This is a genomic window from Pseudoalteromonas sp. SG43-5, from assembly GCF_014164345.1.
Taxonomy (GTDB): Bacteria; Pseudomonadota; Gammaproteobacteria; order Enterobacterales; family Alteromonadaceae; genus Pseudoalteromonas; species Pseudoalteromonas distincta.
The window spans coordinates 1-57671 of the sequence record NZ_JACJFA010000002.1 but is presented as its reverse complement, the minus strand read 5'-3'; the positions used below and the strand labels follow the sequence as shown (position 1 = coordinate 57671).

Here is a 57671-nt window from a genome sequence, read left to right as displayed (position 1 = left end):
AATACTTAAACAATAGCAGCATTATGCCTTATTAATTAAAGTTTTATTAGCAATAAGGTAGGTGATTGTTAATTTAGTTTACAAGCGTAACTTTGGCGGGGCATATTTTACAGGTATTAAAAAAGGAGCAAAATGCTCCTTAGTGTTATATAAAAATATTATATAAAGGTTTAGTCGTACTTTGCTTCTAGCTCATTAGCTGTATGAAACTTCTCATGGCTTTGTAATTGCTCGTCGTATTTAACGAGGTTTTTAAAGTGCGCTATTTGACCTGAGTTTTTAACTATTTCAACAATAAACGACATCATAAAGTCAGCGCCCGTTAGGGTATCGCCCACTAAATAACGTTTACCTTCTAGGCGGTCGTTAAAGTAGCTAATTACTTTAGCTGTTTCAGCGTCGGCATAGCCTTCTAAAAACTGTGTTTTAGCGCCGTCTTTTAGTACAAACATTTTAAGCAAAAGCGGTAAAATTGCTGAGCTTTCTGCAAAGTGCAGCCACTGTTGGTAGTCAACATATTCAGCGGTATCTACTTTTGGAGCAAATTTACCATTGCCGTATTTAGTAATAAGGTAGTCTGTAATAGCGCCTGATTCAGCAATAATTAAACCGCCGTCTTCAATTACCGGTGACTTACCAAGTTGATGAATATGCTTTAGTTCGTCAGGTGCTAGAAATGTGTCTTTATTACGCTGATAAGCCACAATTTCGTAGTCAACATCTAGTTCTTCTAAAAGCCAAATTATACGTTTAGAACGGGATTTATTTAAATGGTGTAGTTTAATCATGTCAGTCCTTTTTTGGCTTGTAAGGGCTTTGCCTTACAAGCCGTATAAAATTAAAGTGGGTTATTAATTTTAACCACAGTTTTACCAAAGTTTTTACCGCATATCATATCGTTGAACGCGTCTACTGTATTTTCGATGCCTTCTACCATGTGCTCACGGTATTGAATTTTTCCGTCTTGTAGCCATTTTTGCATGTCTTGTGCAAACTCGTCGTAACGGTCGCCGTAATCATCAAAAATGATAAAGCCTTGCATTTTAATACGCTTAGTAAGCAATTGACCCATTAGCATACCTAAACGGTCTGGGCCTTCTGGCAAGCTAGTAGCGTTATATTGCGATACTAAACCACACAATGGTACGCGTGCTGCGGTATTTAGTAATGGTAGTACGGCGTCGAATACTTTACCGCCCACATTTTCGTAGTAAACATCAATGCCTTTATCACAGGCTTTTTCTAACTGCTCTGCAAAGTCATCAGCTTTGTGATCAATACAGGCATCAAACCCTAGTTTTTCAACGGCGTGTGCACATTTTTCGCTACCACCAGCAACACCCACTACTTTACAGCCTTTAATTTTAGCTATTTGACCAACCGTTGCGCCTACAGGGCCTGTTGCTGCTGCAACAACTACGGTTTCGCCTTCTTTAGGCTGGCCAATATCAAGTAAACCCATGTAAGCAGTAAAGCCAGGCATACCCATAATACCTAATGCGTATGAAGGGTTTGCAGGCTCTTTACCTAACTGCATTAAGCCTTCGCCGTCGGTAATGGCGTAGTCTTGCCAACCTGTGTAGGCAAGTACCCATTCGCCTTCGTTAAACTTATCGTTTTTAGACTCTTCTACTTGGCACACTGTTGCGCCAACCATTACATCGCCAATATTAACAGGGTCAGCATACGACTTAGCATCGCTCATACGACCACGCATGTACGGGTCTAGCGATAGGTAAATAGTACGTAGTAAAACTTCACCGTCTTTTAAAGCCGGAAGCTCTACCGTTTTTAATTTAAAGTTTTCATCTTTTGGAGCGCCATTAGGGCGTGATTCAAGAGTAAGTTGGCGACTAGTCGTAGACATATAAGATCTCCTATTAATATAAATAAACTACTTACCGAATGTTTACGCTTTAAAAATCGTGTTCAGCTAAACAATAATGCGCGGCTAAGCAGTATGAATATGTACAATGCGTACCTTAATAAAGGAGTTTTGGGCGGGTGGTTGATAATTCAACCTTTGCGCAAATTTAATTAGAGTAATTAGTCTGCTTTGAGCTTACTAAATATATGATTGTTGTAAAGTACCCCGTTTTTATAAATGGCCTGTTTAAGCACAGCCTCTTGCTCAAAGCCGCTCTTAGTAAGTGCTTTCATAGAGCCGGTATTACCAGCAAACACGGCACCAAAAATTCTGTTTAAGTGTGAGCTTGCAAACGCTTCATTGCATATAAGTTCAATAGCGCGAGTAATAATACCTTGCCCCCAATAGACTTTATTAAGCCAATAACCAATTTCGCCACTGCGTTTGTATTCAAATTCGCCGGGAGTTATACCAATACAGCCCGCAAATTGCCCATTTACAACAATGGCCTTAATAATGCCGTTTTTTGAGCCTTGGCTTATCCACCAGTTTGCATCGGCTTGCGTATACGGAAACGGAATTTTTGACGATAAATAACGCGTTACCTGTTCATCATTTAAGGTGTTAATAATAAAAGGCGCGTCTTGGGCTTTAAACTCTCTGAGGGTGATCATATTTTTTCATAAATTTTTAGTATGCACACTAACTTAACAATCATTTAAGAGTTAAACAATCAGAACCTAAATTAAACGCTTTACGGCTATTACTTTGTTTTAAAGTCCTCTAATATAAGCAAAATATTACACCTATTTTAGATGCCATTATGCACCCTCACATTAAAGCGCTTTATAACAGCGCCCTAAAACCAAGCCGTTTAATTATTGGTTTAATGAGCGGCACCTCGTTGGATGGGCTTGATGTTGCACTGTGTAAAATAACGGGCGCGGGCTTAAATACTCACATTGAGGTTTTAAATTTTACCACCGTTGACTACAACGACGATTATAAAACTAAAATAAAGCAGGTATTTGCCAAACGAGAGTGCGATTTAGAGCTTGTAACTTTACTGCACCCGTGGGTAGGTAAACTCCATGGCGATATGGTTAACCAGTGCTTACATACTTGGCAAATAGACCCGGCAAGTATTGATGTAATAGCAAGTCACGGGCAAACCATTTACCACTGCCCGCAGTCGCAGCATAATCACAAAAGCTTTACTAATGGCACCTTACAAATTGGCGATAGCGACCAAATAGCCGTTACTACGGGTATTACTACCATTGGTGATTTTAGGCAAAAACACATAGCCGCAGGAGGCGAGGGCGCACCGCTTGCTGTGTATGGCGATTATTTGTATTTTTCGAGCGCTGTGGAGAGTCGGATTTTGCTAAATATGGGCGGCATAGCTAACTTAACGTTTTTACCCAAAAATGGTGATGCAAACCGTGTGTTTAGCTCCGACATTGGCCCCAGTAATACCATTATGGATGCCTACGTACAGCAACATTTTAAAGATATGCATTATGACGATGGCGCAAAAATAGCTAAAGCAGGCAAGGTAAATACACCATTATTAAATGCATTGTGTAATAACGCATTTTTTAAACTCCCAATGCCTAAAACCACAGGGCCTGAGGTATTTAACTTAGCGTATTTAAACACCGCACAGCAGCTTACAAATACACAGCACTTAAGCCATGAAGATGTAATGGCCACCTTAAATACCTTTACAGCAACCGCTATAGCAAATGCATTAAACGAGTGTGCAGAGCGCGCACAAAATTGTGTGGTGTATGCAAGTGGTGGGGGTATTCATAACCCATTACTAATGGCGCAACTTACAACGCTTTGCCCACGTATTAAGGCTTTTAAAAATACCGACGATTTAGGTATTAACCCTGATGCAAAAGAGGCTGTGTTATTTGCTATTTTAGCAAACGAATGCCTAGCCGGAGAGCAGCAACACCTAAGTAACACCGCACAAGGTATTGCGGGAGTTACTATGGGTAAAGTAAGTTTTGCAGACTAGGGCGTGTTGGTCTTTGTGGATTGAAATTTGTTCAATCTAGAGGCGATTAAATCGCGGCGCGAGGTTTGTAACCTAGTGGGCTAAGTAAAAACCGAGCAAAGCTTCCGCGTCCTGCTCACGCCCCTTACCTACATCCATGTAGGCAACAAAGAGTTAATCGTCCCTAGAAAGAACCCAAAGGGCAGTGCATGTTTGGTATTTATGCTGCGTTATCGCCTATTTATGGGGAGTAACCACACTACATAGGCTCTGCCTTGCCTAAAAACCAAACATACTGCTGTAAATTCACCCACCAAAGTTCAACACGCCCTAACAACTTATAAGTAGTGTCGCGTAATTTAAGTGCAGTTTGCATTAAAACAGCGATAAAAACGTAGAGCCCATACTTGCAAAGTAGCTACGAACGCCCTGTGACTTGGTATGTTCAGTTTTTATTTGCTCAGGAATATAGCCTTGCTCAAATGCTTTAATGTACACATCGAGTTGCTGGCTTTCTTTTAAGGTCGTGTTTTTTCCGTGCAGCATCATTTGCACTACAAAACACTGGCTTTGTGTAATGTTACTTAAAGTAAGATTTACAGTACCAGATTCAAGGTCTGCATTGCTCAGCGTTTTTTCAGTAAAATACTGCGCCCCACGCGCACTGGGCTGCGTTGCACTTAGTGAAATAACATCGCTCTCATTTGCGCCATCAGGCAACACACACTGCAGCGTAATGTTATGCGCAGCATTGGCTTTTAGCGATAGCTTTTCATATTCCATAGCGTGGCTCATCGCCGCAGACATAGAATCATCAAATGATTGCAGTGCAAATGTTAGTTGCACTAAGGGTGTACTCATCTTACTTAATCTTCTTGAGTCTATTCATTTATCGGATAGAGATTATCGCGGATCAAAGTTACAGATTTATGACTAATTGCATTATTTAGTACAATTATTGAGTAGTTTGATCAAAGAGGATCTTTTTGTTCTTTCTCATCCAACTTTGGAATGTTTTATCACACATCTGGAATGAAGAGCCATATGTGGCAGTGCTTGTAGCGATGGTGCTTCCGTTCCTTATTTGGGTTCTTTTCATAGGGGACAGAATTTTGTTTTTAGGCTTAAACTAATTAAACAGAGATTCCCAACTAAAATTCTATACTTTATCTTTTTTGGTTTATTACTGTATGGATAGCGGTTTATTGTTGTACCTCATATTAATTGAGCGGTGTTAGCGGCCAAGATAAATGTCGCAATGCAAATGTTCTAAGGCGGTTATGAGCGAAAACCAGTTATTGAGATTGGCTAAATATAGTAGTTAATTGATTGGTCAAACTGCTTTTTGCGCATATATTCATGAAAATGCGCGCTGCGCGCAAATTGGATTATTAACTTCACCTAAAAACTTTAGAAAACTTAGTTATAGTAATACCTTAGGTAATTTGCTAAAACTATATAAAGTAGATAGATGAGCGTTATGTCGGCAGAAATATGCTTGATGAGCGTACTATTAAATTGCTAGGTGTTCGGCAGATCTTACAGTAGGGATATAACTTGAAAATTAGACACTTAGAAGAATTTGATCATAAAGATCTTCATAATATTTATAGCTTTACGGAAGTAATGGCAAATACATCACAACTTCCTTTTTTGAGCTCTTCGCAAGTTTCAAATCTCTTTTCAGCATCAAATCAATACACGTTAGTCGCAGAAGTTGATGGTAAGGTGGTTGGACACGTGACGCTATTCCTAACGGATAAAGTTCGGGATAAGCATACTGCTTCTATTGCCATCGCTGTTCACCCTGAAAGTCACGGACAAGGTGTCGGAAAAGCCTTGATGCATGAAGCAATCAATCAAGCTGATAATTGGCTTAATTTAGTTCGTGTTGAATTAGAGGTTCATGCTGATAATCTTTCAGCCAAAGCTCTGTATGAAAAGGTAGGCTTTGAAACTGAGGGCATTAAGCGTTTGAGTACATTCAAAAGTGGACGGTATATAGATATGGTTATCATGTCCAGAATCAGCCCTGCACATGGAATGAACGCATAACAAAGCGTTTAAGGCAGATTCGCAACGCATGGCATTCTTGGTTCAAATGAGTTTTGTGTTTACGGTGTAATGGTTTAGGTTAGACGTAGGCGTCACTCACTACTTAACGCGGCGTTATGTTGTTTTGCAAGTTAGTAGGAATTTTTAAAGGGATTTGAATTGAATGAAATTTTTCAAACTTACAGTGATAATATTATTTGCTTTAATTATTGGTGCAGCACTGTCATACCAGAAAATCATCTCAGACATATTGATACCACAGTATGTTGACTGGGCTTATGAAACTGAAAGAAAAGGCTCGGAGTCAGGAATTCCGCTAAATTCACGAGAATTAGCTTTGGCAGCTGATATAGGAATTCAAAAACCAGAGAAAGTCAGGATTGTACATGTTGAAGAAGTACCCTTTCCATTCGAAAACTTCGCTCTAAAAACACTAGGTGAAGCACTAGGTTTTATTGGTGAAGGTATTACCAATAACGCTCAGGCTTTCGGGTATTCTATTTATGTTCGTAATGGATATGAGCTCAATAGGCCAAAATTGGCTCATGAATTGGTTCATGTGCTACAAATCGAAAGATCTAGTCTTGACCAAGTGATAACTCAGCACTTCTCTGACATAGCTGAATTTGGTTATGACAAAGCACCTTTAGAAGTCGAGGCTTTTAAAGCAAATAAACAGTATGCAGCTGATTGGTAATTAAACGTTGAAAAATCACATTAAGTCGGTCGCAAGCTCCCTGGGACAGTAATACGTGGACTCAGTCGCTTCGCTCCAAATTTTAGCCCACGTGTTATTGCCCCTAAGCGGGGTGTTAGTGTTCAAGGAGGTTTCAGCTGAGAGTCAAGGCTAGCAAAAAGTTAAAAGCTGAAATGTTCAAAAGAGTTTTGATCGCTTTAGTACTTTTTGGAATCGGAGTTTATATTCTAGGTTCACCTGATGGAGTTTGCTTTGAGATATTATCTCGCGATCTCTGTAACTCCGAAGATAAAGCTGTAATTTTTCATTGGATACTGTTTTTTGATTCTCTTTTACTCGCATATGTTATGTTGCCCTTTTTTCACTTAGGCGCTATGAAATTCATTATTAAAGCAAAGAACACTAACAAGAAAATGAACAAGGACTAAAAACAGTGGGCTTTTGCTCCTGCGTCGCCTATTTTAGCCAACAATTTTTGGGTCAAAAGAGTCAAATTTTGACTTCATACATCAAGGTTTGCCAGTGCCTGCTGATGTCGCACTAGCGAAGTTTGCCAGAGTACGCCTATCAAATTAACTATATCCTTAAACCTTTAATGTACTTGAGTGGCTAGCAACGTACGGGTGATCCCTTCCAGCGTTAATTGAGAAATAAGCTCAATTCCAGCATTGAATGGGAAATATTCCAACTTCCTATTGGAAATTCACTTATCAAAGCCTCGCCTTATATAAAGCCCTGTTCCAAGCTTGAATGAGAAAAAATATAAGTGAGGTTGTTTTAGCTGTTTAGAGGTTATATTTAGAACCTCTCTTAGTGTTATGGTAATACTAAGCAAATAAATTTTAGAAATAAGGTATTTATAGGTGTTTTTTAATAGGGCAGTGTTTTTAGTTTTTACTTTATTATCGGGCTGTTCTATAGCTAAAAGCGTTGATTCGTTTTCTTTAAGCGAAATGAGTGAAACACAATACTTACTTGAAACAGCAGCGCAGCCCAATATTAAAGTTATTGCTGATGTGCAAGGAGCTGACGAGCTAGAATTAGTAAAAGTTTATGATTTAACGTGTAATGGTGTTAACTACCAAGTGCCTGCCGTTAAGGGAGATATCGAAAACGCGGTGTCTATTACTGAACACATAGAGTATTTTATATTTAAAAACGTAGGCGATAATTTATCAGCGATTAAAACAATCGGATCTATTGAGGTTAAAAGGCGATGTGACGGTATTGTAGTGAATGAGCACACCATCGACCCATCACTGACCAGTTTTAATAAAAACCTGTGTAACAGTATTAACCGCAGCGGCGATATGGATTACCCAATACAATTTGCAGGCGCTGGTAATTAGTATTTAAAAACTAACTTAAATATTATTTACTAAGTAAGTATAAAGCCCCTGTGTTAAACGTAACGTTTAACACAGGGGCTTTATAGTTTTAGGCTAAACGACTAAACACCAAGCGCATTAAAACGAATATTGCAGCCTTAATGAGATTGCATTGCCCGATGTGATAGTACCGCCTGCCTCAAAGTAGTCGGCTTTAATGTAGTCGGCCATAAACTTTATGTTTTTGTTTACGGTGTAGTTAACACCAAGGGAGTAGGTTTTTGCGTCTTGGTTTTCTTGCTTGAGCTTAAGTAAGCTATAGCGGCCAGTGAGCTCCCAGCCTGGCTCTGAGCTTGCGCCTAGTTTTGCGTTTTTATACTTGCGGTATCCGCCCGTTAGTTGATAACCAAAATGCAAATAGCCGCCTTCGTAATCATTGGTTGACTCTTCAATACTGGTTACTTGTGCTTGTTGCCACTCGGCCATGATGGTCAATCTGTCTTTAATCCATAACAGCTCTATACCTTGCTGCGAGAGGTTATCGGCATTAATTTTATCGCCTTCTATTAATGAGTCGGCGGTATAAACTTCAAGTGGCTCATTTACTCTAAATTCGTTACCGTCGTACTGCCTCTCACTAAATGCGACGCCTAAGTGTAATAGGTTGGTATCTTGCTGCCATGGCACCCAGGCTACCCGCCCTGTAATAGCTGATGTTGCTTCGTCTTCGTCGGGCTGATAATAACCAAGTTGCCAATTTACTGAGGCTATCTCTCCTGAAAGGCTAATACCTAAACTTCGCCCTGGCGAAAACGCTTCGCTTATCATGCTGCGTTCAAGCATTAATAAATTACGAGAGCTGGTTAGTTTTTCTAGGCCAAAACCTTCTTTTTGCTGGCCTATGGTTAAATCAGCATATTTCCAGCCTGAGTATTCTAGGTAGGCGTCTTTTATTTCGGTTTCGCCATCGGCAAAGCCAAGCTGAAATTTACTTTTCCAGTCTTTGCTTATGTCTGATTTAAAACTTAGGCGAGCGCGGCGTATTTCTGAGGTACTTTCTGAGCTGCTGCTGTCGTATTGCTCCTCTAATAATGAGGTATCAAACTTGTAGTAGTCGAGCATGATATAGCCGCTTAAATCTATATCGTCGTTAATTTTGGCAAAGCTTGCGTTACTAACAAAACAACAAAGTGTTGAAAGCGCCACGGTAGAAATAGTTAGTTTAGAGGTCATGTTAGGCTACCTTTGTTTGTTTTTCGGCTAAGTAGCTCACTTTTAGTTGGGCTACATCTTTTAAAAAGTCGATGTGCTCTATGTCTACAGCAACTACGTTTAGGCCTGTGCGCAGTTTTAAATCGTTGATGAGTGTGGCTTGGTTTTGCGGGGTTATGTTTTCTATGCGCTCGTAGCAAACGCTTTGTACTTCGTAGCGTTTTACAAATATGCTTGAGTCAATTACAAAGGCAATTAAGCAAATTATGCCGTTAAGAATACTTAGCTCAATTAAGCTCATTTGCCCTACAGAGGTAAGTAAAGCAATAGCAGTAACAAGGAATAAGTAAGTCATTTCTTTAATCGAAATAGACTCAGTGCGGTACCTTAGCATGGTAAATACGGCAAATAGACCAAATGCAAATTCCATTGACATATCAACGCCATGCAGCAAAAAGGTAATAATAAAAACGCCTACGCCAAATAAAATAAACGAGCCTGCCACCACTGCATTTTTACTTATGCGAAAGTAACAGCCATAGCAAAGTACAGCCAGCGATAGGATGTTTACTAAAAAACGGGAAAGAAAAATAAGATCTAATTTTGTCATTTTAATTATTCTCTAAAGGTAAAAGCGGGTTAGTGCGGTTAAGGTGTTTTAAACGGGCTAAAACGGGTTTAAAGCGGTTTACTTTTAAGCGATCGGGGTAGAGCAAAGCACAGCCAATGCAGTATTTACTAAACGAGGCAGGGAATATGTGGTGTTTGCTCATCAGCTTATAAAATGGCGAGTGTTTTGTTTTTTTGCGCTGCTTAAGTTCGGCAATAAAAAAGCCCGGTAGGGTTATTTTGTTATCGCCTTTTGGGGTGTTGTACCACAGGTTAAAATCAAGCGTTAAGCGTTCGGCTTTTTCTTCGTTTGCTAAGGCTATTCGGTTATAGCCGCTTTGTTGGGTTACGTTTAAATGTGCAAAGCTGTTTTTCATTTGTTCTTTCATAAACGCAGTACAATGAGCTTGCTCGTTGTTTTTTTCGAGCTTGATACGTGTTTTAACCGTACGGCTTTGATTGTTTTTTAGTTTTACTTCTAGGTATTCGGTGGCGGTATCAACGTAGCGTCTTTGGCGCACTTTGTATCGATTAAGCTTACCGTTATGGTGGGCTTTGTATAAATCAAGCTCGGGCGTATCAAAGTACTGATTATAGTAAGAAAATAAACGCTTACCTTGTATATCAAGCACACGGTATTGGCCATGTAAGTGAGTTAGTAGCTCAGGTAAAAAAGACAGTGGCAGCATAAACTTGCTGTCTACACGGTTCATTAAGTTGGCGTTATTAAGATCTCTTAATCCGTAGCCTTCAAACGGGGTGAGTAACTCGTTAATTAATGTTGATAATGAGCCATCAGCGGTTGGCTTTTCAGGTTGGGCCTGCTTATTTTTAGTGTTTATTGCAGTAATTGCTACAGGTGCAATTGAAGCGTCCTTTTCAAAAAATTCATCCTTTAAACGTGCTTGAATTGTCATAATTTTCTCAGATTATTAAATTGCAAAGTTACAGAGTGCAGTGCCAGCGTGCTGGCACTGCATGAAGGATGGGTTGTTTATCTAGAGCAAAAGCCGCTGCCGTCGCCGGCTGAGGGCAATGTGCCATCAAGCTGCGCGGCCATATTTGCTACGCGGTACTGCATAAACGACGTTAAACCGTAAAACTGCCCCGTAGTAGAGGTTAGGTTTTGCTCAAAATAATCTGAGCCGTAAAAACTAGTGGGGTCGTTTTGTACGTGCTCACGGATTAAGTCGGCTATTTCATTTACGCGGGCACTAAATGTGTCGCTTGAAAGTGAACCATTAATAAGTTGCGTTAAGTAACTGTGGTACACATCAAGGTTGCTTTGCTCGGCAAATACATTAGCAATTAACGGGCGCTCATTTAATGCGCCGCTTACTGGCTCATCAATGTAGAGCTCTCTTACATCTACGCCATTACAATTCATGTTAAAGGTGCCAAATGACTCGTTAAAATCCCATGGCAAAATGCTAAATACGCCATCGTCATCGTAAATATAATAGTTATGAGCAAGCGTACCGTGGTAGCTATCTAAATTAGAAAGCGAAGTGCTAACCGACATATATCGTAAAAGTGTATCTACCTCTATGGCGCTGGTTTCGCCGTCATCGAGCGATTCTACAAAGTTAATAAATGCGCCGTTATCGGTGGTGTCTTCGTTGGTTTGTAAGTTTATGTCGGTGTAGCTTTGTATGTCGTCACCTAGCCATAATAAATCGCTGCCTGTGCCATCAGGCTTGTATAAATCGCCGTTACTGTTGGCAAAGTGTTTTTCTACAAATTCTCCATCTATGGCTTCTACCATTAAGTACAAACCAAATAGTTCGCCGTTTACATAAAAGTTAACGTAAGCATGCTCAGGCGTTGGTACGCCCATTTCGTCCATTAGGTCGTAGGCAATTACTTCACGCATGTACGACGGGTCGTTAAACGAGTTTTGCAGTGTGAATTTTTTTAGCCCAAAAAACTTTTGGCCCGACACGTATTCGTTAATGTCGACCTTAAAGCTGTATCGGTCACTGCTAGAGTTGGCAACACTGCTTAAGCTTGAGCCGCCTTTAGTGCGAATAGCCACGCTATCGAGTGTTACACCGTTAAAAGTAATAGCAGTTTCGTGATATTCCTCATCAAGTGGGTTATCTAGAATGTCTTGCCAGTTTTCGTCGGTAATTGTAATAGAAAGCGTATTAACAGCTGTGGGTGTAAATGCGGTTGCAACGGTATTCTCGCTACCTGGAGTAGGGGTTAAAAACGCATGAGTAAAGTCGGTGCTGTTACTTAGGCCGTAACTAAAGCCTGTGGCTACATCGCTTTCGTCCCAATCAATGTAGTCAATTACTTCATCGTTGAGTATTAAGCTTAACTCGTCTTCTTTACCTAGTTTAAAGGGTACGTAGTAAGTACCTGGATCTTCATCGGTGGCATAAATAGTAATGTATTGGCCTGCGTATAAATCTATGTCGGGCAGGGTTACTGGGTCTATGTCGTCGCTTTCATCAATAACTTGGTAGTTGGCTAAGTTAATAGTATTTTCGCTGTTATTGTATAGCTCAAACCAGTCGTTGCCATCGTCTGCAGCGCTTGCCACCACTTCGTTAATAACGAGTGGTCCGTGAGTTGCTTTGCTGTTTTGGCTAAGCTCTGTTGGAGTTAATACCGCTGTTGTATCGCTGCCATCTGGGTAGCGGCCATAGCTGTAACCACTCAAGGCTTGGCCTTTTTTCCACGATAACTGCTCTATAATTACATTGTTACTGTAAAGGCTTACGGTATCGCTTGAGCCTAATTTAAACGCTACGCTTGGGAGGTCGCCTAAATCATCGGTGCTGGCGTAAATACGATAAAACTCACCGGGCGCTAAAGTAATGTCGGGTAGGGAAAATTGCTCGTTATTGTCATCACTTAGTGTGTAGTCAGCTAAATAAACATCGCTACTGCTTGTTACATAAAGCTCTATCCAGTCCTCGGAGCCGCTGCTGTCTTTTGCTACTACTTCGTTTATACGCAGTGGGGCATCTTCAGCAATTAGCGTGGTAACAAGTGTTGAGGTGTCGGCTGTTTGGTTAGCTGCGCCCTGTGTTGGTGTTAATGTTTGCGCGGTGCCGTCGGTGTATAAGCCGTAGCTAAAACCTTCAGCGGCTTCGCCTTCTTCCCAATCAAGTACAGACACCGCAGTGCTATTTTCATAAAGCGTAACAGCGTCGTCGCTACCTAGTTTAAAGGTAACGTAATAACCATTATCGGGCGGTGTGTCGGTTTCATCTATGGCTTGAATAACAATAAACTCTCCTTGCGAAAGCGCTACTGCGGGTAATGCTTGAGGCTCTCTGTCGGCGTTATCATCAACAAGTGAAAATACCGACAAATCGGCTATATCCTCAGTGGCATATAGCTCAATCCAATCGTAGGAGGTATCACTTGGGCTTGCGACAATTTCATTTATAACTAAGCCAGTTGACGTGATTGTTGATGATGAATCAGTACTTTGCTCTGTGCTAGTGTCGGTAGTTTGCTCAGCACCGCCGCAGCCATACAATAATGTAGTAGAGGCAATAACTGAATAAAATATAAAAGGTTTTATATTCATGTAGGCACGCTTATTATTTTATTAAAGTGGATAAACTATAAGAATAAAAGGTGCAAACAATGTGTAAACATTCAGTAAATTACGTTTTTGTGATGGTTTTATGACAGGCTTTTAAGGACGCGTTAACTGCAAACCTAGCAATAGTAGAGTGCGTATATTTAAACGTAAAAAAGCAGATACCTAATTAGCATCTGCTTTTTAATTTTTAACGAAGAATATTTAATTAAGCTTGAGGTTTAATTAAGTACTTTTCGCCGGTAGCTTGTTTAGAATAAGCCGCGATTGACTGTAAATGTAATACCTCAGCTAATGACACTTCGTGCGTGTAATTGCTCGCAAATGTAGTGGTGATTTCATCAGCAACGCGTTTGCGCATTTTCATTACTGTATCTGTGCCTAATTTACCTAAGGCATTAAATAACAAGAACCCGTTTACAGCCCATGCAAAACCAAAGTTACGGTTTAGTGTAATAGGGCCGCGGTCTAGTGCGCCATAAATGTACACTTGTTTAAATGTATCAGAGCCATAAATTGTGTGCTCTTTCATATCGCGCGCAGCTGCAACTTCCATACAGTTAAGAATGTCACTTGTTAGTTGGCCGCCACCAATAGGGTCAAACGCTATAGTTGCACCGGTTTCGATTATTGCAGCTGTTAGGTCAGCAAGAAAAGTGTCGCTGCTTGAGTTAACAATATATTTTGCACCCATATCGCGCAGTAATTTTTCTTGTTCTGGTTTGCGAACAATATTAATTAAATCAACGCCATCGGCAATGCAAATACGGTTTAGCATTTGGCCAAGGTTAGAGGCCGCTGCGGCGTGAATAATGGCTTTATGGCCTTCGGCGCGCATGGTTTCTACCATTGCTAGTGCGGTAAGTGGGTTAACAAAAGATGATGCACCTTCTTTAGCAGTAGTCCCTTCTTTTAGCTCTAGGCAACTTTGTACATTGGCACATATAAATTGACGATACGTACCGCCGCCAATTACTGCAACGGTTTTACCCATTAATGCTTGTGCAGCAGGTGATGACCCCGCAGCTACTACGGTGCCTGCGCCTTCATTACCTACAGGGGTTGCTTTTCCAACACGAGTTTTAAGTGATGGCATAAATTGAGCTGGAACATCGGCAGTAATTACTGGATTTTCATCAGTACCCGATTGCTTTGCAGTAGACATATCAGCTGCGCTGAATAAAACGCCTAAGTCTGATGGGTTTAATGGTGCAGCTTCAATACGAATAACCACTTCATCGGCATTTGGCTTTGGCATCTCGATGTTTTTTAAGGCAAGTGTAAGTTTATTGTCTTCGCTGATAGTTGAAGTAAGTTGGATATTTTTATCTGTCATAGGTGTCTCCTGCAAAGAATTAAATTTGTTAAGCCAATAGCATTATTGTATTGGCGATCTGTCTTAGTAATTAAAAATTAGAATAGATACTTTTGTAGCTACGCGTTATTTAGCGTTGGCTGCTTGAATTTGCGCTTTCACTTTTTGCATAAATTCAGCCATATTTGATTGCCGATCGGCCTCTATGCTTTGGGTAATGGCTAATTGGCTCATTGATTCGTTCCACTCTTTCATGCCGGGTACTTGTGCAAGTACATCCCAATCAAGCTGGCTTGAGCCAAAGGCGCTAACAATGGTGTTTACGTAATAAACGTAAATGTCTGCCATTGTAAATTGCTCGCCTGCAATCCACGGTAAAAACTTACACACGCTACTCAAAGCGGTTACGCCACGCGTTAATACTTGGCGTACTTCGCCTTTAGTTGTGTCGGTTACTTCAGCGCCTGAAAATACATAAGGGATGAACCGTCTGCTTGGCAGTTCAAAATAAAGCTCTGCCATTTTCATAATTTGACGTACAACTGCGCGCTCACCTGCATCTTCAGGGTATAGCGGGGTTTGTGGGTACGACTCTTCTATAAAGTCGCAAATAACACTCGACTCAGAAATATTAAGGCCGTTAGCTGTTGTGATTGCAGGCACTTTGCCTGCAGGGCTGATTGCTAATAACTCTTCGCTACCGCCGTAAACAAGGTGTTCTTTAAATGGCAGTTGTTTGTGTAAAAGTACATGTTTAACTAGGTTGTAATAGTTGCTAGCAGCAAAACCGTGCAAAGTAATCATAAGTCAGCTTTCCATTATTAACGTGAAGATACTCATTGCCAAAAAATGCAATTTAAGTCCCTGTCTTTAGGTTGAGTACATTATTACTTGTTTTAATTTGCTTATATATAGGGGAAAATGCGAATCACTTTTGTCTTTAAGACAATAAAGCATTTTATTTAATGGAGAGGCAACTTGGATCAACTAAAAGCCATACGGTATTTTATCAAAGTGGTTGAAACGGGCAGTTTTACTAAAGCCGCAAAAGCTTTTGATGTGCCGCCTTCGTCGTTGTCGAGGCGAGTTGCTGATTTAGAAAAAAGCCTGGGGGCTACGCTTTTAAAGCGTTCGACCCGCATAGTTAAATTGACCGAAGTTGGGCAAATTTACTATAACGATGTTCAGCAAATATTAAATCAGCTAGAGCAAAGCCATGAAACTGTGCGCAGTTATCAAACAACACCAATGGGGCGATTATGTATAAGCTCAATGGTGAGTTTTGGTGACAAAATACTACTGCCTCTGCTTGATGAATTTAGCGCGCTATACCCCGAAATTATATTAGATGTTAGCTTAAGTGATGAGCTGTCGACACTTGGGCGTGACGATGTTGATATTGCTATTCGCGGTGGCTATGCGCCAAATGAACGCGTGCTAGCAATAAAGCTAATGGATAACGGCTTTATTCCTGTTGCGTCACCCTGCTATTTACAAAAATACGGTGTACCTACTAATGTTATGGAATTAAAGGGCCACAGTGGTCTTTATTTTAAAACGCCAGCGGGGCCAACGCCTTGGTTATGTAAAGTGGATGAGCAATGGCACGACGTTTCTGGGCCTGCGGTCGCTATTTCAAATAACGGATCGTGGCTGGCTAAAAAAGCGTGTAATGGCGAGGGCATTTTAATGTCAACTCGGTGGGCGCTCGACTCATACCTTGAGTCTGGCCAGTTGCAAGAGCTCAAGTTTGAGCATGAATTAGCGATAAGCCAAAATGCGACTATGGCGGTTTATTTGTTGTATCAAAAGCAGCGCTATTTAGTACCAAAGGTAAAAGCGGCGGTCGACTTTTTAGTACAAAGAATAAAAGAAACAAATGAAGAGTAATGAGCGAACAGAATAGCGCTTAAGAGTCAGGTGGGTAGTAGATAAATAAAGTGGTGAATTGTCGGATGGCGCTGCGCTTATCCGACCTACGCTTATTCGATTTAGATTTATGCTTATTTAATTTATTAATGGGTTGTTAGTATAAATAATAGGTAAAAAACGTCTCCTTAAGCTAAAGCTTTTAATGGTGTGTTCGATAAATTACTTAATAGGGCTTAGCGATTAAGGATAATCATGGTTAATAATGTATTTGGCAGCCAGGCTAATTTAAGCACTTTACTTGCCCAATCAGTTAATAACGCTAACCAAAGCTCTGTGAGTCCTTCGCTACACACCAGCAGCGACCTTCAAGCTATTAATGATTTACAAACTAACGAGTCAAAAATAACCGATGGGTTATTAAGCCAGTTAAATAATGAAACTCTTGATGAAGCACTAGCCAGTAATCAAAAGGTAGAGGACGTGTTAAAGCAGCAACTTACCTCGTTATTTACTATTTCAAGCACGCCGAGCACGCTTAACTATAAACTCTCCGATGAAGAACTCGCCCTGCGCACCGTAATAAGCTCTCAGCATGAGGGGTTATTAAAAAACGAAAACAGCACCCAATTAATTGAGCGATTAAATACGTCGGTTAAAAATATTCAGGGTGCTTATGCTAATACCAGCGATATTTTATCGAGTTTAGGTCAGCTTGGGCATGAGCAAAAAACGTTTTTAGCCTCAAGCCAGCAACGTGTTGAGCGCTCACTTAATCCATACATGGAAAGCCTTAATCGCGCAAAATACGAGGATGACGATAACTACCTGTTTGAGCTCTCGGTAAAAACTAAAGAGGGTGATGTTATAAACATTACCTTTAACTCATCGCAAGGTTATGACGAAGAAACCGGTGAAGCGATAGATGGCTTTGGCATAAGTTACGAAGTTAATGGTAATTTATCTGAGGCTGAACATGGCGCTTTAACGCAGGTTATGGCGGGTGTTGGCGAAATGGCCGATGAGTTTTTTAAAGTGAGTGAAAATTCATTCAACCCTCTTATAGTGCCAAATCAAACAGACATGAGCTTAGATTTTTTAGCGGACTTTAATAGTGAACAGTTAGCCGGTTTTAATGTGTCGTTTTCAACAACTCAAAATGATGTGCTTGATACAGGAGAAAACACGCTTGATTTAAGTTACTCCATTGATGAAGCATCAAACCAGCAAGCACTTGTGTTTAAAGCCGCAGGTGGGCAAAACGACATTGATTTTGCACTCGGTATGTCAACCATTGGCGCTAAAGACACGCAGCAAATGCAGCAGTATTTAGCGTCGCTCGATCAAAGCTTAGAAGATAGCCGAGTAAACAGTACCAAAGACGATAAAGAGTCGGCATTTGGGCGAAAAGGCGAGGAAGCAATGCTGCAGGGCTTTGCATTATTTAAAGGCGCTTTTGCGAGTATGTCGTCGGCGGCTGAGCGTTATAGCAATTTGGAGTCGCTTGCAGATCAGCAATTTAATGACGGGCGCGCTATGGTAGCCGATTTAGTTGATAACATGGTCGCAAACGATAGCCGTTACCAAGGGCTAGGTAATAAAGCGCCGAATACATTAGGAGCGGGGATTTCTAAGCTCGCTGATTTTGATGCTACATTTTCTTATGCGCTGGATAACGGCGACTATCAGCCTAAAAGTACCATTGAGCTAAGCCAAGCGACTGAACAAATCCAATTAGGGGATCTTAGCGGTGTAACGCAAAGTAAAAATGTAAGTAGCCATTTTGATTATCAATACAGTCGCCCTGATTACTACAACAAAGAAGAGAGTTATAACGTAGGTACTGCGGTTAAAAATAAAGAACTTGTGGGGCTCGATCAGTCTCACGAGGTTGATGTTGATACAAAAATGTATGCGTTTAACCCGCAAACCAATCAATACGAGCTGCAAATGGCGATGCAAGAGCAAACAGTTAGTAAAAGCGACATTCGCTTAATTGACGATATTTGGCTTGAAGAAAACGAAAACAGCTACAACATGAATAAAAAAGAGCGTGTTGAGAGTGACGAAAAGCAAGACGAGTTTAAAAAAACAAGCAGCCATTCTCATAATAAGTTAGTTACCCTAATTGGTGATTTAGACAAGCTAGCTGAGAATAAAGACGTAAGGCGAGAATATTTAACTAACTTATCGCAAGTTAACTTTTTTATGGATAAAAAGTAACGGTTTTGAGTTGTTCACTCCACACTCAATATTGGGTATAGTCGTTTAATACCTAAATTAATACCTAAATTAAGAGCAACCTTATGTTTAAACAATTAATTTTACTGTGCGCTTTAAGCATGCCGCTTGTAAGCTGCGCTGCTACAGCGCCATTTTCGGGCGAGATAAGTACGCAAGCACTGCTAAGCGACTACGACAAGTTTAACGAGCAATACAAAGCGTATACACCAACAGCACAAGATATAGCGCTAATGCAAAAGCTAGAAGGCAAAGAGCTAATTGTATTATTTGGAACGTGGTGCCACGACAGTGAGCGCGAAGTGCCAAAACTCATTAAGTTACTTGATGCATCGAAAGTACAACTTGCAAGCATTGACTATGTGGCCGTAGGTTACAACAAGCAAGACGATGCAGGCATTGCACAGGTTCACGACTTACAATACACGCCAACGTTTATTGTTAAACAAAATGGCAAAGAGTTGGTACGCGTAATTGAAAAGCCAACGGGTACGTTAGCGCAAGACTTAACTCAGGGTTTGTAAGTTCAGCTTGCTCGTATTTGGTTTACCGATTTAGCAAATAGGTTTATAAGTTAGCAGGTATGCTGCTATGAGTAGCCCATGAATACTTTAATGTGTGAAGTCGAGGTTTGGTTTTTTCCATGATGGGTGTGATCTCGCGAACATAAGTGAAGTGAAATATATCAGGCGCCGCTTGGAAATTTGCTCACTGCCGTTGTAGTGCGCTACATCAGATGCCTCATGGCATGATATGTAGCGTATTGGTAATATTTAAAGTAAAATAGAATTATAAAATATTATTTTGGGGGCGTTATGAAAGCTTTGTTAGGTAGTTTAGCTAAGAAAATTAAAGGCGATCCTTTAGGAAGTGAGCAATTAAGGGCTTTTATTTCTAGTAGCTCAAAAGATAGTGAAGTTATTACTTTGTCAAATGGCAAGAAATACCGTGTTTCTACTTCTCCTAAAGAGAAAGCGGTTGCATGAATATAGCTTTTCCTGCTTTTTTTATTTTAGTACTAATAATTCCAGGTTTTATATTCCAAAATTCTTATGAAAAAGTAGAAAATACTAGCATAGAAAAAAAGCCATTTGATGTATCTTCATCCTTGGCTTTTTTTTATGCCTTAATTTTACATACTTTCTTAATTTATATTTTAGTACCTTTATTAGGCAACGAAATTAACTATGAAATTTGTCTAAAATTACTAACTGGTTCTAAATCTGTGTCGGAATCTGATTTAGAAATTGTAAGTGCTAGTATCCCTAAAATCATTTTATATTTTTCTAGTTCATTTTTACTTGCATATATTTTGGGAAAAATATTTCAAAAGCTAATTTTTCACTTTAATCCATATAAATCTTCCAGATATGCCTTCGATACGCCATGGTACTATGAGCTTACTGGAAAATTATCTGAAACTCAGGACGCAGAGTTAATCAAGTTATCTTGTTTAGTAGAGTCTAAAAATGTTTCCTTCTTATATTATGGTGTACTTGAAGACTTTTATCTTGATTCTAGTGGACAGCTAGATCGTGTTGTTTTATCCGATGCCATGAGAAGACCTATAGAGTCAGACAAATCTTCATCTACAGCTTCCCCAACTACGCGTTTTTACGAGATTAAAGGAGATAGGCTTATTCTCAAGTATGAAGACATTAAAAATATAAATATTGAATATCTTTATATTATTGAAGAAGAATAGGCAACTAACAAAACGTGTAGTAGCGCTGCTCCTTATTGGAGCACAAATGCGATTTATATATTGCGTATATACTTACTCATATAAACGTTATTCACTAAACAGGCTTTTTTCGAATGCTTGCGCAGCATGCGAAGACGGCCTGTCTTTATAATGCAGTTGATAAAGAGGCCGAGAGAGTTGCTCGTTATTTTTTTGGCTCAGGCGTGTTAATTTGCCTAACTGCACTAAATCTTCAGTGACTATATTTGGCAATAAAGCGACCCCCATACCTTGAGCGACGGCCCTTGCTATGGCTTCGTTGCTGCCTAATTGCATACTTTGCTCTGCTTGTACGTCATGTTGTGCTAATAGCTTTACCGACATTTCTAAAGTGCCAGAGCCTGGCTCACGTAATAACCAAAACTGTTTGTTTAACCAGGCTTTTAAGTTTTTAGCGGGCTTAAAGTTACTGGGTATAACGACACTCATTAAATCGTTTTGCCAGTGCTTACTTATTATATGCGGCTCGGTAGGTGTGCCTTCAACCAGTGCTAAATCGATAGTGCACTCTAGTAATGCGTGCTCAATTTGCGCGGTATTAGCCACTTGTACTTCTACTTTTATATGTGGGTATTGGGCGCAAAATTTGGCTAAATAAGGCGGTAGCCAATAACTGGCAATGGTGGTGCTGGTGCCTATAACTAATGTACCGCGCTTAAGCCCTGTGCGCGATTTAATATCTTCAATGGCGGCTTTTTCAATGGCAAAAATGCTACGTGCATGATCATACAAGGCTTGGCCGCCCTCGCTTAAGGTAAGTTTTTTGCCTTTAGATGCACGCTCTATAAGTTGAATATTTAATTGATGCTCAAGCTCTTTTAGCGCTTTAGATACAGCCGGTTGGCTTATAAAAAGCGCCTCGGCTGCGCCTGAAAAACTACCAAGCTTTGCTACCGTATAAAACACCCGAAGTGCATGCAAGTTCATTGTGCCTCTCAAATTCGATAACTTTAAGTTATCGAATCATGATTTTAATGTATTGGAGTTATATTTTGCGCTTTCTTAAAATGAAGTCAACAGTTTAACGTTGTTCAATTGAGGGAATATTATGCTTAGCGCTATTAAAAATTTGGGTATTAATACTAAGCAATATGGCGATACGCGCTGGTGGTTAGGTATGCTGCTGGTGGTGGTTTTGGCGGGGGCATCTGTTGCATTAAGTAAGTTACCCATAATGCAAAGTGCGCAATTTAGCTCTTTAACTATTGGTATAGTGCTTGGCATTATTGTGGGTAACAGTGTGTTTTCGCGTATTGCTACGCAAACCGATATAGGTGTTGATTACGCTAAAAGTATATTGCTTAAAGCGGGGGTTGTGTTGTTTGGGTTTAGAATTACCTTTGCGCAAGTAGCGGGCGTAGGCTGGGAAGGCTTATTAACCGATGTTGTAATGCTGTTAGGCACATTTATTTTGGCAGTGCAGCTAGGTAAGCGCGTATTTAAGCTTGATGAACAAACAACCATATTAATTGGCGCGGGTAGTTCTATTTGTGGTGCCGCTGCGGTTATGGCAACTGAGCCAGTTATAAAAGCGCAGGCGCATAAAGTATCGGTAGCGGTGGCAACGGTGGTGGTGTTTGGCACGTTAAGCATGTTCGCCTACCCAATCATGTTTGATTACATGGGATTGAGTGAACACGCTTACGGTATTTTTGTAGGCTCAACCATTCATGAAGTAGCGCAAGTGGTTGCAGCGGGTACAGCTGTAAGCGCTAATGCTGCAGATACCGCCGTTATAGAAAAAATGCTAAGGGTGATGATGCTTGCGCCATTTTTAGTGGGCTTATCGTTTTGGCAAAGTAAAAAGCATGCTAAAACAAACAATAACGTGCATGGCGGCGAGCAAAAAGCGGGTATTACAATCCCTTGGTTTGCGGTGTTATTTATTGTGGCAAGTGGTGTACATTCGCTATCAGTTATTCCTCAAGTCGCTACAAGCGCAGTTGTTTGGTTTGATAATATATTACTCACCATTGCGATGGTGGCTTTAGGTTTACGCACACATGTTGGCGCTATTCGCCAAGCGGGTATAAAACCGCTGTTATTAGCAGGCTGTTTATTTTTGTTTTTAACCTTGGGTGGTTACGCTATTAATGTGGGTATTGCTGAGCTGTTTTAAACGTTACTTTGTAAAAGTTGATTGGCGGCTTAAATTGGCCAATCAACTTCGTTTAAGGTATCCAGCTGCGTGCTGGTATTTTCATTGCCTTGCCATTTATTGGTGTAAACAGTGTGCGGGTCAAACTGTAACGTTTGTTTTTCAATATTAAAGTGCCTACCACCACGCGGATCTACGCCTACACCTGCTATATATTGCCAATTACCCCAATTAGCGGCTACATCGTAATCAATCAATTGTTGTTCAAAATATGCTGCGCCATAGCGCCAATCAAGGCCAAGCTCGTTCACTAAGCAGCTGGCTGCAATTTGCCTTGCTCTATTTGATATATAACCCGTAGCGTTAAGCTCATTCATAATGGCATTGACTAATGGGTAGGGTGTTGAGCCATTACACCACGTAGCAAAGCGGTTTGGCATAAATGTAGTAAGGGGTTTTGTTTGCTTTTGGCCTTTAAAGCTAAACAGGCTTTTACCTGCCTTAAGTGCATGCCATTTAAAATATTCTCGCCATAGCAATTCAAATTTAATCCAGTAGGTAGACTCGTTTGTTATTTGGTTATGTTCGTACGCCTCAACTGCTTTATAAACTTGCCGTGCACTTACACAACCAAAAGCAAGCCAGGTACTAAATTTTGTGGTGTTATTAAAGCCATCAAGCTCGTTTCGAGTTATTTTATAAGTACTTGGTAGTAAACCTGAAAAGTATTGCTCTAAGTGTGTTTGCGCACTTTTAAACCCGCCATGCATTACACCATTATTTGCTATACGCTCTAAAGGTTTTTTAGCGCACAAGGTTATTGGCTGAGGGAGCAAACCGTTTGGTAATGTTGAAAGTGAAATGGGGCTAGTGGCGGCCTCTACCTTTTTACGAAAAGGGGTAAAGTGTTTGGGTAATTCGCTTAAATCAAAGGGGAGGTCACTTTGCTTAAAGAGCGTGTCTTGCTGCGACCCTGTAAATTTAGTATTAGGGCAATGTGCTTTGAGTAAGTTTATTTGGCGTTGCTCGTACAGGCCAAATTGCTCGCTGTATACAACTTTATCTATATTTTGCTCATTAATACGCGCTTTCAAAAGCGATACAGGTTCGCCTTCAAGCACATGCAGGGTTTGCCCGCGCTCAATAAGTGCTTGTTGTAGTTCGTACAAGCATTGCATTAAAAACTGCTGTTTGTGCACGCCATATGGCTTTTGTTGATAGTTATTATTTTTAAACCAGTGCGGGTTTATAACAAATACAATATCAAGCGCGCATTGCTCAGTAGCAAGTTCGCTTAAAATAGGGTTGTCGTCTATTCGTAAATCGTTTTGTAGCCAATATAAAATACGTTTGCTCATAGGTTTGCTCAGGTTTTTAAACTCTAGAGCTTTACGAAGCAAAAGCGGGTAGGGATTAGTTTTGAGGTGTTTAATAAGGTTTTAAAAAGGGGCGATAAGTTTACCGCCCCTTAGTTTGTAAGAGCATTGTTTTAACTCGCTGATTTTTGCTCTGCAATCCAATCGTTTATTACGTCTTCTAGCACTTCCATAGGGAGTGATCCTTGGCCGATTACGGTGTCGTGAAAGCTGCGAATATCAAACTTAGCACCTAGCTCTTTTTCGGCTTTTGCACGCAGTTCGCGTATTTTTATTTCGCCCATTTTGTACGAAAGCGCTTGGCCTGGCCATGATATATAACGATCTATTTGATCCTCCACCGCGCTTTGTGGCAAAGCAGTGTGATCTGCCAAGTAGTCAATAGCCTTTTGGCGGCTCCAACCAAAGGCATGAATACCGGTATCAACAACAAGTCTTACTGCACGCCACATTTCGTAGCCTAAACGACCAAAGTCGCTGTACGGGCTTTGATAAAAGCCGGCTTCTTTACCTAAGCGCTCTGTGTATAGTGCCCAACCTTCGCCAAATGCAGAGTGGCTAAGTGTGCGTCTAAATTCGGGTACGTCTAACTCCATAGCAATAGCGTTTTGTAAATGATGCCCTGGTATTGCCTCATGTAAGCTAAGTGCTTCTAAATTATATAAAGGCTGTAGTTTAGGTGTTGAGGCTAAAAAATAAGTGCCGGGGGAACGGTTATCAGCAGGTGGCATATAAAACGCGCCGCGACTCGCTGAGCCTTTAATAGTAAAGGTATTACGCGGTAAATGATTAAAATAGGTTGGTAACTTGCCATACATTTTTTGCGTAATAAAGGCTGTTTTTTCAAGCAAGTCTTGCGCATCTGTTGCGTAAAATTGCTCGTCGGCTGCTAAAAATTCTAAAAAATCAGCATACGTGCCGTCAAAGCCTACTTTATCAATGATGTTTTGCATTTGTGTTTTTATACGTGCCACTTCTTTTAAGCCAAGCTCGTGTATTTGCTTTGGTGTGGCATTGGTTGTGGTGTAGTAATTAACTGCATATTTGTAATACTCAAGCCCGCCTTTAACGCTTGAAATACCCGGCTCTGTTCTACAGTTAGGCATGTAATCGTTTTCAAAAAAGTCGTAAAAGTGCTGATAAGCAGGGACTACTTTTGAGCTGATTAAGGCCTTTGCTTTATTTTGGTATGTGGCTTTTTGCTCTGCTGTAAACGTGTTTGGTATACGTGTAAAGGGCTCGTAAAGGGCACTGTTTTCAGGTTGCTTAACAATATGCGCGCTAATGCTTTGGCTGTAATTTTCAAAGGTTTTGCAGTAATGAGTAAAGCCTGTTTTTATACCTTCTTTCATTAAATCAATATTTTGCTGATTAAATCGAGGGTAGTCGGCAAGGCTGATTAAAAATGCGTTGTAATCGTCGGGTGTTAAAAATGCCATGTTAGTCGGTGCTTCGGCAAAATAAGTATGCCAGCCACTTAAAAAATTAACCGGAAAATACTTATCTTGATAAAGGTAGCTTTGCTGCTCGGTTTTTCGCTCATATTTAAATAAGCGGTAGTTCATTAGCTGCTCGTTGTTGAGCGTTTTTGGGTCAATACTGGCTAAGCTTTTTAGCACGCTGTTGTTATAAGCTTGGCGCTTTGCAATGGCTTGCTCGCTCCAATTTGGCAATGTACCGTTTGGCTTCCAGCCGTCTGGGTCGGTACGAAAAAATATTTTTTCAGCTTTGGCGTTTTGCCAGTGGTTATCAATAATGGTTTTTAATTCAGTGTTACTGTCGGCTAAGCTTGGTAGGGATACAACCGCTAAGCATATAGCTAGAATACTTTTTTTAAACATAGTCATCCGTTATTGGCGAGTTTGTTATTATTTATCGCGCTTTTTTATTTTAATTTGTGCTCAATATAGTACCAAGTTAACTTAATCAATGCGCTTACTTTTATAACTAGTACCTTTTGGTTTTACTTTTTGATTGAACAAATTTCACTGCGTAACTGATTGGCGTACTAGTTTATTGTTTTATCAGCGTTTAGAATGACTAAAACTTATTATAAAAAATGACCGTCATGTTTAATAAAGTAATTACCTTAATTGATGAAGCAAACAACCAAGACCCAAATACTGAGCAGCACAATGGACAAAGCTTTCCAAAAGAAAGTTTATACGCCTTGCGCATGAGCGAAATGTTAACTCGTTTTAAACCAGATGCCGATGAACTCATGCAAATTGCAGTGCGTGCACAGCATATTCAGCGTTGGAAGTCGCCACGTAGTGATTTTGAAATGAACAAACAGGGCTATCATCAGTGGCGCAGTGCACTTTATATATTTCACGCTAGCAGCGTGGTTGCGCTCATGAAGCAAGCTGGTTACGGTGAAGCTGAGCAAAACCGAGTGTACGATGCGGTCGCTAAAAAAAATATTAAACGTAACCCAGACAGCCAATTAGTAGAAGATGTAGCAAGCCTTGTATTTATTGAACATTATATGCTTGGGTTTGCCAATGCAAAACCAGATTACAATGAAGAAAAATGGATTGGGATTATTCGCCGTACATGGCAAAAAATGTCAGATGAAGCGCATGAGTTTGTACTTGCAGGCAATATTACATTGCCCGGCCCGCTTGTTGGGCTTATTCATAAAGCACTTGAGTAAAGTAGTGTAAGTTAAGTATTAAAATAAAAAGGATTTTTAGAATGTTATGCCCACGTACAAATACCTCTCTTGAACCTTTACTTGTTGGCGGCATTACTGTTTTTACGTCAGCGCAAGGCGGCGTATTTTTTGATAACAGCCAAATTTTTAAGTTTAGCTCGCCGGAGTTAAAGCATGGTCAGGTTTTACTTAAGTATTTGAGTAATTATACCGAAGGTGAGGCCGAAGTCTCATCGCGAGTAAATTGCCCTAAATGCCCTAGTATTGTGATGATGCGCCGGTATTTTTCGCCGCTCAAAGTGGTTGAGATAGATGAATGCCCAGGTTGTGCTGGCATATGGCTTGATAGTGGCGAGCTGGCAAAAATACACGAAAACCATTTAACTCCCCGAGAGCGAAAGCTGTTAGCTCACGAAATGGCAACCAATCATGGGTTTATAACTATTAAATCGCCTGCGTCTAGGTTTATGCCAACTAATAATAATAAAAGTGCGCATGAAACCACGGTTGAGAACTTGGTGCGCTTAGCTTTACTTGGTTTGTAACTCTTAATAACCTATTAAAACAAAAACGGCGTACTAAATAGTACGCCGTTTTTTGTAGTAAATTAACTCTAACGAATTTATTTATTACGGTTTTCTTTTGCAAAAGCACGTATTTTTCGTTTTTGCGAAAGCGTTACTTTGTTAGTACGCCCTGCAAATGGGTTATCACCTTCTCTAAATTCAATTTTGATTGGGGTGCCCATAATTTTAAGTGCTTTACGGTAGTAGTTCATAAGGTAGCGTTTGTAGCTATCTGGTAAATCGTGAACTTGGTTACCATGAATTACGATACGTGGCGGGTTATAACCACCGGCATGCGCATATTTGAGCTTAACACGACGACCACGAACAAGAGGCGGCTGGTGATCGGCCTGTGCCATGTCCATAATACGGCGAAGCATTGCAGTGCTAATACGCTTAGTTGCTGACTCGTACGCTTCATCAACCGATTCAAATAAGTGGCCAACACCTGTACCATGAAGTGCAGATATAAAGTGTAAGCGTGCAAAGTCAATAAAGCCTAAACGGCGATCAAGCTCTGTTTTAATACGATCTTTTACGTAGTCGTCAAGGCCATCCCATTTATTAACGGCAATAACCAGCGAACGACCTGAGTTAAGCGCAAAACCTAATAAGCTTAAGTCTTGATCAGAAATACCATCGCGCGCATCCACAACAAGTAAAACCACGTTACAATCTTCGATTGCTTGTAGTGTTTTAATTACTGAGAACTTTTCAACTACGTCACTTACTTTTTTACGCTTACGAACACCGGCTGTGTCAATTAACACATACTCTTTGTCGTTACGCGTCATTGGAATATAAATAGAATCGCGCGTTGTACCTGGCATATCATATACAATTACACGATCTTCACCCAATATACGGTTTGTAAGTGTTGACTTACCAACGTTAGGGCGACCAATAATAGCAAGCTTAACAGGTTTATCTGCAAACGCTTGATGATCGGTATCATCACCTTCGCCTTCTTCGTAAAGGTCGATTAGTTCTTCGTCATCACCTGTTACTTCTTCATCTTGAGCAGCTAGTTCAGCAATAAGCGGCTGAAGTGTTTGTTCAAGTAATAGGGTAATACCACGGCCATGTGCAGCTGCAATGTGGTGTATTTCACCTAATGATAATTGGTAAAATTCAGCACAGTTTGAATCTGCATCAATGCCATCGGTTTTATTGGCAACAACAAAGCACTTTTTCTCTTGTTTACGCAAGTGATTAGCAATGGCTTGGTCAGCTACGGTCATACCTACACGAGCATCTACTAAAAACAGAACAATGTCGGCTTCTTCAATGGCTAGCAGAGATTGATCTGCCATTTCGATTTCGATGCCTTCTTCTGAGCCATCAATACCGCCCGTGTCTACCACGATAAATTCATAGCCATCGTAACTAGCTTGGCCATATTTTCTATCTCGTGTTAAACCTGGAAAATCGGCTACGAGTGCATCACGAGTACGTGTTAAACGGTTAAATAATGTGGACTTGCCCACATTGGGTCGCCCAACTAGAGCGATCACGGGAAGCATAAACTACCTCTTTAAAAAACAACAAAAGGCTTCGCAGTGCGAAGCCTTACAAAAAACAATTAACTATTAGCAGGTTATACTAATAGCAGTCAGTTAGTTTGGTATTTTTACCATACTAACTTCACCATCACGGGTGTATAAAATTAGCTTATCGTCGGCAACAACTGGCTCAACAAAAAAGCCTGAGCTGTCAAAGTCTTCTCGAGATACTAGCTCGCCAGTTTCTTTATTTAGCCAATGTAGGTTACCTTCTTGGTCGCCTAAAGCTAAGTGGCTACCTGCAACTGCAGGGCCTGTTAGGTACCAACCACGTAGTGCGGGTTGGCTCCAACGTTCAATACCTGAATTTTTATCTAATGCGTAAATAACACCATCGCTATCTACTAAATAAATTGTTTGTGCATCCATCGCAATTTCGCGGTAGCTGCTGTACTCACGTTTCCACACTACGTTGCCAGAGCGAATATCTACAGCAGCTAAGTTGCCGTTGTAAGCTATAGCATAAGCGTATGGACCGCTAATAAGCGGTTGAGTGTCTACGTCAACTAGGCGTTCAAATTCTGATGCGCCTTTAGCAACCGCAATTTCTGCGCTCCATGCTGAGTAACCGCTGTCTGAAATTAAAACGCTTAGCTTGCCTGTTTCAAGGCCTACTAATACACCACCGTTAGCAACAGTTGGCGAGCTTTGTCCGCGTAATGTTAGTGGTGGAACTTCTTGTTCAAAACTCCAACGCTCTTCGCCCGTATCTGGGTGAAGGGCTAACAATTTACCAGAGCCTAAATTTACAAATATTAAGCCATCGCCTGCTGTCGGTTTAGACAGTGATTCGCCTGGTACATTTTTACGCCAAACTTCTTCACCGGTTTCGCGATCAAGAGCAATAATAAAGCCGTGTTCAGAACCTATATAAATTTTACCATAGGCTTGCAAAATACCACCTGATAATTTTGCATTACCGTTGTCAGCCCATGGCCAAAACGATAAATCTTGGCGTACATCGGTTTCCCACTTGGTATCGCCGTTAGTAAGCGAAAGCGCTTCTACTTGGCCTTCGCGGCTAGCAACATATACAGTATCTTTGTAAACAGCTGGTGTTAAACGAGAAAAGTAATGCTCTACGCCATCACCGACAGATTCTTGCCAAACAACGTCAGTTTCAAATTGGTTTACAATTTCAGGAAGTACTAGTTCATCTTCATCATCACTTGATGAACAACCCATCAGTGTTGCCATACATAGGGCAAGGGCTGCTGTTGTAAATTTTTTCATGCCTAAAACCTTATGCCGCTGGGCTAGTTACTGCTAGGTCATCTAACTTAATTTGTAATAGTGGGTTACTTGTTAATCCACCCGCATCTATTGCTGCTTGGTATGCAGTACGTGCTTGATCTTTGTTACCTTGCTGTGTGTAAATGTCGCCTTTAAGCTCGGCAACGTTTGCATTGAATGCTTCAGGTAATGGTGCATTTAATGTAGTTAATGCATCGTCATATTTAGTTTGTGCAATTTGAATTCGCGCTAAACGTGTAATCGCAATTGCTTTTAATTCTGTATTTTCAGTATTAGACACTATCCAGCTTAGCTTTTCGCTTGCTACGTCTAATTTTTTTGCTTCTACAGCGTCTTTTGCAGCAACAAATGCAGCAAGTGTTGCGTAGTTTGTATCTTTATTTTCGCTAATAAACGCATCAGCTGAAGATAATACATCATCACTTTCAACAAGCGCTGTATATGAATCTGATGCTTTTTCAGCGGTAGTAATTTGGTTTTGGTTATATGCTTTCCAGCCATATAAGCCACCAAGGCCAACAAGTATGCCTAGTGCAAGTGAAATGCCGTTTTCACGGAAAAAGCGTTTAATGGCTTCTGCTTGTTGTTCTTCTGTTGAATAAATATCCATTCTTACCTCTAATGTTCGCTTAGCCGTTAATAAGCTCAGCTAATAGCGCTTTAGCTTGTTCTAATTCTAATGTGACTTGTTCTTTACGCTCGCGTAAATACTTGATGGTCACAACGCCTTTTTCTAATTCATCTTCACCAATAATCACTGCAACAAGTGCATCGCTTTTATCAGCACGTTTTAATTGTTTTTTAAAGTTGCCGCCGCCCGCATGCACCATAACGCGTAAACCTGGTACGTCTTTACGTAGTTGCGCTGCAATTGCAGGAGCTTGAATGCTTGCTTTGTCGCCCATTGCTGCTAAATATACATCAGCATTACGACGAATGTCACCTACACACTCAAGCGCTTGTAGTAATAACACTAATCGCTCTAGACCCATTGCAAAACCAACTGCTGGCGTTGCTTTGCCGCCAAGCTGTTCAACTAAGCCGTCGTAACGACCACCAGCACATACTGTGCCTTGTGCGCCTAAGCTGTCGGTTACCCATTCAAATACGGTACGGTTGTAGTAGTCTAAACCACGTACTAACTTTTCATTAACCGTATATGAGACGCCAGCAGCGTCTAAACGTTCACATAAATTTTCAAAATGTTCTTTTGATTCAGCGTCTAAGTTTTCAGACAATTTAGGCGCATCAGTTAAAATTGCTTGTACGTCTGGGTTTTTGCTATCAAGTACGCGTAATGGGTTTGAATACATACGACGTTTTGAGTCTTCATCAAGCACGTCAATATGTTGCTCAAGGTAGGCTACTAACGCATCACGGTAATCTGCACGCGCTTCGTTAGAGCCTAAAGAATTTAGCTCTAAACGAACGTGGTCAGTAATACCAAAGGCTTCCCATAGTTGCGCTGTTAATAAAATAACTTCTGCGTCTATGTCGGCTGTGGCAATACCAAATGTTTCTAAACCAAATTGGTGAAACTGACGGTAACGACCTTTTTGCGGACGTTCGTGACGAAACATTGGACCCATGTACCAAAGGCGTTGTTCTTGGTTATATAGTAAGCCATTTTGGTTGCCAGCACGTACGCATACTGCGGTGCCTTCTGGGCGAAGTGTTAATAAGTCGCCATTGCGATCGGCAAAGGTGTACATTTCTTTTTCTACTATATCGGTAACTTCACCAATAGAGCGTTTAAATAAGTCGGTTGATTCTACAATAGGAAAACGAATTTCTTGATAACCGAACGATGCTACTGTCTCGCGTAAAATGCTTTCTACTTTCTGCCAAACTTGTGTATCGCCCGGCAGACAATCGTTCATACCGCGAACTGCCTGAATTTGTTTTGCCACTGATAAATCCTAAATGCTGTTTATGTGTAATAAAAAATGCTTACACAACAAGAATGCTAAAAATTGACCCGCTATTATAGCGTTCTGGTCATAAAGGTAAACGCCAAACACCGCTGTTTGGCGCTTTATACGGTATTTATTCGACTATTTTAATATCGATAGGTGTTTGCTGCTCTTTTTGAGCAATAAAGTCGCGCACGTAGCCTTCGAGCTGGTCAACAATATTGTTGTTGTCAATACGTGCTTTTTGGCGCTCACCATTAATGTATAAACCTGAGCGACGGTTTGCACCGGCAAGGCCTATATCACTAACGAGTGCTTCACCTGGGCCGTTTACAACACAGCCAATTACCGAAACCGATACAGGCTCAATAATATCTTCAAGGCGCTCTTCTAGCTGGTTCATGGTGCTTACTACATCAAACTCTTGACGAGAACAGCTTGGGCAGGCAATAAAGTTAATACCGCGCGAACGTATGCGCAGCGATTTTAAAATATCAAAACCTACTTTAATTTCTTGAACAGGGTCAGCTGCAAGCGACACTCGCAGTGTATCGCCAATACCTTCGGCAAGTAGCATACCTAAACCTACGGCTGATTTAACCGAGCCAGATCGCATGCCGCCCGCTTCGGTAATACCTAAATGCAGTGGTTGGTCTATTTCTTTAGCGAGTAAGCGATAGGCGCCTACCGCTAAAAATACGTCTGATGCTTTTACCGATATTTTAAATTGGTCAAAATCAAGGCGGCGTAATATATCTACATGGCGCATTGCTGATTCTAATAAGGCTTCAGGTGTAGGCTCGCCGTATTTTTCTTGTAAGTCGCGCTCAAGTGAGCCGCCATTTACACCAATACGAATAGGTATGTTATGCTCGCGAGCCGAATCGACCACAGCTCTTATACGCTCTTCGCTACCTATATTACCTGGGTTTATGCGCAGACAATCTACGCCGTACTTTGCCACTTTTAAGGCTATACGGTAATCAAAGTGAATATCGGCTACTAGCGGAATAGTCACTTGTTCTTTAATACTTTTAAACGCTTCAGCTGCGTCCATAGTCGGTACTGATACACGCACTATGTCAGCACCTGCATCTTGTATTGCCTGAATTTGTGCAACGGTTGCATCAACATCCATGGTGTCGGTGTTGGTCATTGATTGCACAGCAATAGGGGCGCCGTCACCAATAGGGACGTTACCTACATTGATACGGGTGGATTTTCTGCGTTTAATTGGGGATTCTGAAAACATAGCGACTACTCTGCTAGTGGTAATGTAAATTTGGCTAAACGGTTTTTAGGAAATGCAGAAACATCTACAGGTTCGCCGTTTAAAGTAATGTCTACAGCGTCATGCTTACCAAGCACAACTGAAAAAGGAGGCGTTCCGCTTACGGTCATAATGTAGCCTGCTTTTTTAACGCCGAATGCTATTTTTTCGCCTTCGCCATCGTAAATTTCAACCCAACTTTCGCCGTTAAAGTTCATAACAATTGTACTGCTAGCATTTTCTTGGCTTTCGTTGTTAGATGTAATAGGAGCCGTTTCTGTAACGGCTTCTGAGCTTGTTGATGTTTCAAGCGTATCTTTTGATTCTAATAGTGATTCGTCGTTAATTTCGGCTTGTTGCTGTTGCTGTAAAATACTGGGTTGAGCTGCTTGTCGTTCACTCATTATTGAGTTGGCAACGTTTATTTTACTGGTTTGCTCTTCAATGGGGGTGGCGTTTTGCCAAAACCATAAAGCAGATGAGCCAATAACAATCGCTAAAATTAAATAACTAAAAAACATTAAACGGCTGTCGCTTGCTTCTTTTTCTGTTCGGCGCGAAAAGCTTTGCATATTAGCGGGCTTGGTCGGCTCTGGTGGAGCCGGCATCATTGCTAATATAGGTGCGCTATCGACTTTTAATTCGCGGCAATAATTTTTTATATAGCCTTTAACAAAAGTGATAGGGCCTAGTAACGCAAATTCATCATTTTCAAGGCGTTTAATTTGAAGTTCAGACAGCTTTAACGGTGCAGCAATAGTTGCGATGCTAACGTTTGCTTGCTCTCTATGATTTTTTAGTATTTGGCCTACAGTTGGCTGTTCGCTCTGTGTTTGCGTATTTTCTTCATTCATAATGTGTATGAGTCTGGATCCACTAGTAAAAGTCTGTGCCCTGGTTTTAATGCTATATCAGGACTTAATTTATTCCATCGCATTAATTCATCAATTAATACATGCCGCTGGGTAGCTATATCGTAAAGGGAATCACCAGCTTTAATTTCGTAATAAATATTAGGATCGTTTAGGTATATTTTACTTCCATTCATTACCCGATCCGACTCTTTTAAACCATTCCATTGCAGGAGTTTTTGTAGTTTAACATTGTATCGCACCGAAATGCTAAATAGGTTTTCGCCAACAGCAATTACATGAAATGGCACGCGTAAAGGCGATACTTTAGGATTAAGCATTGGAAGCTCAGTTTTTTGCACTGCTTCGTAGCTTTTAAATTCAATATCAGCATTATTTTGATAGTTGCTGTTTTCAAAAACGGTTGTATTTTTAGTCGCTTCGTAGAATACCACGTCACTACTGTTTTTTTGATTCGTAACTGCAGGTGCAGAATTACTGTAGTTACTAGTTTGCTGCGAATTAAACTGGCCTGTTTTAGGTGCGCCAAACGAGATTATTGTTACCTCGTCATCGGCTTTAGCCGGTTGTTTTGTCGCTATAACTTCTTTTTGAGGTTCTAAAACGGGTTGCGCTTTTTCAGGCGCTGCTACTATAGAATCTGCAGAGTCGTGCTCAGTAGTAAGTGCAAGCATAACAGCCGATGTATCGGTAGGATTGCTTGGCGCGACGACTTTAGGAGCCTCTTCTTTTTGGGTCGTTACTTGTTTTGCTATTACGGTTGCTTCGTCGGCTTGCGTACTGAGCGTATTTGGCAATGCTTGAGCTTGCTCTTCTCTTGCTATAACTGGATTTACATCTTGGTTATTTGCTGTTGCGAGCTTTTTATCTGTTTTTTGCTCGTTGTTTGTTACCAAGCTTGTTGAACCGTCCTCTGGCGAACGTTTCTTTCTAATAACTTTTATTTTTGGTTTTGAACTAACGTGCGCGCCGCTTGCGTCATTTTTTAGTTCTTTTAACTGCGCTTTACGGTATTTTTCTCGCAGTATTTCAAACTCATTAAAACGTGTTCTTTTCTCTTTTAACGCATAGGCTTCGTTGCTGGTAGAGTAAGTTTGCAAAATAGTGTTGGAAATTTTTTCAGCTTCTTCAATTCTGCCCATTCGGTTTTTTACAAGGTAGCTAAGCATTAATGCGCGAGAAGATACTCGGCCCGTACTTTCATAGCGTTTTAAAAGTTCACTGGCTTTGTACAAGTCACTTTTTGCGTAATACAGTGCGGCTAAGCTAATTAATGTAGATGTACGCTGAGAGCTGTGATTAAGTGCCTGTTGAAAGTAGCTTTCTGCATTTTCAAAATCATCAAATTCAATAGCACACAAGGCTAAATTTTCGTAGCTTTCGGCAACGCGAATATAGCTTGGTACTTCAATGGCTTTTAAAAATTGATCAGTTGCACGATCGTATTCATCAATACCACATAAAAACACACCGTAGTTATTGAGAGTGTTAGGATCGTCTGGTTTTATTTCAAGTGCTTTTTGGTAGGCTTTATCTGCTAGCGGGTTTTCGCCCACTTGTTGGTAGTAATAAGCAAGAGAGTAATGTACTTCAGGTAGGTCAGGAGCAAATGCTGCTGCACGTTCTAAATTGTATTTGGCTTGAGAATTATTACCCGTTTTTAAATACTGTAGGGCTAAAGCAATTCGTGTTCGTGCTGCGCCAGTATTATTAACTTTATTTTCGACGACGGGTTTATTACTGCCGTTATAACTACTTTCGCTCACACAGCCACTTAGGGCAAGTGTTGATAGTGTTATAGCAAGTATAGATCGCATTACCTTATCTCTTTATTTTTAGTCCATGTCGCCTATCTTACCTAAAAGCTTTACTCTTGCATCATTTATTTAAAAATAAACAACTTAACAGCCTTATATGGTTTATTCATTTAAGGCTGTTACAGATTATGCTTGGTGGATATTAACGGCAATCGCGTTATCGTCACGGATTTTCTTTTTAGCTAAGCGTTTAGTACGGTCAACTACGTCACCGACTAACTGACCGCAAGCTGCGTCAATATCATCACCGCGAGTACGGCGCACAATACAGGTTACACCTGCAGCTTGTAGTACTTTTGAAAAGCGGTCGATACGGCTATTACTTGAGCGTGTGTACTCGTTACCCGGGAACGGGTTAAACGGAATAAGGTTTACCTTAGACGGTGTGCCTTTTAACGTTTGTACTAATGCATGCGCTTGGTCAGTGCTGTCGTTAATGCCATTAAGCATAACGTATTCAACTGTTACGTCTTTATTAGCTTTTGAACCGTCGATATAACGACGACACGCCGCTAAAAACTCTTCAATAGGGTACTTTTTATTAACAGGTACTAAAATATCACGCAGTGCGTTATCTGGTGCGTGAAGAGATATAGCCAGTGCTACGTCAATTTTTTCTTTTAGTAAATCAAGAGCAGGTACAACGCCTGACGTACTTAATGTTACGCGGCGCTTAGATAAACCAAAGCCCCAATCGTCCATCATTAGTTCCATTGCTGGCACTACGTTTTTAAGATTAAGTAAAGGCTCGCCCATACCCATCATTACAACATTAGTCACTGGGCGCTTTTCGCTATGACCATCAAGGCCTATATCTTTAGCTACACGCCAAACTTGGCCAATAATTTCAGATACTTTTAAGTTACGGTTAAAGCCTTGTTGAGCAGTAGAACAAAAAGTACATTCAAGCGCACAACCAACTTGTGATGATACACATAACGTAGCGCGCTCTTTTTCAGGGATCCAAACAGCTTCTACTTCTTGGCCGCCTTCAAGAATAAGCGCGTACTTAATAGTCCCGTCGCTTGCTTGTTGGCGAACTGTTATTTCTGGCGCTACAATTTCGCACTCAGCTTTAAGCTTTTCTTTAAGCTTTTTATTTACGTTAGTCATTTCGTCGAAGTTATCTACGCCAAAATGATAAATCCATTTCATCACCTGGTCACTACGAAACGGCTTTTCACCGAACGATGCAAATAGCTCGCGCATTGCATCTCGGTTTAAATCTAATAAGTTAATCTTTTTTTGCTCGGTCATGAAACAACCTCAATCGGTGACGGTGGAGATAAAAATTTACGAGGACGAATTGTACACAATTCACTCACTTTAATCATTAAGTAAAATATCAAAAAATGCACTTATGGATACTTTGCGTAATGACTAAAAAAGGGCCCGAAAGCCCTTTTCATTTTGTTAACGAATTCGAATTAACGAGTACGTGAACAAAGCTCTTCGTCAGCGAAGAAGTACGCGATTTCGCGAGCAGCAGATTCAACAGCATCAGAACCGTGAACAGCGTTTTCGTCGATGCTATCAGCGTAGTCTGCACGTAAAGTGCCAGCTAGTGCTTCAGCAGGGTTAGTAGCACCCATGATTTCACGGTTTTTAAGAACAGCGTTTTCGCCTTCAAGAACTGTAACCATTACTGGACCAGATGTCATGAAAGATACTAAAGCGCCAAAGAAAGGACGTTCGCTATGTTCTGCGTAGAAACCTTCAGCTTTCTCTTGTGAAAGGTGAACCATTTTAGCTGCAACGATTTTAAGGCCAGCAGTTTCGAAACGGTTGTAGATAGCGCCAATGTGGTTTTTAGCAACTGCATCAGGTTTTACGATTGAGAAAGTACGCTCTAAAGCCATCTTTATGCTCCAATAATTTTAAGTAAAAGTGTGAATATTAACGGGCGCGAATTATACGCGTTTTAAGTGAAAAATCCTAATTTTATTAAAAACCAGTTTGATTGCTGTTTTATGATCTCGATCAAATTTAAATTATTAGCCATATTTATACTGCTGCGCTTGTGTTTATGTATTTTTCAATAACACCAATTTCACTGGATTAATGCTTAATTTTTCAATCAAATTGGTAAAACTCATGCAACTGGTTTAAACCCAGTTCGATGTATGGAGCGCACATGTTACCCGTTATTTCTTCAATGCCTTTTATTCCTGAATTATTATGCCCCGCAGGCAGTTTAAAAAACATGCGCTACGCGTTTGCTTATGGCGCAGATGCGGTTTATGCGGGGCAGCCTCGTTATAGTTTGCGTGTGCGTAATAATGAGTTTGACCTAGAGACCCTGCAAATAGGAATTAGTGAGGCGCATGCGCAAAATAAAAAGTTTTATGTGGTGTCTAATATTGCGCCGCATAACGCTAAAGTTAAATCGTATTTACGTGATATAGAGCCAGTTATTGCGATGCAGCCCGATGCGCTGATTATGTCAGACCCTGGTTTAATTATGCTTGTTCGTGAAAAATGGCCTGCGATGCCCATTCACTTATCAGTACAGGCGAATGCGGTAAATTACGCGAGTGTACAATTTTGGGCAAAGCAGGGAATTGAACGCGTTATTTTATCGCGGGAGCTGTCGCTCGAAGAAATAACCGAAATACGCACACTCTGCCCAGACACCGAACTTGAAGTATTTGTACATGGCGCACTGTGTATGGCGTATTCGGGGCGATGTTTGCTCTCTGGTTACATAAATAAGCGCGATCCAAATCAAGGCACGTGTACTAATGCATGTCGCTGGGATTACGATGTAAAACCTGGTGTTGAGAACGAAACTGGCGAAATGGTGCATAAAATTGACCCCAAACAGGTGATACCTACTCTGGGGGAAGGCGCGCCAAGCAACGATGTATTTATGCTAGAAGAACAAGGTCGCCCTGGTGAGTATATGCCTGCGTTCGAGGATGAACACGGCACGTATATTATGAATTCCAAAGATTTACGCGCTGTGCAATACGTAGAGCAGTTAACAAAAATGGGTGTACATAGTTTAAAAATAGAAGGGCGTACTAAGTCATTTTATTATGTGGCGCGCACTGCACAAGTTTATCGTAAAGCAATAGACGATGCGGCTTCGGGTAAACCATTTGATACTAGCTTATTTAAAACATTAGAAAACTTGGCGCATCGTGGTTATACCGAAGGCTTTTTAAAACGCCATGCCCACCAAGATTATCAAAACTATGAATACGGTCACTCTGTATCAACTAAGCAGCAATTTGTGGGTGAAGTACTTGGGCGCTGCGAAAATGGATTAGTTGAAATAGACGTTAAAAATAAATTTTGTACTGGTCATCTTTAGAGCTTATGACACCACAAGGCAACATTACTTTTTCGCTTGAATATATGGAAAACAAAAGAGGCAAAAGTATTAGCGATGCTAAAGGCTCCGGTCACATTGTAAAAATCCCGCTAGATAACGGCATTAACTTAGATCACGCTATTTTAATGCGTAATCTTGAGGATCACCAAGATACACGTAATCCGTTCAAAAAGGTCAGTTAGGATCCACTCTAATAATTGCTCAAAGCTATTTTATTAAATAGAGTGACGCTGAGCAGTTATATCTTCGTCTGCTATTTTTTAAATACCATTTATGGAATTTATCTTATCATTAATGCTTATTTATAAAATTTTAAAAGCGAATATAATGGATATTCGTACTTTACACGTGTTGTTAAATCGCTCCTCACTGTTACCCCATTACTTTTTAAAGGAATCATTTTTGTATGTGGATAATTTTTGCATTACTCGCAACCGTTTTTTTTGGTGCTCGAGGAGTGTTGTATCAATGGACGTCGCAGAAAAAGATTAACCGTAACTTACTATTATTCGGTGTATTTTTTGTAGGATTTGTTATTAGTGCGCTAGGTACAGTGGTATTTGAACATACATGGTATGGCTGGGCAGACATTACGGTTGGGCTAGCGTTAGGGTTTGGCTCTTTTGCTGCTAATGGTTTGTTGCATAAAGGGTTTTCGGTTGGTAAAGCGTCTTTAATTAGTATTTTATCTGGATTAACACCTCTGTTTGTCCTTTTATTTGCTTTTTTATTGTGGCAGGAGACCTTAACAACAATTCAATTAATTGGTTTTTTCATTATTTTTGGTGGCCTTTATATTATTCGCTACTCAAGCGATATTTCGTTGAATAATCTACAAGGTGCGCAATGGGGATTACTCGCTGCACTTGCCTTCGCATTTAATGATTTAATGGGTAAGCAATCAACACTTCTCGAGGCAGATACGTTTGCAACTTTAACGTCTATGTTTGGGTTTGGCAGTTTTCTTTTTGCTGTCAGTTGGTTAGTAAAACGTAAAAAAGCACTTGCAGCGCAAGACCGATCTCATACGTATTGGTCTGCGAGTAAAACATTTTCGTGCGGGTTACTTATAGGGCTAACAAACGTGGCGGGTATGGTGGCAATAATATCGGCGTTTTCGCTTGGTAATACAGGGCTTGTTTCAGCTATTTCCGGAATGAACATTTTAATTATTTTGCTCTATTCACGCATCGTTTTAAAAGAGTCGTTTACCCGCCAAGAAGTGATAGGATTAGCAACAGCATTTTTAGGTGTAATTGTACTTAGGCTCAGTTTTTAAACGTTTAAAGCTTTAATACTTTCTTTTTAAAAGCATACATTGCTAACTTTCATTAAAGTGTTGCAATGTATGCTCTATTAACAGTCGCACTCGATAAGGGATTTGTTTTCTGTCGCGATAAAGTATAGAAAATGGCTGCCCGTTACTTTTCCAGTCAGGAAGAATACGTTTAAGCTTTGCGGCTTCTATAAGAGGCAATGCTATATAATCAGGAATGTAGCTAATGCCTACACCAGACTCAACGGCTTGTTTCATCATTTGAATTTCATCAACTTCTAACCGGACATGCGTGTTTGGATTAAAACTGTATTCTTCACGCGTTTGCTGGTTTTTTAACTGCCACGGAACTAGCCCAACGCACGTAATTTTTGGGTGCTGCTCTAATTGTTTTGGATGGGTAATAGATTGGGAACTATGGTTTGGGTGAGCACACAACAGATTATGAGTAAGTTTAAGCTCTCTAATAACCCAATTATCAATGGCAGGGTTTCTTACTCTAAACGCTATATCAATCCCTTCTTTTTCAATATCAATAAGGTTATTTGAAAAGCGTAAATCTAGTTGAATATTGGGATACTGCAGTAAAAAATCACAAAAAATGGCACTTAAAAAGTGTTTACCCATGTAAATGGGGGCAGAGATCCTGATTTTCCCTTTAGGTTGGTCTTTTTCATCACAAAGTGCTTGTTCTATACACTCTACTTCGTTAAATAACTTGCGATAGCGGTCGTAATATAACTCACCAGTATGCGTAAGCGTTACTCTATGAGCATCTCGATTGAGTAGCGTTAATTGAAGAGCTTGCTCTAATAGACGTATTCTGCGGCTTAAGGTTGATAGTGACATATCAAGATTTGCTGATGCTTTTTTAAAGCTACCCAGTTTTACTATGGTGCAAAAGTAACGTAAATCATCGAGAGAATAACTAGCTGCCATCAGAACTACTTTAATATTTAGGAGGTAGGCAATAGTAACAGCGGCACTTTAAAATTTCATTAGAGATTAAGGGGGGGAAGAACTGAAGTTAGGCAATAAAATTTTATATAACTGTGAATTCATAACCCTTAAATAAAAGCACTGGTAAATAACGTAACTCAATCTGATCAGCTAAATTAATTAAAAGTAGTTTTAAGTCATATTTGCTAAAGCCATTGAAAATAGATTTACATTGAGTACTTTATTTAATTAAGTGAATTTATAAGTCGTCTTTTTAGGTGAATAGCTAAAGAATAATTAGAGGCTCTACACAAAATAGAGCCTCATTTTTATAATTTAGAAACGATAACTTGCGCCTAAATAAACAGTACGGCCATTAACCGTTGTGTTGTATAAACGATTATTAGAGTCTGAATATTGCTCTTCTCGTTCATTAGTTAAGTTGCTGGCTTCTATAGTGAGTTTTAGCTTTTCATTTACTTGATAAAAAGCGGATGCATCTATGTATGTGCTGGCATGAAAACCGTTTTCGTCTTCATCGCCGTTACCCGCTTGTACCGCTGCAATATAGTCACTTCTATAAGCGGCTGCAACACGTGCGCCCCATGAGTCAGAATCGTAATATACTGTAAAGTTACCAGAGTGTTCTGAAAGCCCTGGGAACGACTTATATTGATCAACACCTGAGTTACCCACATTACGGTACAGCGCTTCACCATCAGCAAATGTATAATTCGCAATAATACCTAGGTTATTAAAAGGAGCAGGTAAAAAGTCGAGATCTCGTTGAAAAGCCAGTTCCCAGCCACTAATATCACTTTCATCTAAGTTTTGTGGCTGAATAACGGTAAAAACAGTATTTGCTGTTTGTGGGTTGCCGTTTTCGTCTACGTCGCCTAGTAAACTAACAGGGTAGCCAGTCTGGCTGTATGGAATATCATATGTTTCGGTGATAATGAAGTTATCGATAGATTTATGGAAGTAACTTACGGCTGCATACCCTATATTTTCAAAGTAATATTCAACTGAAAAGTCGAAATTAACTGACTCGTATGGTTTAAGGTTTGGGTTTCCTGAACTGATACTTAGGCCATTGGTTGATGTGGCATCATTTTGTACTACACCTGTTGGCACTAATGCAGTGAGTGAAGGGCGGGTGAGGTTTTCGCCATAACTTGCACGTAGCACTAAACTGTTATTACTATCCCACACTAAATTTATAGCGGGTAGTAACCCTGAATAGGTATTTTCAACGTCAACTACTTCTCCATTTATTAACCCTATAGCATTGGTAGTAGTATCGTAATGACGCACGCCCGCATTACCCATTAAGTAACCTGAGCCTAGTTCCCATTCAGCTTCGTACTGCAAATAAGCGCCAAAGGTTTTTTCTTGTACGTTATCGGTAAAATCAGGGTTATTTAAATTAGGGTCGATGTTCATACTCGCTAGAGTGCCTAGTACATCAATACTTACCCATTGTTGTTTATTGTGCGCGGTATTGGTAAATGTAAGGCTTGAATCTACCGTGTCATCCAGTACGCCATCTTCCCAATCACTGCGATTAATATTATCAGATTTACTTTCACCGTTTTCACTTTCAAACTTTTTATTAGATACACCAAACTTTATATTCGAAGCATTGTTTAGTGTGTAATTAAAATCTAATTTCATAGAGTCGAATGTATTAGTTATTTCTTCTTCAGATATATCAATTTCGTGATAACGAAATAAACTACTGTCTGTAGGCTCAAACCCGTATGTGTTTTCACCATAATAAGCATCTTGGCGGTAATCAATTGTTTCATCGCCAAATGTTTCTAGATAAACTTTAACACTCCCTGTATTAAATTTGGTTTCTGAGCGCCCCACGAGAGCGGTCATATTTAAATCGTTTGTAATTTGCCAGTCACTTTTTAATACAAATTGACTTATTTTAGTGTCTGCATATTGGCTGCGGCTTTCTGAGTGTATTGCGGCATCTTCGTATACTGAGTAAATAGCGTCGTTATTTTCATTTATTTCAAGTGCTGTGAGCTTTGAGCATACCTGCTCGTTGTTATAAGCAGGGCCTGTACAGCCAAGAGCTGTTGAGCTTGAGCCTCGGTTTTGCAAGTGGAATTCACTGCGATCATTATTCAGTTCACCATATAAAGCATCAAAACTAAATTCAAGGTTATTATTTGGGCGATATTGAAGAGCAAGGGTCGTCCCTAAACGTTCCTGTTCGTTTTCAAATAATGAATAGCGGCTACCACGTGAAAAGCTCACTTCTTCGTTGTTAATTTTATCTTGTAATTCATCTGATAGTTCAGATATATCTGAGCCTGATGCATTTTTTTTGCGCCAGCGATAAGTATTGTAACCTTGCTCATTTACATCACGTTTGCTGTATGCAATTGAAAATAATGCACCAAATTTATCATCCCATGTATTTGAGATAAGCGCTGCAACTCGTGGGCTAACATCATCGGTTTGTGAGTTGTCGCCAAGTTGACCTGATAGAGCAGTATTAAAACCATCAAAATCAAATGGTTTAGCTGTATGAAGCCCAACAGTGCCGCCTATGCCGCCTTCATCCATTTCGGCTGAAAATGATTTTTTCACATCAACGCGTTGAAATAACTCAGACGCAAATATATTAAAATCAAAAGCGCGAGAGCGACTTACGGAACCTCGGCTATCCATTGCTGAAGACGATGTACCTAAAGCTTCCATACCGTTGAGTTGTACTTGTGTAAAGTTTGGACCCAAGCCTCGTAACGAAATTTGTCGGCCTTCGCCGCCCTCTCGAGTTATGGCAATGCCAGGTACACGTTGTAGTGAGTCTGCTAGATTTAGATCGGGAAAATCTGCAATATCTTCAGCCACAATAGAATCTTGTGCGCCCACAGCATTTCGTTTTAAATCTTTTGCTTTTAACAAACTGTTGCGATAACCCTGTACAACAATTTCTTCCACTTCTGTTTGCGCAGATTGTTCTGCATACACATAATTAGACGCGCCTAATGAACTCATTATAGCCGTTGCTAAAAGCGTACGAGATGGTTTGTTCAACATGATGCTTCCTTGGTTTTTAATTTAAAGTTGATTATTAATAAAAGGGTTTGTGCGCACTAAATGACCTCCGTCAAATTGCACCACATAGTTAAAGCGCGCCTGCTGTGGCGAGCCGGGTATAAAATCGGTTGAAATTACTTGTGCGCCGCTATTTTTTGCAGCATTAAACTGCATTGTTCGTTGCGAATTAGTGGCACTTAAATTTGCATCTGCGCGGGTACGCACCATGAAGCCTTTTAATACAAGTTGCTGAATTTTATAAAAGTCGCGTATAGGGTTGTTCACAATCATAAAAGCAGCTTCGGGGTGGTTTTCATCATAATGGGCAAACATGCTAGCCCCTTTTAACGAAGGCCTATTTTGTTTATAAAGTGCGGATTGTTGTGTATTGCCATCAAATAAGAATATGAACTTACCTGCTAAGGCACGTGTACTTGGCCACCCAAACTTAACGACTGTTTGGTTTAAAGATAATGGCGTTTTGCGTAAATCATCTGGCGTGAATAATAAGTTAGGTAACGATTTTTGAATTACTTCATCGAGTAAATAATAATCTTTCGGTGTAAATTTAAGTGGATTATTCCCCAGAACTAAATCAGATCGTGTTTCTTTTACATTGAGCATTACAACAATTGGAAAGTGCTGCGGATTTGCCTCTGACCATGCTTTCAATGTATTCAAACAGCCACTAAACAACACACAATGGCTTTGCACATCAATGTCGGGAATGTGCATTACTTTAAATCCAGGAGTAGCTAATTGCTTTTTTTCTAACTCATTAAACAAAGGCGTTGTTGCAAAAGTATTAGCCCAAGGTTTTATGTATAAACCCCCATTAGGGTCTTTTAAAACGTCAATTTCTATATGGCGAACACCGCTATTTAACTGTTTAATAATAGATGAATGACCGTAATCAATACGGGCCATTAGCTTGGGGCTTAAATCATTTAATTTATGTTTAACGCTTACGTTTAATGTTTTTTTATAGCTGTTATGTGAGCCAATCATTTGCAGGGTGTTTAATGGCTTAGCGCTAACACTGCTTACATAACCTGCAAAAATAATAAAAATAAAAAATGGCATAGCACGTCTCAATTGTTGAGTTTGCTATCTAAGAGCGAGCATTTGTAAATTAGGGGACACAAAAATATGCATTTAATAAAAGTTTCATAATAGAAAAGCATGTTTATAAAATTTTATGTCCCCTTTTATCCATTACCTCGCTCTAAATAATGAGTGAAATAAAAACGGGATAAAGCCATCATGATTAGAGTCAAAGTACTATGGTTAGCACTATGGATTGGGTTATGTATTACATGCAAAGTAAGTGCTATTGAGTACTTTGAGGTTAAAAGTGCGTCGCAGATGGAGACGGTTAAAGTGGCATTTTTAGCTGATATTCATCTACATGATATTTTTGCTAATTTACATGACGTAGATAATATAGAACTACCAAAGGACGTTACCTCAAAACAACCATTACTAGTGCGTAGTATGCTTGCCCAGCTTCATTCAACACGTCTTTTTAATGAAAATTATTTTGTTTTTTTACATGTATTAGATGAATTAGCCGAAAAAAAAATAAAACTAGCCGCCTTACCAGGCGATTTTACTGATGATGGTCAACCTATTAATGTGCGGGCACTGGCGCGTATTTTAGGTCATTATGAAAAGAAATATGGAATGCGTTTTTTTGCGATACCGGGTAATCACGATCCCGTAAAGCCATTTACAACTCCGGCAGGTAAAGCTGACTTCTTAACGGCTCAAGGTAAAGAGTTTGGCGTTTATAGTTATCAACATGAAAAGTGTATGGCTAAGCTGGAAGTATGTGATGATGGTTTAAAAAACTGGGGATACGCTGAAATACTAAGCACACTCAATGACTTTGGATTTAGCAAACATAAAAGTGACGTGCTATATGAAACACCTTATAAAAACCGAGAGTTTATATGGTGTAACCCCAATAACAAAAAACACTGTATCACCATGCCCGATGCGAGTTATTTAGTTGAGCCTATAAAAGGGGTTTGGTTAATGGCAATTGATGCCAATGTTTATGCACCGCAATGGCAAAACTCACCGCTCACTTTTAAAGGGTCGTCTGGTGCTGGCTATAATGCTTTAATTGATGCAAAGCCTCTATTGTTAAAGTGGATAAAAACGGTTGTAAAAAGAGCCAAAACGCAAAATAAAACACTGGTTGCATTTAGTCACTTTCCAATGGGGGAGTTTTACGACAATGCAAATGACGAATTACATAAAGTGTTTAGCCGTGGTCATTTTTCTCTACCAAGAGTGCCAACACCACGTACAGCAAAAATACTGGCAGATACAGGGTTAACGCTCCATTTTGCAGGGCATATGCATTTAAATGATACGGCGCTGATAACCAGTAATCAGCACTCCCAGTTAGTTAATGTGCAAGTGCCAAGTTTAGCGGCTTACAAAGCGGCCTATAAAGTTGTAGAGCTAGATTTAGCTAAGCAAACCGCGCTTATTAGTACTCATACATTAGACGATGTGCCGGGTTTTAATAACTTATTTAGTTTATATGAAAAGGAATGGCAGTATCGTAACTTGCATAATCTTAGTAATTTTGACCGCACTATTTTGAACTCAAAGAGTTATGGTGATTTTACCAAGCAACATTTATTTGGGCTGATTAAACAGCGTTTTTTAAAACGCGATTGGCCTAAAAATTTAGTGGCATGGTTAAATGACAATCATCATTTAGCCGATTGGTTTACAAATATGCAATGTTTAAATGAAGCACCGCCTAATTTGCTCTCTCAGCTTGAAGCTGTATCGACAAAAGAATGGCTTCAAGATTTTTATTTATTAAGAAATGGTGATGTAACAGCAGATATAACACCTCAAAAGCGTCTTACTTATCAACAACTAAATACTTTTTTAGCACAATCGACATGTAAAACAGATACGCAAATACAGCAATACTTAGCCCTGTTAATAAAAGTAATGGCAAAATTTAGTCAACATACCCAGGGGGAGAATTTCCGCGTTGATTTAAGAACAGGAAAAATCATTTAATACTGATAACTCAACCCTAAGTAAAAGGTACGTCCACTTGTGGTTGAGTTGTAAGCTCTGAGGGTTGAATTACTGTATTGTCGCTCTTGTTCATTACTGAGATTAAATGCGCTAAATTTAAGTTTCCAATAATTAGAAAAATAATAATTTACACTTGCATCCCAATATGTGGTCGGCATAAATCCGGTTTCGTTTTCATCGAGTAAAAGGCTGCCAGCACGCACTAAATATTTATCTCTAAAAATAGCGCCGAGTTTAAAATTGAATTTAGGGTGGTCGTAAAAAATCATACTTGATGCGGTAATTTTAGATAAAAAAGGCAGGTTTTTTTTAAATAAAGCAGTGCCACTATTTGAGTCATAATAGGTGACTTTACCCTTATTATAAGCCGCTTGTATATTAATGCCCCAATCAGAATTATGTATTAAGTAGTTTAAACTTACCTCGGCTCCCCACTGATAGCCCGTTTCTGCATTACTTAGCCAAAGTAATTGACTATCGGAGGTTGTAGGCGGCGAATCTTCAAATAAAGGCGCTTGTGTTGTGACTATGTAATCCTCTAGATCTTTATAAAAAAGTGATATGTTAAACGAACTGCGACTACTAAAATCAGCCTCTAAGGAAATATCGCTATTATAAGATAAGTAAGGTTTTAGATTTGAGTTAAATATGTATTTTGTACTATTGGGGGTATCGTTTGAGCCATCAAAATTGAGTGAATTTAGTAATGGTTTTGAATAGTTTTTAGAAAGTCCTGCACGAAATCGCCAATTATCGTTAATAAAATATGACCCATTAAAAGTTGGAAGCCATAGACTATACAAAATCGGAGAGTAAGGCGCTTGAGTGTAAGATGTTATAGATTCTGATTGGTAACGTACACCTATATGAGCCTCCCATTTTTCTTGCTCTGTACTTAATAGAGTATAAGCACCTCTGCTATATTCCTTTATATGTTCAGCTTTAGTCGTGATTAAAAAATTATTGGCTTGTACATTAAATGGGTCAATGCCATAAAGCTTAAGTGCCTCATTAGTGTTTATTTTTAACCACTGCTGTTTTTTATGTGCATTTTGCGATGAAACATACGATGCAGGAAGGTCAATTAATTGTTGTGGTGTATCGGATATTTCATTAAAAAAAATATCGTTTTGCTGTGCGTTATTCATTTTATTTTCAAACAGAGTCCAGTCAGCCCCAAATTGAAGAGTTATTAAACTATTAACGTCATATTGAAAATCTAATTTTGCGAAGGTGTACTCACTATTTGAATTGTATTGCTCTATATCACCATGATGCATTTGCCACATCGTCGGATTTTTCAAGTTTTCGCTGTACTTAATATCTGCATAAAATGGCGTTTTACGATAATCAATTGTAACGTCACTTACACCTTGAGTATAAATTTTATTGCTGTAAGGAATGTCATACTTTGAGCGCTCGTTTCCTAATATGGCGTTTATTTTCCAATTTTTATCTAGTTGCTGGGAAAGTGACAGCACGCCTTGCTGATATGCCGTATTTATTTTTTGAGTTCGGCTTTCGGTTGCCACGCGTGCATTTTCATAACGTGCATACTCAAGCTCATTATTTTCATTAGCTTGAATGTCTTTAATTGTTGTTAGTCCTTTAATTATAGGCGTTGACTGATCCCCTCTAGGGTATAAATGATATTCATGCCGCTCTCCTTTTAAAAAACCTGAGAGCATATCAAAATCAAAATGCGTGGTTTCATTTTTGTACTCTACAGATAGGTTTGCCCCAAATCGCTGCTGGGTTGCTTGCCATACCGAGTAGCGATTACCGCGAGGGATTATATAATCGCCTTGAGTTAAATGCTGAGCTTGTGATTGAGTTAACGCCGAGAGATCAGCGCCTTCTATGGCAATATTTCGCCAGCGAAATGTATTAGCGCCTTGCTCTAACGATTCTCTGTTTGTGTACGCAACGCTTGCAAGTACCCCCCAATTATTCCAGGTGTTAGAAATTAAGCTTGAATAACGCGTTGCGCCAGTACCTGTATAGTCGTTGTAGCCAAGCTCAGGGGTAATAATAAATTTAAACCCCTCATTATCTAAGGGGTTTATAGTTTTCAGTGCCATAGTACCAGATATTCCACCTGCTATTTTGTCGGCTGAATAGGCTTTAATTACATGAATTTGTTTAAATAGTTCAGCAGGTAATATATTGAAATCGAAAGAACGATCGCGCTGTTTTTGCACTCGGCTATCCATCGGTGAATCGTTATTTGCTAATACAGGCATGCCGTTAAGTGTTACCAAACTAAAATCAGGATAACTGCCACGTATTGATACTTGGCGTCCTTCGCCAGCTTCGCGAGTAATGGCTACACCCGAAATATACTGTAAGGCTTCAGCCAAGTTAGTATTTGGTATATCGGTAATATCTTGTGCTGAAATTGCTTCGCTAATCGTTTTATTATTGTGTTTTAAGTTTCGTGAGCGAGCCAACGAATAGCGGATACCCTTTACTGTTATTTCTTCAAGTGTTTCGTTATTGGTCGTTATTTTTTGTTGAAAAATAACAAAACCCTTGTCTTGAATTTTATATGTTAACTCGCTGCCTATTAATAAAAAATCTAGTGCTTGAGCAAGTGTATGATCGCCAATTAAGGTGGATGTAGTTTTGTCGTCGATAAGTGAAGGGTTACTACTAAAAGAGACTGCATATGCATTTGCTACTTCTCTTAAGCTGTCACTGAGAGAACCGGCAGGTATATAAACAAACGTATGTATGTTTTTTGCGGCACTTGGCATTGCTGTTAAGCAACTAACAGCAATAAAAAAGTACACTAAAATACGTTTATCTAATGTACATACATGTTTTAGCATAAGAGTTTAATCAACATACTTCATTTAAGGTCGCGTTAAATGAAGTTCGTTGCTCTTTTTTTCTACATTCCAGTTGTAAGTAGATGCTATTAGCATAAGGCTTTGTTGCGGCGTTTCGAGATTAAATCGTCCGCTAATTAAAGTATTATTTAGTGCGTTATCTACTTTAATTACCATAGGGCTATAACGCTGCAATTGCTTAATAACAGTGGTTAGAGGTTCTTTTTTTGCATCAATCCAACCCATTCGCCAAGCAGGGAGTTGTGTCAACTGCTGGCTATAATCTACAGCTATATGTCCATTTTTTATAACAGCTTGTTGAGAGGGAGTTAATATCACTTTATCTAAGGCCGAGACTTCTACCCTGCCTTCGTACACTGTGACCACTACTTCATCCTTATTGCGCTCTACATCAAAAGAAGTACCTAGTACTTTAATGCTTGCTTGTCCGGAATTTATTATAAATGGCCGTGTTTTATCTTTGGCTACATCAAAAAAAACCTGTCCTTTTTTTAATTCGATTTGCCTAGAGTGTGGTAGTAAGTGCGCAGTCAACTCACTATCTGCATTTAAGTGTAAATATGAACCGTCATCTAATAACTTAGATACACGTTTGCCTAAACGTGCTTCTAAAAGCTGAGGTAGGTTAGTTTCAACTGCTGTTTTTGCAATAGGTGTTGGTGTAAACGCTTGTTGAGATATAGAAAGCCAGTACACTGCAAAAGCAATAGCGCTAAAACTAGCTGCTAAGGCGAGCATAGGGAAAGCCCTAGAACGTTTAGCATTAGGCGTAATTATTGGAGTCGGTAAACTATATTGTTTAGTGTAAATGTGTAGAGCCTGTTTAACAGCAGGATCGCCAAATACATTGGCTATTTTCTCAAATGCAGCCTTATTTTCTGTGCATTTTAACCAAAGCGATAGTTCTTTACGGTCATGATCATTTAAATCATTAATCCGATCTACCCAATCTGCTGCCTGTTCTAAGCGTTGTTCGTTCATTAAAAAACCTAACCTGCGTTGATTAAATATAAAGAGCGTAAAAGTGTAATAAAGGGGACATTTTTATTGATTTTTTTCTATGTGAAGCGTTATTTGTATCATTGCGCGCGTAATATGTTTTTTTACAGATTCTTGGCTCATATTTAACTGCAGACTAATTTCTTCGCGACTTAATCCGTTAATACGTCGAAGCTTAAATACTTTTCTTCTTAGAGGTGGCAACTCTTCCAACGCACTTTTAACAAGCTCAAGCTTTTGCTCTGTAATTGACTGCGCCTCTGGATCGCTATTATCATCTGTAAAAAGCTCAATATCTTCTGCTTTATTTGGTTGGCTTTTATTTTTTTGCCAATCACTATACATAACAGACTTTGCGACTTGATTTATGTACGCCTGAAAGTTTTCAATTTCTAATGTGTCATTTCTATTTAAAGTTCTCAGCAAAGCTTCTTGGACTAGGTCGTCTACGTCATCGGTATTATTTGTTCGACGACTAACAAACTTACGAATATGGCTGATAACGTTTTTTACATCGCTTTGTTCAGAAGAAATATTTAAATTCGATGGCAGGGGGCTTTTAAAAGTCTTCATTACTCAGTCTAGAATTTTATTTTAAATAAATACTAAGTGAATAATATGACCAATTGATTACAGGTACGGTTGGGCGATTAAGTAAATTAAAGTAATGATACGAAGAATAAATTATCATTTAGAGCATCTTAACGCTTTAAATAGGGTTTAATTTTAGGCATAGAGTATTTGAGCAAATAACGCTTTGAGAAAGACTAAATTTTTGGAGGTACTATATTCCCTTGTTATCACTTATTTGAATGTTCTTTTGGCGAGATTAGCGTATGACTAGAGGGCTTAAGCGCTTTTCGGCAGATCAGCTAGTTTTATATTAGCTTAAAAAATGACATAGAAAAGTTAAAATAATAGTATCAAACTTAGTAAAAGTGCAGCTATTTTTATTGATTAGGATCAACAAAGCAACAGAGAAAAATAGGCATAATTTATGGCTGAAATTTACACCTAAAAATAAAATGGTGAGTTACGATTTATTGAAAAATAGCGGTTTTTTATTAAACTAGAGCTGCACAAAAATCAGCCTTTATACACCTTTATTTTTACTTATCTTTTTGTTTTATAATGATTTTAATTGAAAGGGCTAGGAAATGGCTTTACTCATAAATAACAAATGCATTAACTGCGACATGTGTGACCCAGAATGCCCTAATGAGGCTATTTATATGGGCGCTAAAATATACCAAATAGATGCAAACAAATGTACAGAGTGTGTAGGGCATTATGATAAACCTACTTGCGTAAGTGTTTGCCCTATTGACTGCATAAAGCCCGATCCGAATAAGCGTGAAACTTTGGACGAACTAGCAGAAAAATTTGTGCGGGTAACTGGCAAATAACTCGTCAGGTATTTTGCTAAGCAGCTTTTAATTTAGGCTAACAACACTACTTACATTAATTATTTAGGTTGTAGCTAAGGTCCTCTGTCATGCATTTTTAGTTTCAATCAAATCTTATTACCTTCATTAATTATCAACTATATTGTGTTACCTTAAGGCTTTATAAACTCAAGTATTAATCTAAGTTTTAGATTGCATTCTATAGGAGTCTATTTTGGGTATAGGTATTAACGCTATTCAGGCTGTATCTTCAAAACAAGCCATATTTATTAATGATGAGTGCCGAGTATTTGTAATTGGCGATCTTGATGGTGATTTACCGGCCTTAAAAAACGCACTTAATAACGTAAATTTTAATCCTGAAAGAGATACTTTGTTTTGCCTAGGCGATTTTGTTGATCGCGGGGATAAAACATATGACTTATTTACATACTTACAAGCCATTAGGGCATGTATGATATTAGGTAATCATGAGCATTTAATGTTGGAATCATTATTAAGTAATGATAAAGCGGCTTTTAAATTATGGACTGACAATGGTGGCAATTGGCACAAGTCGGTATCAAGTGAAAAGCTCAGTGTTATGTGCGATGAGTTACTAACTAAACCGCTTTCAATAGTACTTGAGTATCGTGGTTGTAAAATTGGGTTGTCTCATACATTTGCACAATCGTGGGATTGGGAAAATTACCCTGATGATAAATCGCTAATTGTGCAATCTTTATTGTGGGATCGCGAAGTAGTTAAACAAGATCAGGTAGTTAAAAGTCATGGAGTCGACTTTTCAATACATGGACATAACTCAACTAAAGCGCCTTTTTGGGTGGGTAATAGCTATCACATAGATACCAATTATTATGGTGGAAAGCCTACACTCTTAGAACTCTCTGATGTTATTGCTTCGCTTAATAAATCCAACGCTATTTAGCATTGTCACTTTTCAAATATTATCCGGCAGTTTTTCTTTTTAAAGTATAAACTGCCGACTACCACATCAAATTACCCCCTTCGTTTTTTGTATACTCTTAATGATGATTTGTGCGCTGTAGTTATTTTATTGAGCTATTAAATATCACAAAGCCGCTCTTAGTTTTTTAATTGAGAGCTGCTCTGATGTGTGGGCTGGATTTTAACTTTCATTTAATAGGTAATTAATACAGTTATATGAGAGGTTGATTTAATTTAATATTTTTTATTAACAAACGGTTAAGTTTGGCTGTGTAGAATTTGGAAAAATTTTTGCCATTTCGTAAATAATTTACGTAAAAGGATTAACTTCTCGCTTTAGTTTTATATAAGCAGATTTAAATGGAACAGCTCCTCACATGATAGTAGCAAGCATATACCCTTTCCCTTTTTCAACGTTTTGTAAGTCGTCACTGTATGTATCAATTTTTTCTGCTTTGGGTTCTACGTGTGCTTTTGCAGCGCAAGAAAACTCGCAGCACGCAAAATATATGGAAGTAATAGAAGTACGTGGTATCCGTTCAAGTATGGCCGAAAACTTAGATGTAAAACGTATGTCGGGATCTGTAGTTGATGCCATTACCGCGGAAGACATTGGAAAGTTCCCTGATAAAAACGTTGCAGACTCACTTCAGCGTGTACCCGGTGTGGTAATTGAGCGTGACGGCGGGGAAGGTTCATCGGTTAGTATTCGTGGTTTATCGTCAGAACTTACCTTTACACAACTTAATGGTAATTTTATTGCGTCTTCCCCGGGGGAGCCTTCGCGTTCGTTTGATTATGCTTTGTTACCGTCTTCAATGATTGAAAGCGTAGAGGTTTATAAATCGCCAGAAGCACGCTTAGATGAAGGTGGGGTTGGTGGTACTGTATTAATGCATAGCCGAAAACCTCTGAGTATGGATGCAAACTCAGGTGTATTTAATGTAGAGAGTACTTACGCTGATGTTACAAAAGAGTACGAACCGCAGTTTACGGGTTTATATTCATGGAAAAATGACAACGAAAACTTTGGTGTATTAGTTGGCTATACCTATCAGGAACGGACAAACAGAACGCTTTCGGGCGGTACTGATGCTAATGTATGGCGCTATACTGGCATTGGGCAAGCAACAGATATACATGGTAATACAGTTGATAACAATAACGGTTGGGATACTATTAATGATGCAAACGGCAACAGTTACGATGGCGTTTGGTTTCCGCAAGTTGTTCGAGGTTCTGTTCTTAACGAAAAACGTGAGCGCGAAGGGATTCAATTTAGTTCCCAGTGGCGACCAACAAATCGTTTAGAGCTTGGCTTTAATTATTTTGGTTTTACACTTGGGCAAGACAGAACAGAATCTGTGATTGATATACCAGAGTGGTCTTTAAATCCTGATTTTTTGACGGATGTAAATCTTGATGAGTCGGGCACTATTGTTACTGGTATGCAATACGATGCAATGGCAAGTGGTGTCGAAAATGATATGCAATTTCCGTGGATGCGTGGCAGCTACGTACGTGAGGAATCTACCTCCCATACCTTTGATTTTAATTTAACCTATGAAGGTGATAATTTTAAAGCGCGCTTTGTAATTGGTAATACACAATCAGAGGGCGGCCCAGAAGAAAGCTGGGAAGCGGCGTATAAAAGTTCTAACGCGGGCGAAAACGCAGCCACTATTCAAAACGCAGCTCAAACGGCTGGCTGGTCGCTCAATCGAAATAATGTGTCACTTAATATCGACCCTAATACATTAGTTAATTTACAAAATGGAGTTGGAGGCGGTCGTGATGCGGGCTCTTCAAACTCAAGCTTTGTACGCAGTGAGCTAGAAGAAGATTACTACCAAGCTGATGTGGATTTTTATGTAGATTGGGGCTTTTTAAAAACAATTAGAACCGGTGTTAAGTACCGCAACTCAATTATTCACCGTGAAACCGGCAACACCTTCTTTTTAGATCCAAATTTTGATATTGCTGCAGGGGAAGCAAGTGAACAAGGTATTACCCGTTTTGATAGCTACCAATGGAATGGTGGAATGCCATTAGCTCAAAATGTATTTACTAGTGAGAATAATATTGCAGGTGGTTTTGATATAAACCAAATGCCAAGTATCGACTGGAATAAATACCGCGATATTGTCACTGCTAGTTATGTACCTTATACGCGCATTGAAGATAATTTTGTTTACGATATAGAAGAAAAAATATCGGCTTTTTATATACAAGGTGATTTTGAATTTAGTGAAGTCAGAGGTAATTTGGGTGTGCGTGTTGTGCAAACAAAAACACTTACTTCATCTACTGACTTATATACCTACCAATTAGATCACACAAATGATGAAACAGGTGAGCCAGTAACAGGTGACGCTCGTTTTGTAGAAGACTATCAATTAGTCACTCAGCAAAACAAAGACACTCAAGTTTTGCCAAGCTTTAATATAGCGTGGGATGCAACCGACAATTTAGTTATTCGTGGGGCAATAGCTAAAGTAATATCTCGTTCTGACTATAGTGATTTAGGTGCGCAGCAGCGCATTACCTATGTATCAGGTGAATGGGCAGAAGATAGAGCCGCATTTAACGAGCTTCCTGGTTTTAGCGGTAGTGGCGGAAATAAAAACTTGAAACCATTTGAATCAGTTCAAGCTGATTTATCTATTGAGTATTATTATGGCGAAGGTTCTGCTGTTGGGTTGGCACTTTTTCATAAAAAAGTAGATAACTTTGTTGTGCCACTGGTGATCGACGTAGAGCAAAACTTTGCTGGTAAAAATAATATAGTGGATGCAGGGACTATTAATATAGCCCCTTACAGCACTGTAGGTAATGGCACCGATGCAGTATCAAAAGGCGCGGAAGTATTTATTCAGCATGCCTTTGATAATGGTTTTGGCTTTTACGCAAATTACACTTATAACAAAACCAATAAAGCAGATGTAACAATTAATGGTAAAGAATTTGGTCAGTCGGCCTTAATAGGTAGTGCAAAGTATCAGTACAACACCTCTGTTTATTATGAAGGAGATTATTTTAATGTACGTGCTTCTTATAATAAGCGCGGCGAAACAGTACTCGGTTTAAATAGCGGATTAAATGTATACCAAGACCCTTACGAGCAACTCGATGTAAATGCATCCGTAAATTTATACGACGGGCTTAGCTTTACCGCAGCGGTTATTAATTTAACTAAATCTGAATCAGTAACGCGTTTAGGAAATGACACCGATACGCGATTACTCAATACTAGCTACTCAGGTCGTCGTTTTTACGCGGGCTTTAACTATAGCTTTTAGCTAAATGACTTAATAGCAGGTCTGTAGACAGTTTTTTTTGATAGCGCAGGCCATAACAAACACTTTAATAAGCGTTAAATGTTAATAAAATGCTGGTTATGTTGTGTTTTTAATGCGTTTAGCTTAAATTCTCAGCGAACAGTGCTTTATTTAAAGTTTTGTCAATAAAACGCTTGCGTAAAAATCTGTTCTCCCTATAATGCGACCCCACTGAGACGGGAAACGCCAACGCATAGCGAGGCACGAACTACTCAGAGAGTTAAATAAAACTTCGGTTTTAAATCTTCTAAAAAGAAAGTTTAAAACAAAGTGTTGACTCGAAAAATAAAGGGTGTATTATTCGCATCCCTTGAGGCGCTAAAGCGACTCAAAACGTTCTTTAACAATATAAAGCAATCATCTGTGTGGGCACTCGTACAGATTGAGTTCTAACAGCCAAGCTACTTCGTTCTTTATTGAGCAAGTAACGAGGCAAACAAATTAGAGTCTCAATTGAAAACTGAGTGACCAACAGAATAGTTATTTCGGTAATTATTCGGCACAGTCAATTCAATATCGAAAGATATTAAAAAATTCAGAATTCATTGAGCTG

The 57671-nt window shown here is 39.6% G+C and carries 45 protein-coding genes and 1 pseudogene; 18 read left to right on the top strand and 28 right to left on the bottom strand.

The features are described from left to right. Positions 1–170: 170 nt before the first annotated feature. From H5161_RS02600 to H5161_RS02590, 3 genes are all read right to left on the bottom strand, one after another. Positions 171–788, bottom strand: a complete 618-nt coding sequence (locus H5161_RS02600; RefSeq protein WP_182768624.1) for a glutathione S-transferase family protein — start codon at positions 786–788, stop codon at positions 171–173. A 50-nt stretch (positions 789–838) separates the two neighbouring features. Next, positions 839–1867, bottom strand: a complete 1029-nt coding sequence (locus tag H5161_RS02595; RefSeq protein ID WP_182693830.1) for an NADP-dependent oxidoreductase — start codon at positions 1865–1867, stop codon at positions 839–841. Between the two features lie 179 nt (positions 1868–2046). Continuing rightward, on the bottom strand, positions 2047–2541 hold the full coding sequence (locus tag H5161_RS02590; RefSeq protein ID WP_182768623.1) for a GNAT family N-acetyltransferase: 495 nt from the start codon (positions 2539–2541) through the stop codon (positions 2047–2049). 149 nt (positions 2542–2690) lie between these two features. Here H5161_RS02590 and H5161_RS02585 point away from each other — a divergent pair, with 149 nt between their 5' ends. Then, positions 2691–3896: an anhydro-N-acetylmuramic acid kinase gene (locus tag H5161_RS02585; RefSeq protein ID WP_182768622.1), complete on the top strand. Its 1206-nt coding sequence runs from the start codon at positions 2691–2693 to the stop codon at positions 3894–3896. A 354-nt stretch (positions 3897–4250) separates the two neighbouring features. Here the strand turns inward: H5161_RS02585 and H5161_RS02580 are convergent, their stop codons facing one another. Next, complete coding sequence (locus H5161_RS02580; protein ID WP_010554987.1) at positions 4251–4736, bottom strand: hypothetical protein; 486 nt, start codon at positions 4734–4736, stop codon at positions 4251–4253. A gap of 696 nt (positions 4737–5432) precedes the next feature. On the opposite strand from H5161_RS02580, the gene H5161_RS02575 reads away from it, so the two are divergent. The 3 genes from H5161_RS02575 to H5161_RS02565 all read left to right on the top strand — a co-directional run bounded on the left by H5161_RS02575 (position 5433) and on the right by H5161_RS02565 (position 7976). Further along, positions 5433–5930 carry a GNAT family N-acetyltransferase gene (locus tag H5161_RS02575; RefSeq protein WP_002962781.1) on the top strand — a complete coding sequence of 166 codons (498 nt, stop codon included), beginning with the start codon at positions 5433–5435 and terminating at the stop codon, positions 5928–5930. A 163-nt stretch (positions 5931–6093) separates the two neighbouring features. Beyond that, positions 6094–6627, top strand: coding sequence for a hypothetical protein (locus H5161_RS02570; RefSeq protein WP_182692310.1), 534 nt, complete (start codon positions 6094–6096; stop codon positions 6625–6627). 863 nt (positions 6628–7490) lie between these two features. Further along, positions 7491–7976, top strand: a complete 486-nt coding sequence (locus H5161_RS02565) for a hypothetical protein (protein WP_182768621.1) — start codon at positions 7491–7493, stop codon at positions 7974–7976. A 117-nt stretch (positions 7977–8093) separates the two neighbouring features. Here the strand turns inward: H5161_RS02565 and H5161_RS02560 are convergent, their stop codons facing one another. The 6 genes from H5161_RS02560 to H5161_RS02535 form a co-directional block, all read right to left on the bottom strand. Further along, on the bottom strand, positions 8094–9188 hold the full coding sequence (locus H5161_RS02560) for an OprO/OprP family phosphate-selective porin (RefSeq protein ID WP_182768620.1): 1095 nt from the start codon (positions 9186–9188) through the stop codon (positions 8094–8096). A 1-nt stretch (position 9189) separates the two neighbouring features. Further along, complete coding sequence (locus H5161_RS02555) at positions 9190–9777, bottom strand: DUF4956 domain-containing protein (RefSeq protein ID WP_033022227.1); 588 nt, start codon at positions 9775–9777, stop codon at positions 9190–9192. A 1-nt stretch (position 9778) separates the two neighbouring features. Then, the gene (locus H5161_RS02550) at positions 9779–10693 is read right to left on the bottom strand and encodes a polyphosphate polymerase domain-containing protein (protein ID WP_182768619.1); all 915 of its coding nucleotides are present in this window, start codon (positions 10691–10693) and stop codon (positions 9779–9781) included. 77 nt (positions 10694–10770) lie between these two features. Continuing rightward, on the bottom strand, positions 10771–13323 hold the full coding sequence (locus H5161_RS02545) for a CotH kinase family protein (RefSeq protein WP_182768618.1): 2553 nt from the start codon (positions 13321–13323) through the stop codon (positions 10771–10773). 223 nt (positions 13324–13546) lie between these two features. Next, positions 13547–14674 (bottom strand): zinc-binding dehydrogenase, encoded by a 1128-nt coding sequence (locus tag H5161_RS02540; RefSeq protein WP_182720700.1) that lies wholly within the window; start codon positions 14672–14674, stop codon positions 13547–13549. A 105-nt stretch (positions 14675–14779) separates the two neighbouring features. Further along, positions 14780–15457, bottom strand: coding sequence for a glutathione S-transferase family protein (locus tag H5161_RS02535; protein WP_182768617.1), 678 nt, complete (start codon positions 15455–15457; stop codon positions 14780–14782). Between the two features lie 174 nt (positions 15458–15631). Between H5161_RS02535 and H5161_RS02530 the strand changes: the two genes are divergently transcribed. The 5 genes from H5161_RS02530 to H5161_RS02510 all read left to right on the top strand — a co-directional run bounded on the left by H5161_RS02530 (position 15632) and on the right by H5161_RS02510 (position 20468). Further along, positions 15632–16543, top strand: a complete 912-nt coding sequence (locus H5161_RS02530; RefSeq protein WP_039488765.1) for a LysR family transcriptional regulator — start codon at positions 15632–15634, stop codon at positions 16541–16543. Positions 16544–16777: 234 nt separating this feature from the next. Beyond that, positions 16778–18745 carry a hypothetical protein gene (locus H5161_RS02525; RefSeq protein ID WP_182768616.1) on the top strand — a complete coding sequence of 656 codons (1968 nt, stop codon included), beginning with the start codon at positions 16778–16780 and terminating at the stop codon, positions 18743–18745. Between the two features lie 83 nt (positions 18746–18828). After that, positions 18829–19287: a thioredoxin family protein gene (locus tag H5161_RS02520; RefSeq protein WP_182768615.1), complete on the top strand. Its 459-nt coding sequence runs from the start codon at positions 18829–18831 to the stop codon at positions 19285–19287. A 291-nt stretch (positions 19288–19578) separates the two neighbouring features. Beyond that, positions 19579–19749, top strand: a complete 171-nt coding sequence (locus H5161_RS02515; protein ID WP_007377426.1) for a hypothetical protein — start codon at positions 19579–19581, stop codon at positions 19747–19749. Continuing rightward, positions 19746–20468 carry a hypothetical protein gene (locus tag H5161_RS02510; protein WP_182768614.1) on the top strand — a complete coding sequence of 241 codons (723 nt, stop codon included), beginning with the start codon at positions 19746–19748 and terminating at the stop codon, positions 20466–20468. Before H5161_RS02515 ends, H5161_RS02510 begins: the two co-directional genes overlap by 4 nt. An 87-nt stretch (positions 20469–20555) precedes the next feature. On the opposite strand, the gene H5161_RS02505 is transcribed toward H5161_RS02510, so the two are convergent. After that, complete coding sequence (locus H5161_RS02505) at positions 20556–21434, bottom strand: LysR family transcriptional regulator (protein WP_182768613.1); 879 nt, start codon at positions 21432–21434, stop codon at positions 20556–20558. Positions 21435–21555: 121 nt separating this feature from the next. On the opposite strand from H5161_RS02505, the gene H5161_RS02500 reads away from it, so the two are divergent. Next, complete coding sequence (locus tag H5161_RS02500) at positions 21556–22626, top strand: YeiH family protein (protein ID WP_182768612.1); 1071 nt, start codon at positions 21556–21558, stop codon at positions 22624–22626. Positions 22627–22655: 29 nt separating this feature from the next. Here H5161_RS02500 and H5161_RS02495 read toward each other — a convergent pair whose 3' ends face one another. Beyond that, positions 22656–23963, bottom strand: a complete 1308-nt coding sequence (locus H5161_RS02495) for a DASH family cryptochrome (protein WP_182768611.1) — start codon at positions 23961–23963, stop codon at positions 22656–22658. A gap of 131 nt (positions 23964–24094) precedes the next feature. Further along, the gene (locus tag H5161_RS02490) at positions 24095–25822 is read right to left on the bottom strand and encodes a DUF885 family protein (RefSeq protein WP_182768610.1); all 1728 of its coding nucleotides are present in this window, start codon (positions 25820–25822) and stop codon (positions 24095–24097) included. A 227-nt stretch (positions 25823–26049) separates the two neighbouring features. Between H5161_RS02490 and H5161_RS02485 the strand changes: the two genes are divergently transcribed. Both H5161_RS02485 and H5161_RS02480 read left to right on the top strand, forming a co-directional pair. Further along, positions 26050–26637, top strand: coding sequence for a DUF4202 domain-containing protein (locus tag H5161_RS02485; protein ID WP_024595261.1), 588 nt, complete (start codon positions 26050–26052; stop codon positions 26635–26637). 41 nt (positions 26638–26678) lie between these two features. Beyond that, the gene (locus H5161_RS02480; protein ID WP_182768609.1) at positions 26679–27182 is read left to right on the top strand and encodes a zf-TFIIB domain-containing protein; all 504 of its coding nucleotides are present in this window, start codon (positions 26679–26681) and stop codon (positions 27180–27182) included. 77 nt (positions 27183–27259) lie between these two features. Here H5161_RS02480 and der read toward each other — a convergent pair whose 3' ends face one another. The 9 genes from der to ndk form a co-directional block, all read right to left on the bottom strand. Continuing rightward, positions 27260–28726, bottom strand: coding sequence for a ribosome biogenesis GTPase Der (der, locus tag H5161_RS02475; RefSeq protein ID WP_024597862.1), 1467 nt, complete (start codon positions 28724–28726; stop codon positions 27260–27262). Between the two features lie 93 nt (positions 28727–28819). Beyond that, positions 28820–29998: an outer membrane protein assembly factor BamB gene (gene bamB / locus H5161_RS02470; protein WP_002961301.1), complete on the bottom strand. Its 1179-nt coding sequence runs from the start codon at positions 29996–29998 to the stop codon at positions 28820–28822. A 10-nt stretch (positions 29999–30008) separates the two neighbouring features. After that, on the bottom strand, positions 30009–30629 hold the full coding sequence (locus H5161_RS02465; RefSeq protein ID WP_182738768.1) for a tetratricopeptide repeat protein: 621 nt from the start codon (positions 30627–30629) through the stop codon (positions 30009–30011). 19 nt (positions 30630–30648) lie between these two features. Continuing rightward, a complete protein-coding gene (gene hisS / locus H5161_RS02460; RefSeq protein ID WP_008168943.1) occupies positions 30649–31929 on the bottom strand; it encodes a histidine--tRNA ligase in 1281 nt (426 codons plus the stop codon). 136 nt (positions 31930–32065) lie between these two features. After that, positions 32066–33184, bottom strand: a complete 1119-nt coding sequence (ispG, locus tag H5161_RS02455) for a flavodoxin-dependent (E)-4-hydroxy-3-methylbut-2-enyl-diphosphate synthase (protein WP_002961295.1) — start codon at positions 33182–33184, stop codon at positions 32066–32068. A 5-nt stretch (positions 33185–33189) separates the two neighbouring features. After that, positions 33190–34056 carry a RodZ domain-containing protein gene (locus H5161_RS02450; RefSeq protein ID WP_182749597.1) on the bottom strand — a complete coding sequence of 289 codons (867 nt, stop codon included), beginning with the start codon at positions 34054–34056 and terminating at the stop codon, positions 33190–33192. Beyond that, positions 34053–35891 carry a type IV pilus biogenesis/stability protein PilW gene (gene pilW / locus H5161_RS02445; RefSeq protein ID WP_182711895.1) on the bottom strand — a complete coding sequence of 613 codons (1839 nt, stop codon included), beginning with the start codon at positions 35889–35891 and terminating at the stop codon, positions 34053–34055. The genes H5161_RS02450 and pilW overlap by 4 nt, the downstream gene beginning before the upstream one ends. A gap of 126 nt (positions 35892–36017) precedes the next feature. After that, a complete protein-coding gene (locus H5161_RS02440; RefSeq protein WP_002961289.1) occupies positions 36018–37148 on the bottom strand; it encodes a bifunctional tRNA (adenosine(37)-C2)-methyltransferase TrmG/ribosomal RNA large subunit methyltransferase RlmN in 1131 nt (376 codons plus the stop codon). A gap of 170 nt (positions 37149–37318) precedes the next feature. After that, complete coding sequence (gene ndk / locus H5161_RS02435) at positions 37319–37750, bottom strand: nucleoside-diphosphate kinase (protein ID WP_002961288.1); 432 nt, start codon at positions 37748–37750, stop codon at positions 37319–37321. 275 nt (positions 37751–38025) lie between these two features. Between ndk and yegQ the strand changes: the two are divergent. Next, positions 38026–39410: pseudogene (gene yegQ / locus H5161_RS02430) on the top strand (tRNA 5-hydroxyuridine modification protein YegQ). Positions 39411–39634: 224 nt separating this feature from the next. Further along, complete coding sequence (locus H5161_RS02425) at positions 39635–40507, top strand: EamA family transporter (protein ID WP_182768608.1); 873 nt, start codon at positions 39635–39637, stop codon at positions 40505–40507. A gap of 42 nt (positions 40508–40549) precedes the next feature. Here H5161_RS02425 and H5161_RS02420 read toward each other — a convergent pair whose 3' ends face one another. The 3 genes from H5161_RS02420 to H5161_RS02410 form a co-directional block, all read right to left on the bottom strand. Continuing rightward, the gene (locus tag H5161_RS02420; protein WP_182768607.1) at positions 40550–41443 is read right to left on the bottom strand and encodes a LysR family transcriptional regulator; all 894 of its coding nucleotides are present in this window, start codon (positions 41441–41443) and stop codon (positions 40550–40552) included. 336 nt (positions 41444–41779) lie between these two features. Continuing rightward, a complete protein-coding gene (locus H5161_RS02415; protein WP_182768606.1) occupies positions 41780–44503 on the bottom strand; it encodes a TonB-dependent receptor in 2724 nt (907 codons plus the stop codon). 21 nt (positions 44504–44524) lie between these two features. Further along, positions 44525–45586 (bottom strand): Ca2+-dependent phosphoinositide-specific phospholipase C, encoded by a 1062-nt coding sequence (locus H5161_RS02410; RefSeq protein ID WP_182768605.1) that lies wholly within the window; start codon positions 45584–45586, stop codon positions 44525–44527. Between the two features lie 180 nt (positions 45587–45766). Between H5161_RS02410 and H5161_RS02405 the strand changes: the two genes are divergently transcribed. After that, a complete protein-coding gene (locus H5161_RS02405; protein WP_182768604.1) occupies positions 45767–47554 on the top strand; it encodes a metallophosphoesterase in 1788 nt (595 codons plus the stop codon). Here the strand turns inward: H5161_RS02405 and H5161_RS02400 are convergent. The 3 genes from H5161_RS02400 to H5161_RS02390 form a co-directional block, all read right to left on the bottom strand. Beyond that, positions 47551–50406 carry a TonB-dependent receptor gene (locus H5161_RS02400; RefSeq protein WP_182768603.1) on the bottom strand — a complete coding sequence of 952 codons (2856 nt, stop codon included), beginning with the start codon at positions 50404–50406 and terminating at the stop codon, positions 47551–47553. The two genes, H5161_RS02405 and H5161_RS02400, sit on opposite strands and share 4 nt — an antisense overlap. A gap of 24 nt (positions 50407–50430) precedes the next feature. After that, positions 50431–51408 (bottom strand): FecR family protein, encoded by a 978-nt coding sequence (locus tag H5161_RS02395; RefSeq protein ID WP_182692786.1) that lies wholly within the window; start codon positions 51406–51408, stop codon positions 50431–50433. A gap of 63 nt (positions 51409–51471) precedes the next feature. Then, on the bottom strand, positions 51472–51999 hold the full coding sequence (locus H5161_RS02390; protein ID WP_182725241.1) for an RNA polymerase sigma factor: 528 nt from the start codon (positions 51997–51999) through the stop codon (positions 51472–51474). Positions 52000–52583: 584 nt separating this feature from the next. Between H5161_RS02390 and H5161_RS02385 the strand changes: the two genes are divergently transcribed. From H5161_RS02385 to H5161_RS02375, 3 genes are all read left to right on the top strand, one after another. Continuing rightward, positions 52584–52832 (top strand): YfhL family 4Fe-4S dicluster ferredoxin, encoded by a 249-nt coding sequence (locus H5161_RS02385; RefSeq protein WP_182733150.1) that lies wholly within the window; start codon positions 52584–52586, stop codon positions 52830–52832. 214 nt (positions 52833–53046) lie between these two features. Further along, positions 53047–53760, top strand: coding sequence for a metallophosphoesterase (locus H5161_RS02380; protein ID WP_182768602.1), 714 nt, complete (start codon positions 53047–53049; stop codon positions 53758–53760). Positions 53761–54157: 397 nt separating this feature from the next. Then, complete coding sequence (locus H5161_RS02375) at positions 54158–57079, top strand: TonB-dependent receptor (RefSeq protein ID WP_182768601.1); 2922 nt, start codon at positions 54158–54160, stop codon at positions 57077–57079. Positions 57080–57671: the final 592 nt, after the last annotated feature.

Excerpts from the sequence above, each read along its gene's own strand:
- H5161_RS02600 (WP_182768624.1), bottom strand. The coding sequence starts at position 788 with ATGATTAAACTACACCATTTAAATAAATCCCGTTCTAAACGTATAATT.
- H5161_RS02595 (WP_182693830.1), bottom strand. The coding sequence starts at position 1,867 with ATGTCTACGACTAGTCGCCAACTTACTCTTGAATCACGCCCTAATGGC.
- H5161_RS02590 (WP_182768623.1), bottom strand. The coding sequence starts at position 2,541 with ATGATCACCCTCAGAGAGTTTAAAGCCCAAGACGCGCCTTTTATTATT.
- H5161_RS02585 (WP_182768622.1), top strand. The coding sequence starts at position 2,691 with ATGCACCCTCACATTAAAGCGCTTTATAACAGCGCCCTAAAACCAAGC.
- H5161_RS02580 (WP_010554987.1), bottom strand. The coding sequence starts at position 4,736 with ATGAGTACACCCTTAGTGCAACTAACATTTGCACTGCAATCATTTGAT.
- H5161_RS02570 (WP_182692310.1), top strand. The coding sequence starts at position 6,094 with ATGAAATTTTTCAAACTTACAGTGATAATATTATTTGCTTTAATTATT.
- H5161_RS02560 (WP_182768620.1), bottom strand. The coding sequence starts at position 9,188 with ATGACCTCTAAACTAACTATTTCTACCGTGGCGCTTTCAACACTTTGT.
- H5161_RS02555 (WP_033022227.1), bottom strand. The coding sequence starts at position 9,777 with ATGACAAAATTAGATCTTATTTTTCTTTCCCGTTTTTTAGTAAACATC.
- H5161_RS02550 (WP_182768619.1), bottom strand. The coding sequence starts at position 10,693 with ATGACAATTCAAGCACGTTTAAAGGATGAATTTTTTGAAAAGGACGCT.
- H5161_RS02545 (WP_182768618.1), bottom strand. The coding sequence starts at position 13,323 with ATGAATATAAAACCTTTTATATTTTATTCAGTTATTGCCTCTACTACA.
- H5161_RS02540 (WP_182720700.1), bottom strand. The coding sequence starts at position 14,674 with ATGACAGATAAAAATATCCAACTTACTTCAACTATCAGCGAAGACAAT.
- H5161_RS02535 (WP_182768617.1), bottom strand. The coding sequence starts at position 15,457 with ATGATTACTTTGCACGGTTTTGCTGCTAGCAACTATTACAACCTAGTT.
- H5161_RS02525 (WP_182768616.1), top strand. The coding sequence starts at position 16,778 with ATGGTTAATAATGTATTTGGCAGCCAGGCTAATTTAAGCACTTTACTT.
- H5161_RS02520 (WP_182768615.1), top strand. The coding sequence starts at position 18,829 with ATGTTTAAACAATTAATTTTACTGTGCGCTTTAAGCATGCCGCTTGTA.
- H5161_RS02515 (WP_007377426.1), top strand. The coding sequence starts at position 19,579 with ATGAAAGCTTTGTTAGGTAGTTTAGCTAAGAAAATTAAAGGCGATCCT.
- H5161_RS02510 (WP_182768614.1), top strand. The coding sequence starts at position 19,746 with ATGAATATAGCTTTTCCTGCTTTTTTTATTTTAGTACTAATAATTCCA.
- H5161_RS02505 (WP_182768613.1), bottom strand. The coding sequence starts at position 21,434 with ATGAACTTGCATGCACTTCGGGTGTTTTATACGGTAGCAAAGCTTGGT.
- H5161_RS02500 (WP_182768612.1), top strand. The coding sequence starts at position 21,556 with ATGCTTAGCGCTATTAAAAATTTGGGTATTAATACTAAGCAATATGGC.
- H5161_RS02495 (WP_182768611.1), bottom strand. The coding sequence starts at position 23,963 with ATGAGCAAACGTATTTTATATTGGCTACAAAACGATTTACGAATAGAC.
- H5161_RS02490 (WP_182768610.1), bottom strand. The coding sequence starts at position 25,822 with ATGTTTAAAAAAAGTATTCTAGCTATATGCTTAGCGGTTGTATCCCTA.
- H5161_RS02485 (WP_024595261.1), top strand. The coding sequence starts at position 26,050 with ATGTTTAATAAAGTAATTACCTTAATTGATGAAGCAAACAACCAAGAC.
- H5161_RS02480 (WP_182768609.1), top strand. The coding sequence starts at position 26,679 with ATGTTATGCCCACGTACAAATACCTCTCTTGAACCTTTACTTGTTGGC.
- der (WP_024597862.1), bottom strand. The coding sequence starts at position 28,726 with ATGCTTCCCGTGATCGCTCTAGTTGGGCGACCCAATGTGGGCAAGTCC.
- bamB (WP_002961301.1), bottom strand. The coding sequence starts at position 29,998 with ATGAAAAAATTTACAACAGCAGCCCTTGCCCTATGTATGGCAACACTG.
- H5161_RS02465 (WP_182738768.1), bottom strand. The coding sequence starts at position 30,629 with ATGGATATTTATTCAACAGAAGAACAACAAGCAGAAGCCATTAAACGC.
- ispG (WP_002961295.1), bottom strand. The coding sequence starts at position 33,184 with ATGTTTTCAGAATCCCCAATTAAACGCAGAAAATCCACCCGTATCAAT.
- H5161_RS02450 (WP_182749597.1), bottom strand. The coding sequence starts at position 34,056 with ATGAATGAAGAAAATACGCAAACACAGAGCGAACAGCCAACTGTAGGC.
- pilW (WP_182711895.1), bottom strand. The coding sequence starts at position 35,891 with ATGCGATCTATACTTGCTATAACACTATCAACACTTGCCCTAAGTGGC.
- H5161_RS02440 (WP_002961289.1), bottom strand. The coding sequence starts at position 37,148 with ATGACCGAGCAAAAAAAGATTAACTTATTAGATTTAAACCGAGATGCA.
- ndk (WP_002961288.1), bottom strand. The coding sequence starts at position 37,750 with ATGGCTTTAGAGCGTACTTTCTCAATCGTAAAACCTGATGCAGTTGCT.
- H5161_RS02425 (WP_182768608.1), top strand. The coding sequence starts at position 39,635 with ATGTGGATAATTTTTGCATTACTCGCAACCGTTTTTTTTGGTGCTCGA.
- H5161_RS02420 (WP_182768607.1), bottom strand. The coding sequence starts at position 41,443 with ATGGCAGCTAGTTATTCTCTCGATGATTTACGTTACTTTTGCACCATA.
- H5161_RS02415 (WP_182768606.1), bottom strand. The coding sequence starts at position 44,503 with ATGTTGAACAAACCATCTCGTACGCTTTTAGCAACGGCTATAATGAGT.
- H5161_RS02410 (WP_182768605.1), bottom strand. The coding sequence starts at position 45,586 with ATGCCATTTTTTATTTTTATTATTTTTGCAGGTTATGTAAGCAGTGTT.
- H5161_RS02405 (WP_182768604.1), top strand. The coding sequence starts at position 45,767 with ATGATTAGAGTCAAAGTACTATGGTTAGCACTATGGATTGGGTTATGT.
- H5161_RS02400 (WP_182768603.1), bottom strand. The coding sequence starts at position 50,406 with ATGCTAAAACATGTATGTACATTAGATAAACGTATTTTAGTGTACTTT.
- H5161_RS02395 (WP_182692786.1), bottom strand. The coding sequence starts at position 51,408 with ATGAACGAACAACGCTTAGAACAGGCAGCAGATTGGGTAGATCGGATT.
- H5161_RS02390 (WP_182725241.1), bottom strand. The coding sequence starts at position 51,999 with ATGAAGACTTTTAAAAGCCCCCTGCCATCGAATTTAAATATTTCTTCT.
- H5161_RS02385 (WP_182733150.1), top strand. The coding sequence starts at position 52,584 with ATGGCTTTACTCATAAATAACAAATGCATTAACTGCGACATGTGTGAC.
- H5161_RS02375 (WP_182768601.1), top strand. The coding sequence starts at position 54,158 with ATGATAGTAGCAAGCATATACCCTTTCCCTTTTTCAACGTTTTGTAAG.